The sequence below is a fragment of the Idiomarina sp. 28-8 genome (genome assembly GCF_000320945.2).
In the GTDB taxonomy this organism is placed as follows: Bacteria; Pseudomonadota; Gammaproteobacteria; order Enterobacterales; family Alteromonadaceae; genus Idiomarina; species Idiomarina loihiensis.
Map to the genome: position 1 here is coordinate 1 of NZ_DF266791.1, position 57,671 is coordinate 57,671.

General features: G+C 45.2%; 55 protein-coding genes, 1 tRNA gene and 1 pseudogene (1 of these 57 running past the window's edge). 20 read left to right on the forward strand and 37 right to left on the reverse strand.

All coding sequences use genetic code 11. From position 1 onward, the window contains the following. Positions 1-578: hypothetical protein (locus RJ32_RS07915; protein ID WP_034821005.1), on the reverse strand; the 578-nt coding region annotated here is incomplete at its 3' end. 38 nt (positions 579-616) lie between these two features. Between RJ32_RS07915 and RJ32_RS07925 the strand changes: the two genes are divergently transcribed. The 4 genes from RJ32_RS07925 (at position 617) to RJ32_RS07940 (ending at position 3,982) form a co-directional block, all read left to right on the forward strand. Further along, positions 617-1,764 (forward strand): IS3 family transposase gene (locus RJ32_RS07925; protein WP_145914819.1). Its coding sequence is split into 2 segments (ribosomal slippage): positions 617-854 and positions 854-1,764, totalling 1,149 coding nucleotides; the frame shifts between segments, so codons are not numbered across the junction. Positions 1,765-2,215: 451 nt separating this feature from the next. Further along, positions 2,216-3,349, forward strand: coding sequence for a class Ia ribonucleoside-diphosphate reductase subunit beta (nrdB, locus tag RJ32_RS07930; protein ID WP_011234610.1), 1,134 nt, complete (start codon positions 2,216-2,218; stop codon positions 3,347-3,349). A gap of 3 nt (positions 3,350-3,352) precedes the next feature. After that, positions 3,353-3,613: a class I ribonucleotide reductase maintenance protein YfaE gene (gene yfaE, locus RJ32_RS07935; RefSeq protein WP_011234611.1), complete on the forward strand. Its 261-nt coding sequence runs from the start codon at positions 3,353-3,355 to the stop codon at positions 3,611-3,613. Positions 3,614-3,715: 102 nt separating this feature from the next. Further along, positions 3,716-3,982, forward strand: coding sequence for a GrxA family glutaredoxin (locus tag RJ32_RS07940; protein WP_011234612.1), 267 nt, complete (start codon positions 3,716-3,718; stop codon positions 3,980-3,982). 35 nt (positions 3,983-4,017) lie between these two features. Here RJ32_RS07940 and hrpA read toward each other — a convergent pair whose 3' ends face one another. Both hrpA and RJ32_RS07950 read right to left on the reverse strand, forming a co-directional pair. Beyond that, on the reverse strand, positions 4,018-7,947 hold the full coding sequence (gene hrpA, locus RJ32_RS07945; RefSeq protein ID WP_034821009.1) for an ATP-dependent RNA helicase HrpA: 3,930 nt from the start codon (positions 7,945-7,947) through the stop codon (positions 4,018-4,020). An 11-nt stretch (positions 7,948-7,958) separates the two neighbouring features. Beyond that, positions 7,959-8,996: an isoaspartyl peptidase/L-asparaginase family protein gene (locus tag RJ32_RS07950; RefSeq protein ID WP_034821011.1), complete on the reverse strand. Its 1,038-nt coding sequence runs from the start codon at positions 8,994-8,996 to the stop codon at positions 7,959-7,961. Between the two features lie 89 nt (positions 8,997-9,085). On the opposite strand from RJ32_RS07950, the gene RJ32_RS07955 reads away from it, so the two are divergent. After that, positions 9,086-9,322 (forward strand): hypothetical protein, encoded by a 237-nt coding sequence (locus tag RJ32_RS07955; RefSeq protein ID WP_034821012.1) that lies wholly within the window; start codon positions 9,086-9,088, stop codon positions 9,320-9,322. Between the two features lie 236 nt (positions 9,323-9,558). Here the strand turns inward: RJ32_RS07955 and RJ32_RS07960 are convergent, their stop codons facing one another. Both RJ32_RS07960 and RJ32_RS07965 read right to left on the reverse strand, forming a co-directional pair. Beyond that, on the reverse strand, positions 9,559-10,410 hold the full coding sequence (locus RJ32_RS07960; protein WP_145914820.1) for a hypothetical protein: 852 nt from the start codon (positions 10,408-10,410) through the stop codon (positions 9,559-9,561). 47 nt (positions 10,411-10,457) lie between these two features. After that, positions 10,458-11,291 carry a hypothetical protein gene (locus RJ32_RS07965; RefSeq protein ID WP_034821018.1) on the reverse strand — a complete coding sequence of 278 codons (834 nt, stop codon included), beginning with the start codon at positions 11,289-11,291 and terminating at the stop codon, positions 10,458-10,460. Between the two features lie 160 nt (positions 11,292-11,451). Here RJ32_RS07965 and RJ32_RS07970 point away from each other — a divergent pair, with 160 nt between their 5' ends. Both RJ32_RS07970 and RJ32_RS07980 read left to right on the forward strand, forming a co-directional pair. Further along, on the forward strand, positions 11,452-12,357 hold the full coding sequence (locus RJ32_RS07970; RefSeq protein WP_034821021.1) for a hypothetical protein: 906 nt from the start codon (positions 11,452-11,454) through the stop codon (positions 12,355-12,357). A gap of 1,247 nt (positions 12,358-13,604) precedes the next feature. Next, on the forward strand, positions 13,605-13,787 hold the full coding sequence (locus RJ32_RS07980; protein ID WP_034821028.1) for a hypothetical protein: 183 nt from the start codon (positions 13,605-13,607) through the stop codon (positions 13,785-13,787). 385 nt (positions 13,788-14,172) lie between these two features. On the opposite strand, the gene RJ32_RS07985 is transcribed toward RJ32_RS07980, so the two are convergent. After that, complete coding sequence (locus RJ32_RS07985) at positions 14,173-15,339, reverse strand: hypothetical protein (RefSeq protein ID WP_145914822.1); 1,167 nt, start codon at positions 15,337-15,339, stop codon at positions 14,173-14,175. A 270-nt stretch (positions 15,340-15,609) separates the two neighbouring features. Here RJ32_RS07985 and sbcB point away from each other — a divergent pair, with 270 nt between their 5' ends. Next, positions 15,610-17,049, forward strand: a complete 1,440-nt coding sequence (sbcB, locus tag RJ32_RS07990) for an exodeoxyribonuclease I (RefSeq protein WP_034821034.1) — start codon at positions 15,610-15,612, stop codon at positions 17,047-17,049. Continuing rightward, positions 17,027-18,667, forward strand: coding sequence for a GMC family oxidoreductase (locus RJ32_RS07995; RefSeq protein WP_082815450.1), 1,641 nt, complete (start codon positions 17,027-17,029; stop codon positions 18,665-18,667). Before sbcB ends, RJ32_RS07995 begins: the two co-directional genes overlap by 23 nt. 20 nt (positions 18,668-18,687) lie before the next feature. On the opposite strand, the gene RJ32_RS08000 is transcribed toward RJ32_RS07995, so the two are convergent. Further along, complete coding sequence (locus RJ32_RS08000) at positions 18,688-21,018, reverse strand: RND family transporter (RefSeq protein ID WP_034821037.1); 2,331 nt, start codon at positions 21,016-21,018, stop codon at positions 18,688-18,690. Then, a complete protein-coding gene (locus RJ32_RS08005) occupies positions 21,018-22,196 on the reverse strand; it encodes a YCF48-related protein (protein ID WP_034821040.1) in 1,179 nt (392 codons plus the stop codon). The genes RJ32_RS08000 and RJ32_RS08005 overlap by 1 nt, the downstream gene beginning before the upstream one ends. A gap of 162 nt (positions 22,197-22,358) precedes the next feature. Between RJ32_RS08005 and RJ32_RS08010 the strand changes: the two genes are divergently transcribed. Further along, positions 22,359-23,708 carry a DUF1329 domain-containing protein gene (locus tag RJ32_RS08010; protein WP_034821043.1) on the forward strand — a complete coding sequence of 450 codons (1,350 nt, stop codon included), beginning with the start codon at positions 22,359-22,361 and terminating at the stop codon, positions 23,706-23,708. A 77-nt stretch (positions 23,709-23,785) separates the two neighbouring features. Here RJ32_RS08010 and RJ32_RS08015 read toward each other — a convergent pair whose 3' ends face one another. From RJ32_RS08015 to RJ32_RS08025, 3 genes are read right to left on the reverse strand one after another with little or no spacing between them, the layout of a single operon-like run. Continuing rightward, positions 23,786-24,655, reverse strand: coding sequence for an NAD(P)-dependent oxidoreductase (locus RJ32_RS08015; protein WP_034821046.1), 870 nt, complete (start codon positions 24,653-24,655; stop codon positions 23,786-23,788). A gap of 2 nt (positions 24,656-24,657) precedes the next feature. Next, positions 24,658-25,446, reverse strand: coding sequence for a methyltransferase domain-containing protein (locus tag RJ32_RS08020; protein WP_034821049.1), 789 nt, complete (start codon positions 25,444-25,446; stop codon positions 24,658-24,660). Positions 25,447-25,462: 16 nt separating this feature from the next. After that, the gene (locus RJ32_RS08025) at positions 25,463-26,224 is read right to left on the reverse strand and encodes a Nif3-like dinuclear metal center hexameric protein (RefSeq protein WP_304607993.1); all 762 of its coding nucleotides are present in this window, start codon (positions 26,222-26,224) and stop codon (positions 25,463-25,465) included. A gap of 139 nt (positions 26,225-26,363) precedes the next feature. Here RJ32_RS08025 and RJ32_RS08030 point away from each other — a divergent pair, with 139 nt between their 5' ends. Then, entirely contained in the window at positions 26,364-26,783 is a 420-nt protein-coding gene (locus RJ32_RS08030; protein ID WP_034821052.1) for a hypothetical protein, read from the forward strand. 47 nt (positions 26,784-26,830) lie between these two features. Here RJ32_RS08030 and RJ32_RS08035 read toward each other — a convergent pair whose 3' ends face one another. From RJ32_RS08035 to RJ32_RS08085, 11 genes and pseudogenes are all read right to left on the reverse strand, one after another. Next, positions 26,831-27,088, reverse strand: coding sequence for a DUF3912 family protein (locus RJ32_RS08035; RefSeq protein ID WP_011234625.1), 258 nt, complete (start codon positions 27,086-27,088; stop codon positions 26,831-26,833). 83 nt (positions 27,089-27,171) lie between these two features. Next, positions 27,172-27,699 carry a DUF3833 domain-containing protein gene (locus RJ32_RS08040; RefSeq protein WP_034821055.1) on the reverse strand — a complete coding sequence of 176 codons (528 nt, stop codon included), beginning with the start codon at positions 27,697-27,699 and terminating at the stop codon, positions 27,172-27,174. Between the two features lies 1 nt (position 27,700). Further along, positions 27,701-28,207 carry a chalcone isomerase family protein gene (locus tag RJ32_RS08045; RefSeq protein ID WP_011234627.1) on the reverse strand — a complete coding sequence of 169 codons (507 nt, stop codon included), beginning with the start codon at positions 28,205-28,207 and terminating at the stop codon, positions 27,701-27,703. A gap of 3 nt (positions 28,208-28,210) precedes the next feature. Beyond that, the gene (locus RJ32_RS08050) at positions 28,211-28,711 is read right to left on the reverse strand and encodes a DUF2878 domain-containing protein (protein WP_034821058.1); all 501 of its coding nucleotides are present in this window, start codon (positions 28,709-28,711) and stop codon (positions 28,211-28,213) included. Further along, positions 28,711-29,949 (reverse strand): cyclopropane-fatty-acyl-phospholipid synthase family protein, encoded by a 1,239-nt coding sequence (locus tag RJ32_RS08055; RefSeq protein ID WP_034821060.1) that lies wholly within the window; start codon positions 29,947-29,949, stop codon positions 28,711-28,713. The genes RJ32_RS08050 and RJ32_RS08055 overlap by 1 nt, the downstream gene beginning before the upstream one ends. A gap of 21 nt (positions 29,950-29,970) precedes the next feature. Beyond that, a complete protein-coding gene (locus tag RJ32_RS08060; RefSeq protein ID WP_011234630.1) occupies positions 29,971-30,693 on the reverse strand; it encodes a DUF1365 domain-containing protein in 723 nt (240 codons plus the stop codon). Then, positions 30,690-31,964, reverse strand: a complete 1,275-nt coding sequence (locus tag RJ32_RS08065) for an NAD(P)/FAD-dependent oxidoreductase (RefSeq protein WP_034821063.1) — start codon at positions 31,962-31,964, stop codon at positions 30,690-30,692. The genes RJ32_RS08060 and RJ32_RS08065 overlap by 4 nt, the downstream gene beginning before the upstream one ends. Next, a complete protein-coding gene (locus RJ32_RS08070) occupies positions 31,961-32,692 on the reverse strand; it encodes an SDR family NAD(P)-dependent oxidoreductase (protein WP_034821066.1) in 732 nt (243 codons plus the stop codon). Before RJ32_RS08070 ends, RJ32_RS08065 begins: the two co-directional genes overlap by 4 nt. Further along, positions 32,689-33,123: a nuclear transport factor 2 family protein gene (locus RJ32_RS08075; protein WP_034821069.1), complete on the reverse strand. Its 435-nt coding sequence runs from the start codon at positions 33,121-33,123 to the stop codon at positions 32,689-32,691. Before RJ32_RS08075 ends, RJ32_RS08070 begins: the two co-directional genes overlap by 4 nt. Continuing rightward, positions 33,116-34,522: a deoxyribodipyrimidine photo-lyase gene (gene phrB / locus RJ32_RS08080; protein WP_034821072.1), complete on the reverse strand. Its 1,407-nt coding sequence runs from the start codon at positions 34,520-34,522 to the stop codon at positions 33,116-33,118. The genes RJ32_RS08075 and phrB overlap by 8 nt, the downstream gene beginning before the upstream one ends. A gap of 2 nt (positions 34,523-34,524) precedes the next feature. Beyond that, positions 34,525-35,459 (reverse strand): annotated as a pseudogene (locus RJ32_RS08085) (YbgA family protein). 145 nt (positions 35,460-35,604) lie between these two features. Between RJ32_RS08085 and RJ32_RS08090 the strand changes: the two are divergent. The 3 genes from RJ32_RS08090 (at position 35,605) to RJ32_RS08100 (ending at position 37,559) form a co-directional block, all read left to right on the forward strand. Further along, entirely contained in the window at positions 35,605-36,183 is a 579-nt protein-coding gene (locus RJ32_RS08090; protein ID WP_034821075.1) for an LON peptidase substrate-binding domain-containing protein, read from the forward strand. A gap of 88 nt (positions 36,184-36,271) precedes the next feature. Beyond that, positions 36,272-36,892 carry a sigma-70 family RNA polymerase sigma factor gene (locus tag RJ32_RS08095; protein ID WP_034821078.1) on the forward strand — a complete coding sequence of 207 codons (621 nt, stop codon included), beginning with the start codon at positions 36,272-36,274 and terminating at the stop codon, positions 36,890-36,892. Further along, on the forward strand, positions 36,882-37,559 hold the full coding sequence (locus RJ32_RS08100; RefSeq protein ID WP_011234638.1) for a ChrR family anti-sigma-E factor: 678 nt from the start codon (positions 36,882-36,884) through the stop codon (positions 37,557-37,559). The genes RJ32_RS08095 and RJ32_RS08100 overlap by 11 nt, the downstream gene beginning before the upstream one ends. A 45-nt stretch (positions 37,560-37,604) precedes the next feature. Here RJ32_RS08100 and RJ32_RS08105 read toward each other — a convergent pair whose 3' ends face one another. The 7 genes from RJ32_RS08105 to thrS form a co-directional block, all read right to left on the reverse strand. Then, positions 37,605-37,901 carry an integration host factor subunit alpha gene (locus RJ32_RS08105; RefSeq protein ID WP_011234639.1) on the reverse strand — a complete coding sequence of 99 codons (297 nt, stop codon included), beginning with the start codon at positions 37,899-37,901 and terminating at the stop codon, positions 37,605-37,607. A gap of 3 nt (positions 37,902-37,904) precedes the next feature. Then, the gene (gene pheT / locus RJ32_RS08110) at positions 37,905-40,292 is read right to left on the reverse strand and encodes a phenylalanine--tRNA ligase subunit beta (RefSeq protein ID WP_034821081.1); all 2,388 of its coding nucleotides are present in this window, start codon (positions 40,290-40,292) and stop codon (positions 37,905-37,907) included. Between the two features lie 13 nt (positions 40,293-40,305). Next, positions 40,306-41,286, reverse strand: a complete 981-nt coding sequence (gene pheS / locus RJ32_RS08115; protein WP_034821084.1) for a phenylalanine--tRNA ligase subunit alpha — start codon at positions 41,284-41,286, stop codon at positions 40,306-40,308. 123 nt (positions 41,287-41,409) lie between these two features. After that, the gene (gene rplT, locus RJ32_RS08120) at positions 41,410-41,763 is read right to left on the reverse strand and encodes a 50S ribosomal protein L20 (RefSeq protein ID WP_011234642.1); all 354 of its coding nucleotides are present in this window, start codon (positions 41,761-41,763) and stop codon (positions 41,410-41,412) included. 13 nt (positions 41,764-41,776) lie between these two features. After that, positions 41,777-41,974: a 50S ribosomal protein L35 gene (gene rpmI, locus RJ32_RS08125; protein WP_011234643.1), complete on the reverse strand. Its 198-nt coding sequence runs from the start codon at positions 41,972-41,974 to the stop codon at positions 41,777-41,779. A gap of 73 nt (positions 41,975-42,047) precedes the next feature. Next, positions 42,048-42,593 (reverse strand): translation initiation factor IF-3, encoded by a 546-nt coding sequence (gene infC, locus RJ32_RS08130; RefSeq protein WP_011234644.1) that lies wholly within the window; start codon positions 42,591-42,593, stop codon positions 42,048-42,050. A 19-nt stretch (positions 42,594-42,612) separates the two neighbouring features. Then, positions 42,613-44,529: a threonine--tRNA ligase gene (gene thrS / locus RJ32_RS08135; RefSeq protein WP_034821090.1), complete on the reverse strand. Its 1,917-nt coding sequence runs from the start codon at positions 44,527-44,529 to the stop codon at positions 42,613-42,615. A 166-nt stretch (positions 44,530-44,695) separates the two neighbouring features. Between thrS and RJ32_RS08140 the strand changes: the two genes are divergently transcribed. Together RJ32_RS08140 and RJ32_RS08145 are read left to right on the forward strand one after the other, a co-directional pair. Beyond that, the gene (locus RJ32_RS08140; RefSeq protein WP_034821093.1) at positions 44,696-45,589 is read left to right on the forward strand and encodes a DMT family transporter; all 894 of its coding nucleotides are present in this window, start codon (positions 44,696-44,698) and stop codon (positions 45,587-45,589) included. Positions 45,590-45,788: 199 nt separating this feature from the next. Continuing rightward, positions 45,789-45,998 carry a CPXCG motif-containing cysteine-rich protein gene (locus tag RJ32_RS08145; protein ID WP_034821096.1) on the forward strand — a complete coding sequence of 70 codons (210 nt, stop codon included), beginning with the start codon at positions 45,789-45,791 and terminating at the stop codon, positions 45,996-45,998. On the opposite strand, the gene RJ32_RS08150 is transcribed toward RJ32_RS08145, so the two are convergent. After that, on the reverse strand, positions 45,992-46,600 hold the full coding sequence (locus RJ32_RS08150) for a riboflavin synthase (RefSeq protein WP_034821099.1): 609 nt from the start codon (positions 46,598-46,600) through the stop codon (positions 45,992-45,994). The two genes, RJ32_RS08145 and RJ32_RS08150, sit on opposite strands and share 7 nt — an antisense overlap. Before the next feature lie 31 nt (positions 46,601-46,631). Here RJ32_RS08150 and RJ32_RS08155 point away from each other — a divergent pair, with 31 nt between their 5' ends. Next, a complete protein-coding gene (locus RJ32_RS08155; RefSeq protein WP_034821102.1) occupies positions 46,632-47,666 on the forward strand; it encodes a DUF3080 domain-containing protein in 1,035 nt (344 codons plus the stop codon). Between the two features lie 8 nt (positions 47,667-47,674). Here RJ32_RS08155 and RJ32_RS08160 read toward each other — a convergent pair whose 3' ends face one another. Further along, positions 47,675-47,938: a hypothetical protein gene (locus tag RJ32_RS08160; RefSeq protein WP_034821104.1), complete on the reverse strand. Its 264-nt coding sequence runs from the start codon at positions 47,936-47,938 to the stop codon at positions 47,675-47,677. 195 nt (positions 47,939-48,133) lie between these two features. Here RJ32_RS08160 and RJ32_RS08165 point away from each other — a divergent pair. Then, positions 48,134-48,210 (forward strand) — tRNA-Val (locus RJ32_RS08165). A 262-nt stretch (positions 48,211-48,472) separates the two neighbouring features. Here the strand turns inward: RJ32_RS08165 and RJ32_RS08170 are convergent. From RJ32_RS08170 to RJ32_RS08195, 6 genes are all read right to left on the reverse strand, one after another. Continuing rightward, the gene (locus RJ32_RS08170) at positions 48,473-49,030 is read right to left on the reverse strand and encodes a hypothetical protein (protein ID WP_034821107.1); all 558 of its coding nucleotides are present in this window, start codon (positions 49,028-49,030) and stop codon (positions 48,473-48,475) included. A 221-nt stretch (positions 49,031-49,251) separates the two neighbouring features. Further along, positions 49,252-50,286 carry a cyclase family protein gene (locus RJ32_RS08175; RefSeq protein ID WP_034821111.1) on the reverse strand — a complete coding sequence of 345 codons (1,035 nt, stop codon included), beginning with the start codon at positions 50,284-50,286 and terminating at the stop codon, positions 49,252-49,254. Positions 50,287-50,319: 33 nt separating this feature from the next. Then, positions 50,320-51,771 (reverse strand): NAD-dependent succinate-semialdehyde dehydrogenase, encoded by a 1,452-nt coding sequence (locus RJ32_RS08180; protein ID WP_034821115.1) that lies wholly within the window; start codon positions 51,769-51,771, stop codon positions 50,320-50,322. Continuing rightward, positions 51,764-53,140, reverse strand: a complete 1,377-nt coding sequence (locus RJ32_RS08185; protein ID WP_034821118.1) for a sigma-54-dependent Fis family transcriptional regulator — start codon at positions 53,138-53,140, stop codon at positions 51,764-51,766. The genes RJ32_RS08180 and RJ32_RS08185 overlap by 8 nt, the downstream gene beginning before the upstream one ends. Then, entirely contained in the window at positions 53,130-54,491 is a 1,362-nt protein-coding gene (locus RJ32_RS08190) for a hypothetical protein (RefSeq protein ID WP_034821121.1), read from the reverse strand. Before RJ32_RS08190 ends, RJ32_RS08185 begins: the two co-directional genes overlap by 11 nt. Before the next feature lie 11 nt (positions 54,492-54,502). Further along, positions 54,503-55,666 carry an iron-containing alcohol dehydrogenase gene (locus tag RJ32_RS08195; RefSeq protein ID WP_034821124.1) on the reverse strand — a complete coding sequence of 388 codons (1,164 nt, stop codon included), beginning with the start codon at positions 55,664-55,666 and terminating at the stop codon, positions 54,503-54,505. Positions 55,667-55,978: 312 nt separating this feature from the next. Here RJ32_RS08195 and RJ32_RS08200 point away from each other — a divergent pair, with 312 nt between their 5' ends. Further along, positions 55,979-57,139 carry a porin gene (locus tag RJ32_RS08200; protein WP_011234657.1) on the forward strand — a complete coding sequence of 387 codons (1,161 nt, stop codon included), beginning with the start codon at positions 55,979-55,981 and terminating at the stop codon, positions 57,137-57,139. 163 nt (positions 57,140-57,302) lie between these two features. Next, positions 57,303-57,671, forward strand: the 5' end (the start) of a protein-coding gene (locus tag RJ32_RS08205; RefSeq protein ID WP_034821127.1) for a DMT family transporter. 504 nt of this gene lie beyond the right edge of the window; only the first 369 of its 873 coding nucleotides appear in the window; the start codon lies at positions 57,303-57,305; its stop codon lies off the right edge, out of view.

Here is a 57,671-nt window from a genome sequence, read left to right on the forward strand (position 1 = left end):
ATTACAATTTGCCAAGCACCAACTTCGACATCTGATTCCCAAACATTTTTATACCCCAAGCTATATTCCGTATGTAAAATACCCTTTACATTCGGAGTGCAAGAGTTTAAATTTATTTGATCTGATATCTTTCCGTTAGTATTTGATAACGCTTGATATGAGGTTGAAGTATTTGCTTGATCTTCAACATCTTTAATGAAATTAAAATAAGCAATAGCTCCTTCAATTGGCGCCCCTGTTGAATCACGTAATACCAGTGACCAATTCAATCTGTTGTATGCTTCTGTACCAGCTTTGTATACTTGAATGTAACCGTTTTTCCATACAGAACCTATAGAAATAAAAGGTAGTTGACCAACACCAATTTCAATCGACTGTTGTTGGCCATAGTCAGTAGCATTCACAGCTGCTAACGACTTTGGTTCTTTGGAAGTTAATTCAGTATCGAGAAATGGACTAATTACAATCTGAATAAATGGCTCGGAAGGAACATTATGATTTCGGATAATTGCGCCAAAAGCGTCTACTCGCCAATAACGATTATCGGCGGGATGGACTTCCCAGACTTTGCTAGACACTTTTAACAGTTACAATGTAACTAAAACTAGAGGTGTTTATGAGCAAAGGCAAACGGTATACCGAAGAATTCAAGATTGAAGCCGTCAAGCAGGTCACTGAGCGCGGCCATTCAGTTTATGACGTCGCTGATCGTCTGGGCATTTCCGTCAAGTCACTTTACGACTGGCGAGCTAAGTACGGTCAGGACAGTAAAACTAACCAATCCTCCGATGAACAACTGCGCATAGCGAAGCTTGAGGCTGAGCTAAAACGCGTTAAGGAGGAACGGGATATACTAAAAAAGGCCGCAAAGTACTTTGCAGGCGAGTCCGAGTAAAGTACGCCTTTATCCGTGATCACCAAAATCAGTTCTCTGTTTCGGCCATGTGCCGGGTGTTGAAATTGAACCGAAGTGGTTTCTATGCCTGGTTAAAGAAGCCTTTGAGCGATCGCGCCATAGAAGACGCACGACTGTTAAAGCGCATTAAAGCGTTCTTCATTGCCAGTGGCGGCACTTACGGCAGCCCCTGGATCCACAAAGACTTACGTGAAGCCGGTGAAAAATGCAGTGTTCATCGTGTTGCTAAGATCATGCGCCTCAATAAGCTCAGAGCTCAAATCGGTTATAAGCGTCGTCATATAAAAGGCGGTAAGCCGGGCCGGGTTGCAGATAATGTCTTAGAGCGGCAGTTTAATCCTAAAGCACCCAATACATCGTGGGTAAGTGACATCACCTACGTGCGAACTTACGAAGGCTTCCTTTACGTGGCGACTGTTATCGACTTGTTCTCCAGACGCGTTGTCGGCTGGTCAATGGACAAAAATATGGATAAACACCTGGTTATCAGAGCACTGCTCATGGCCGTTTATCAACGACGGCCGAAAGAGAAAGTGTTGGTGCATAGCGATCAGGGGAGCCAATACGGTAGCTCTGATTACCTGGCCTTCATGAAAGAGCACAACCTAATACCATCGATGAGCCGACGTGGGAACTGCCACGACAACGCCGTTGCTGAGAGCTTTTTTGCCACGTTTAAAAAGCGGGTTATCCGAAAGAAGATTTACCCGAACAGGAACGAAGCGAAGACTGAGATATTTAATTTTATCGAGATGTTTTACAATCCCCAAAAGCGTCATTCTCATACAGGCGGTGTCTCGCCTGCTAACTTTGAAAAGGCGTATTTTGATAATCTACAGACTGTCTAGTGAAAGCTGGGAAGTCCAGGAAACTCCCTTATTTTAGGAATATGACCCGCCATTATTTATCTAGCTCCCAGTACATGATAACGATGTAGTACAAAGTATCATTGTTTAGTTGCTAGAAGGATTGAAATTCACATCCGGCGGGAATGTAACATACCAGGGCAACTAGAGTGTCGCGAACAGGCAATGCACCATCCCATCCTGCTGAACCATCGAAATATGTAACATTTCATTCTAAAAAATCATTAATTTTTTAGCCTAATTTGACGTATCAAAACACTATATGTTGTGTTACATTTTAAGTATGTTACTAAGTATGGTTATGTCACTGGGGATAACAAATGTCGAGTGCTAATTTACACAAGGGTTTAAGAGTAGACTAGACCAACCCACCCACTCGCTTGTTACATTTTTCTCAAGACATAACAAAATTTAATAAGAAGGATTTTAGCGAATGTCGTACTCAACCTTTAATCAAGAGCAGAATAACCCGTTAACGGAGCCTATGTTTTTAGGCAACTCCGTTAACGTTGCTCGCTACGACCAGCAAAAACACAGCATTTTTGAAAAGCTGATTGAAAAACAAATCAGCTTTTTCTGGCGACCTGAAGAAATCGATGTCAGCCGCGACCGCATCGACTTTAACAAGCTAACAGCCAGTGAAAAGCATGTGTTTATTTCTAACCTGAAGTATCAAACACTGTTAGATTCGATTCAGGGGCGTTCGCCGAATATCGCGTTACTGCCTATTGTTTCTCTTCCGGAACTGGAAACCTGGATTGAAACCTGGTCATTCTTTGAGACCATACATTCGCGCTCGTACACACATATTCTGCGTAACCTGTTTAGTGACCCCAGCGAAGTCTTTGAAGATATCGTCATTAATGAGCAAATTAAAATTCGCGCGAATGACATCTCCAAATACTACGATGATCTTATTTTCTATACTCAGCTGTTGCAGACGCACGGTGAAGGCGATGTCGTTGTTGAAGGCAAAACCCACACCGTGACCCAGCGGGAAATTAAGAAGAAACTATTCTTATGCATTAACTCAGTTAACGCGCTGGAAGCTATTCGTTTCTATGTCAGTTTCGCCTGCACGTTCGCTTTTGCAGAACGTGAGTTAATGGAAGGCAACGCAAAAATTATTAAATTGATTGCCCGTGACGAAAACGTTCACCTGACATCGACACAGCACATTCTTAATTTGTGGCAATACGGCGAAGATGACCCGGAAATGAAAGAGATTGCCGAAGAACTGCGTGACGATGCCTATGAAATTTTCATGACTGCAGTGAAGCAGGAAAAACAGTGGGCGCACTACCTGTTTAAAGACGGCTCAATGATTGGCCTGAATGAGAGCATGCTCTGCCAGTACGTCGAATATATTGCGAACTTACGTATGCAGGCCATTGGCTTTGATGCACCGTTTGAGAACCAGCGCTCCAACCCATTACCGTGGATGAATAAGTACCTGGTTTCAGACAACGTTCAGGTAGCGCCGCAGGAATCAGAAATCACCTCTTACCTTGTTGGTCAGATAGACAGCGAAGTTAATGCTTCCGACCTTGGGGACTTTGATCTCTAAGCTATGGCTAACACCTTTAAAGTCACTGTCAACGGTGGGCCCGAACTTGCCGTTGACGCGACTGAAGGCACCTTACTCGAGGCCTTAGAAAAGCATCAGTTAGAAATGCACTACCACTGCCGCAGTGGTTTTTGTGGTGCCTGCCGTAGCACCCTAAAGTCCGGTAAAGTCCGTTATACAACAGAACCTCTGGCTTATGTCAGAAAAGGCGACATTCTGCCCTGCTGTTGTGTCCCGGAGTCAGATCTGGACATTGACCACTAAGTATTATTCATTAAATCGATTGTGCCCATCGTGCAGAACAATTGTTAACCAGCAATAAAATCTGGATAATGGCACCATAAATTTTTGTGAGAGAGGTATTTCATGTTTACAGTCATTTTTGGACGTCCGGGTTGTCCTTTTTGTGTTCGTGCCGTAGAAGTTGCGGATAAATTAAAAGCCGATATGGAAGATTTTGATTATCGCTATGTCGACATTCACGCTGAAGGCATCAGCAAAGCTGACCTGGAAAAAACGGTAGGCAAACCGGTACAAACGGTTCCTCAAATTTTTGTCGACGAACAACACGTTGGCGGCTTCACAGAATTTGAAGCCTACGCAAAAGAAAACTTAGGGCTTTACACTGCATAACTTTGTGTAAGTAATGTAACCCTATCGTAGAGGCGCTATTTAGCCGCCTCTATTGCTTGTTTAACCCGCTTTTCTGACACCGGATACTTGGTTCCCAGCGTTTGCGCGAAGAATGATACTCGCAGCTCCTCAATCATCCAGCGAATTTCAGCAACGTCATCCGGAACCACCGAGCCTTTATTTTCATACGCTTTCACCGCTGCTTTATACTGCTCTTCCAGATTTGTCAGAGTCAGTGTCATTAACCTGTCTTTATTCGGGTCAACCGGCAGTTTTTCTAGCCGACGTTGAATAGCTTTTAAATAACGCACAATGTCACTCAAACGCTCCCCACCAAAAGCAGAGACAAATCCGGCGAACACTAAGTTATCCAGTTGGTCCTGAATATCGCCCCGGGACTGGATTTGATCCAGTGGAATTTTACCTTTAAGAGACTTTCTAACCTGTTGTGACAATAGCAGGCACTGTTCAACTTCCAGTGCTATTTGTTCAACACGATCATTCAAATTAGCACGAACAATATCTTTTAATTGCTCAAAGCCCTTTTGTTCACGGAGCTCATTGCCCTGTTCAATCTGATCCTGAACCAGGCCATCTACCGCCGCTGCTATACAGTCCGCTATTAACGCATCCACTTTACCCCATGGGTTAAAGTACATGGCCAACTTAGCTTTATTCGAGAGTGACTTCTGTAAATGCTTAATAGGTGACGGTATTTGTTGCAGTAACAATTCGCGTACACCGGCTTTATGATGCTTCTTCGCCTGCTCTGGGTTATCGAACAATTGCAGCGCAACCTGTCCCTTGCCTTTGTTGATTAAGCCCGGATACGCCTTAAGCTCAAAACCTTGCTGACGTTCGGTGATGACTTCCGGCAAGTCATCGAAGTCCCAGCTATCGACACGCTCACGACTAATATCGTCACCCGCGGTTTTCTCCAGCCGTTGCTGCACTTTACCGGACAACTGCTGCTGAAGGCTTTGCAAGTCGCGCCCCTGACTTACCAGTTTCTTACCGTCAAAAATCTTAAAGTTCATGCGTAAATGAACCGGTAGCGACGATTCACCCCAGTTTTCTTCCGGAACCGTCACGCCGGTCATACGGCGCAACTTAGTCGCCATAGCGTCGGTTAAGCGCCCTTGCAGCGGCTCAACATCGGCTATAATCGCGCCAGCGAAGTTAGGCGCCGGTACAAAATTACGGCGTAAGGTTTTTGGCAGCGACTTAATTAAGTGAGCAATACGCTCCTCGCGTAATGCAGGAATATGCCAGTCGAAACCTTCGGGCTTCACCTGATTCAGAATACCCAGCTGAATATTCACACTGACACCGTCGTCTTCAGCGTTAGGCTCAAAATGGTAACTTAACGGCAATCGCAAGTTATCTTGTCGCCAAAACTCCGGGTACTCATTTTCGGTAATGTGTTCGGTCTCACCGGCGATAAGGTCGTCACGCTCAAAAAACAGCAGTTTAGGCTCTTTTTTGGCCGCCTTATGCCACCAGCCTGCCAGCAACTTTTCGTTATAGATGCCTTCGGGTATGGCGCGGTCATAAGCCTCGAACAGCACCTCTTCATCCACCAGAATATCGCGCCGCCGTGACTTCGCCTCCAGCACCTGAACATCTTCTATCAACTTTAAGTTGTGTTGAATAAAAGGCAGCTTGCGCGTTAGCTGTGAATTAACCAGCCCTTCGCGAATGAATATCTCCCGGGCTTTAACCGGTGAAACCGGACCAAACTGGACACGTCTTCTGGGTACCAGAATAAGTCCCAGTAACGTGACCTGCTCATCGGCAATAACACTGCCTTGCTTCTTCTCAAAATGAGGCTCAAGGTATTGTTTTTTCACTAAGTGTGGCGCGGCTTCTTCTATCCACAGCGGGTCAATATCGGCATTAATACGCGCATACAATTTTGAAGTTTCCGCCAGTTCAGCAGTAACAACCCACTTGGGCGGTTTACCAAACAAACCTGAGCCCGGGAAAATATGAAAACGCGTTTGCCGTGTTCCCTGATATTCGTGTCGGTCTTCTTTAAAGCCCACCTGAGACAATAAGCCAGTAATTAAAGCCCTGTGTACTTGCTCGAAAGTGGCAGGTTCTTCATTAATGGATAACCCCATTTCCCGAACCGTTTGTCGGCTCTGCGTGTAAATATCCTGCCACTCACGCAAGCGCATAAAATGAATAAACTCACGACCCATTTGCTTACGGAACTGATTCCCTGACAAGGCCTTCTGCTGCTCTTTGACGTAGTTCCATAAATTGAGAAACGCCATAAAGTCAGAGCTCTTGTCACGAAAACGCTGGTGCCATTCATCGGCTTTTTGCTGCGCATCGTGTGGCCGTTCACGCGGGTCCTGAATACTCAGAGCCGCGGTAATTATCAGCATTTCACGGACACAACCATATTGCTGTCCAGCTATGACCATTCTGGCCAGTCGCGGATCCAGAGGCAGCCGTGACAGCTGTCGTCCTGTATCTGTTAATTTCGGTTGTTCATTTTTACGCCCGGGTTTAATGGCATGCAGCTCTTCCAGTAAGTTCAGACCATCTTTGACAAAACGTTCGTCGGGCTTCTGCACAAAAGGAAACTGGCGAATGTCACCCAAACGCAACGACGACATTTGCAATATGACCGCCGCCAAATTGGTACGGAGAATTTCCGGATCGGTATATTCCGGACGCTGCAAAAAGTCCTCTTCACTGTATAAACGAATACAAATACCCGGACCAATACGGCCACAACGGCCTTTGCGCTGGTTGGCGCTGGCCTGTGAAATAGGCTCAATAGGTAAGCGCTGCACTTTAGTGCGGTAGCTGTAACGGCTCATGCGCACAGTGCCCGGGTCAATCACAAAGCGTATGCCCGGCACGGTTAATGACGTTTCTGCTACGTTGGTGGCAATAACCACACGCCGTTGACTGTGCGACTGAAACACACGATTCTGCTCGTGCGACGATAAACGCGCATACAAGGGCAAAACTTCCGTATTACGCAGTTGCAAGTCACCAATAGCGTCCGCGTAATCACGAATTTCTCGCTCACCGCTCGCAAAAATTAGAATGTCACCTTCACTTTCCCGCTGCAGCTCTTCTACCGCGTCGCAAACGCTCTGAAGTACGTCTGCATCGGCTGCTTTGCCGTCTTCTTTTGGCGGTCGATACCGAACTTCCACCGGATAGGTTCGGCCGGTTACCGTCAGTACGGGAGCATCATGAAAGTGTTTGGAGAAACGTTCGGTTTCAATGGTCGCTGAGGTAATAACAACTTTAAGATCATTGCGTTTGGGCAGCAGCGTATGCAGAACACCCAGCAAGAAGTCAATATTCAGACTGCGCTCATGCGCTTCATCAATAATAATGGCGTCGTATTGCAGTAGCAGAGGGTCTTGCTGCAGTTCGGATAACAGCATACCGTCGGTCATTAGCTTTATTGCTGTCGTTGGTGCGGTCTCATCCTGAAAGCGGATTTTATAACCCACCTGCTTTTTCGCATGATCCTGCAGCTCGTCACCAATACGGGCGGCAACACTACGAGCTGCCAGACGTCGTGGTTGAGTATGACCAATGGTACCCTTGCGACCGTAACCCAGTTCCAGCAACATTTTCGGTAGCTGAGTGGTTTTACCCGAACCGGTCTCACCGGCAATGACCACCACCTGATTCTGCTCAATGGCTTTTTTAATGTCATCACGCTGCTGGGCAACCGGCAATTCTTCGGGGTAACTAATATGAAACTTTTGCTGCTGACGTTCTAAGTATGCCAGCTCGGCAGTTTCAATGTCGGCAGCTATCCGCTCCAGCACTTGCTGCTGTCGTTGCTCGTTTTTAATTTTACTCAGACCACGCAAACGACCGCGCAAAAGCGCGGCCTGTTGTTTTGTACATTGCTCTAATTGTGTCTGAAATTTATCAACAAAAGGCTGACTTTGTGATTTATCGTGCGATTTTTGACGACTCATAGACTCCGAACTTATTCATCCTCGTTATAAATAGCAATATGGGCATCACCTTCGCCCTTAATATAGCCACGATACATACCTTCGGTATTAAACGGCATAGCAATATTGCCTTCTGCGTCAATAATAATAACGCCTCCGGTACCACCCGCTTGTTCCAGCACCCCGTGAATGACTTCATCGCCGGCCTCACTGACCGAAAGCCCTTTATACTTAACCCGCGAGCAGATATCAGCCGCCACATGGAAGCGAATAAAATATTCCCCGTGTCCAGTAGCAGACACTGCACAGCTGTCGTTATCCGCCCAGGTGCCGGCACCAATAATGGGGGAATCCCCTATTCTACCATAACGTTTGGCTGTCATGCCGCCGGTTGATGTGCCTGCACTTAATAGCCCGTTTTTATCAACAGCCACAGCACCTACTGTGCCGTATTTGTAATCTAAATCCAGATACTCCCAGGCTTGCTGCTCTGGCTGTTCACTTTTCTTAATGGTTTCCTTGGCGTTTTGTAGCTGCTGATAACGGTGCTCAGTATTAAAGTAGCTGTTCTCGACCTGCTCCAGCCCTTGTTGCCGGGAAAACAGCTCTGCGCCTTCACCACTTAGCATGATGTGTACCGACTCTTCCATTACTTCACGCGCCAGTTCTATTGGGCTTTTTACTGTCTTCACACCGGCAACGGCTCCGGCATTGCCATTCAGGCCTTCCATTAACGAAGCATCCAGCTCATGTTCTTCGTCCCAGGTATAAACCGCGCCTTTACCAGAGTTAAACAGCGGCGACGCCTCCATTACCTGAATAGCCGCGATAACAGCGGTGGTGCTGTCACCGCCTTCTTTCAATATCTTACGCCCAGCCTCTAAAGCTTCCGTCAGTTTATCTTTGTAGGCTTGTTCTTGTTCGGCAGTTAAATTCGCGCGGGTAATAGTACCGGCTCCGCCATGAATGGCCATAGCGTATTCAACATCATGGTCATCCGCCTGTACGGCTGGTAATAGCGATCCAAACGCAGCGGTGGCAAGTAATGCAGATAAGTAGAGCTTTTTCATTCTGACCTCGATTTTATTGTTATAGGCTAGATTGTTAGTCACAACATAGTCGCAGGAAAGCAACGAACTGACAACGAGGAGATATTCAGATGCCGACTTATCGCGTTGAGTACACACACTTAGGCGACAGACAACAAATTACGCTGGAAGTAGATAATGAAGCACTAGATAACGAACAAAAGTTCAGAGACTCCGTTGCACAACGTTTAGCTGAACGCATTCTGCCTCACGCTGAACTTGCTTTTCGCCACGAAGATGACCGCACATTAGAGCAAAAACTGGATAAAGCTTACGACGTGCAAGTGAACAAGATTGAAAGAGAGTGAGTGACCAGCTCCCTGACGATGTCGACCTATCCGATGCCGAATTCCGGATACGAAGCATATTTACGCGTTGGTTAAAAACAAAACCAGCCTAGTCATTTTTCGAGTAAAAGAGGACGCTCTAGGGAAGTTGCTATGGACCGATTCTTACAGCGAAAACAGTGCGACTACCACTACTGACAGAGAATGGGCTCAGTATGAGGTGGCTGGCCCGTTGTTATGCACGGGGGCTTTGTAGTTTAACTATGCGTCGTATATAAGCCCTCTGTATAATATTGCATGGTTTTATTGATATCACTGCGAAGGCAATTCATAGATTCTGCGTACTCTATATAGTCTTCGTGGGACGTTAAGCCATATGCGTCAATAACTTCTCGTACGTACTCAAATTCCGATTGTACTGCATCAGTGATATCCAGGTGGAAATAGACATCGCCACCTGCATTAATATAGCGAATCAACATGTCAGCTAAGTGACGACTTTTTAAAAAGTACGGGGAGAGCAAAGTCAGTACATCTAAAGAATTGTCCTCACGCGCTATTTCATCTAAATTTTTATCAAATTTTGTCGCAAACTCACCAATCACGTCGTCTTGGCGCCCCCGTTTCAAGTCAACAATTATAGTGAATTCATCGTAGCAATTGGACTGAAGCTGGCGAGCCTTAGGAATAGTTCGTTCCAAACGTTCTTGAAGAAACAGCTGCTGTCGTCTCGTTTCAGCTCCCAGCTGAATCTGAGTCGCTTGTCGCATCTCACGGCGGGTTTTATCGAATTCATCTCTCTGAATAACAATTGATCGGAAAAATATTAGAGCGGAGCAAAATGCGATCACTGGCGTAGCGATACCGGAGTAAAAGCTACCAAACGCAGCCCAGTCTGTGGGACCACCTGGCGGTAAATTATTAAACTCTTCATAGAAAAAAAGCGCTGGGGCAATAAGCCCAACCAACGCTATCGAGATAACCCAGAATACTTTTTCTTCCGGATGCCTTACTTTCTTATTTTCCAGTTCCCTTCCTTTGCCCATAACATCCCCTTCTAAACTAACTTCTTCCCAACTAATATCATTGCAGATTGCGCGCTCACCCAAAAATAATTTAATAAAAATTATCTTTCATGATAACTACTAAATCTAACTCATTCAGAATAGTCAAACCAATTCCTATACAGTCGGTTATCCAATTCGCCGAAAGCATCTACCTCTTTATTGTAACTATTCAAGTATGCTTCACCTTCAAATCCAAGTTCTTTTAAAAATCTATTAACGCTTCCCTTTTCTATCATAATTCCCATTACATAGTGGCGGTAAGTATGAACATCCCTACCGTTTCTTAGGTACTTTGACATTACTTGAAGAAGATCAATGCTAACTTTTATGTAATTGAATATATAACGTCCTAACTCTTGCTCACTAACACTATTAGGCAAAGCTTTTTTTAACTTTTCCGCCCCAAACTTTCTGAAGCTCGAAGATAACGACAGTCGCTCAATACGCGTCTTTGGAAAAAAATCAGCAAAACTGGTATCCCATGCACCTTTCTCACGTGCATAACGCTCAATAGATTTTTCTAACTGTCCTTGAATATGAGCTTTTTGCTTTAGTTCCTCAGAGGCATTAAGTAATTCATTCGCTCGCTGTTGCGCTAACACTGCTTCGTGATGAAGCTTTACGGTATCTTTCATTGCCTTACTTGCTCGCCTAAATTCAATTCGTTGTATTTTCAATGAACGATAAAACAAGAACGCAGAACCTAATGCTACAATCGGAGTAACAATTCCCGAAAAGTATCCTCCAAAGTCGGCCCAGCCTTCCGGCCCACCCCAATTAAAATCCCAGAAAACTGCGGAGTAAACGATTATAGTCAGGGCCATGACAATTACAGCCGAATACAGAACCACTTTCGCATCATTTTCCACAACCCAGCGCTTTAACCGGCGACACCTTACCTTTAATCGTTTCCCTTTGCCCATAACTTCCCCTTCCCAATCAAACTGTCAACTGGTTGGTTGCTAACTAACATCATAATGATTTGTGGATTTCCGATAATTACATGACCCGGCGTGCTTGTCACGGGTTCCGGAACACGGTAGGTTTGAACAATAAAAATAATAAAAAAGTCAGGGTGGCTGTATGCAAGTAAATTATTATGGTTTTCAATTCGAAGTTAGTGGTGATTTAAATATCCTTGATACAATTATGTTTCACGAAGCTAGCTCCCCAGTTTTATACGATGGACTGTCGTATCCAAGGTACGTCTATCTTGATAGCAAAAGTAGTTCTAATTACATTGTTGGAGTTATAGTTACAGAAAAAGACAAGTCATCTTCCTTAACTTTGGATAAGAAAACGATGACTCTGACTCGAGAAAGCCTTGATAATGACGAAACCGAAGTTAACTACTTTCTCATAAGCAAAATTAACGGGCTTGGGATATATCAGCATTACCATAACTCTACATCCGTTAGGCAGTTCAATGAAATTCTCGAATGTCTTGTTTTTAAGCGGAAAATGGCTGTTCTTGCTAAAAAAACAAAAGATTTAAACGACGACAAGGAAAAAAAATTAAGAAAAAAATTTAAGGTGGAAGTTAACTTTTCAGCCATATATGAAAAAGGAGGCTTAAAAAAGGTTCTCGAGGAATTTGACAGGATTAAGAGCTTCCAATACACATTTGCAGAGTTAGAAGACGATGTCCGCGCCAATGTTCCAGCGAGCACTTTTGCTTATAGAAAAACAGAATGTGTAGTATACGGTGACGGGCCAGTCGCAGATATCGGCCGCGCGATAGACACTTTTGTCAAAAACAGATCACTAAGAGGCGGTAAAATTAAAGTTTTAAACGCCTCAAACAGACTTAAGACAGTTGATATTTTTGACAATATGATAAACTTTGGTGAGCAAGAGTATGACGGTTTTTTGACAAAAATCCATAAAAGAAAAGCAGCCGCCCTTCAGGGCAATCCTATTATCACAGAGTTAATAAACGCTGCGAACAATGATAAGCAAAAGCGATTCACGGCAAAGATAAAGAACTAAAATGCTCCACATAACTAAAAGTCTAGGTTGGATAATTGTTATCGTCAGCTTTATATTTTGGTTGGCGTTTGGGGCCTTGGTGTTTTTTGCATGTGATGGTTCGATATTTGATTTTTATTCAAAAAATTTACGAGCAAGCTCTTTCACCGCCTTCCTAACGATATCTATATTTTTATTATCACTAAAGACCTTTATCGTCACAACGATGAAGAAAGAAGTGTTTGACGATAAAAAATACCTTGAAAACTACACTGATAGATTTCCCAGCCTCCATCAGGCATATCGGGATAGAGTCTGGGTCATTAAGGGTATTGAGGAGGATGATAGAAACACGGATGTCAAGTGTCGTCACTTATATTTCCCACTCAAGAATTTGTCCGATACTTTGTTTATTTCTATCATATTAGCGATTTTCGCAAGTATCTCGCAGTTCACACTGGGATTCATCAACTCCCCATGGACAGCTGGAGCAGCCCTTTATTTCGCTGTTTTATCTGTTACTTGTCTATAGCCTTTTCCAAATAAAAGGTAATATCGACAGCGTGCTTACATCAGAATCGAAAGCTAGTGATGTAATAAACCAGAATAAAAGCTAAGTATATTAGCTTTCCCCGCTGCTGTAACTATTTCTCAGCTAACTAAAGTTTTTCAAAAAAACTCGCAGACCGACGAAATTCCCTCTCTCTGCGGAACAAAAACCACTCGAATCCGCGCAACAATAGTTACTCAATTAACCCACTGGAAGACACTATGTCGGCTCATAAAACCGTTGCGCCAGCGATTACCCCCCAAATTAGCCACCTAATCGCGGCTCCATCAACTTTTTGGGTGTCATCATAGTGCTTCCACTAACTAAAAAGGAGGTATTTATGCGCAAACGAGAATCAAAACGTGAACGCAAACAAAAGCGTAAAATCAAGACTGCGGTTTTAGCATTTGTCGTTCTTACAATATGTAGTCTCGCTTCAATTAGTAAAGCGTTTTAATACCAACCGGCAGCGTGATCACGCATTTGTGCGTTTCATATTCCGTCGCTGACGAGCGACTGGATATATTAAATGCGTCTTAAATTCAGCCTTTAACGCGAAAAAGTTATTAAAGTTGAAGTCTTTGAGGCGACAAAGAAAAATGCACCAATTTTTGTGAAATGATTGGTTCGTGCACTGATTAAAACACGAGCATAGCTGGGGATGGCCACCTAGTTATTTTATCCGGATAAACGCTCTTCCAATATACAGGAAGAAACGATGAGAGATGTTCAAAGAGAAATTTACTACGTGGTTTTTGCTGACAAGGAAACAGACCTAATTGGCGCTAAGAACTACATTGATTACGAGACCGCGGTTGAAAGAGCGGAGCTGACAAGGCGACATGAACGTTATTACGATGTTTATGTAACTAGAGTTATAGACGTAGAGATGCCCCACTAGGCTTTTTATGCGCACTTATCAAGAACTATAGATCTATCAGTGTATTTCTATAGGTCCGCCTCCTGGTAAAGGTTGCCGCTGTTATGAAAAATAGGCGTACCTTCCTTCACATCAATAGTTTTTGTTAAATTACCATCACTAATTTTGACAAAAACGTAATAGGATCCCCTGTACGCAGGTGAAAAACTAATGTCAGTTGAGGATTTTGGAAAAGAAAAAACTGTCTATGTGACGTTTTTAGACACTAAACCAGAAGAGATTGTAACCGTCGCCTGTGCAGGGCTATAAATTGCTATAATCGTTCAACATCGGCTAGAGCAAATGGGGGAAGCTCGATGTAAAGGCGGCTAAACTAGCCGCCTTCCAATAAGTTCTAAGCAACTGATTAACACATTACCTTTATCGTAATAACTTTATTTCCTTCGCTGTCATAGTAGTGTTTATCGCAAACTTGGCTGTCCCAGCCATCACCTCCACCGCCACCAACTCCAGGTAGTGAGGTGCCACCACCATTAGATGGAGGGATATAATTACCACCACCGCCGCCGCCACTTGGACCGGATGTCGTCGGCGTACCAAATGCATCTTCAAGAGCCTCAGCGGCACAAGGTGAAACTTCCAGCGATGTAACTGAGCTATCAGTCATAACTGACCAATAATTTCCGCTGATATGGGTTTTCGTTGCATCTAAACTAATTGAGATGCCATTACTGATAGGCGACAACTTAAATGCAACTACTGACGGTTCTTGGTTGTCCTCCGTCGCTAACGGATCGGGAGTTAAGAAAGTGAAGAATGCTGTTTTATCAACCAATTCATTATCCCAGCTGATTGAGACAGAGAATCCTGACTTCTGTAGTCCTAAACCGAAACCATTGAATTGAAAATCATCAAAGTCATCCGTTCGTTGTAAGTTTTCATCCAAATAAGCCTCATTTATTTCTGCTCTTAACCTATTCTTAAATTCCCCGGAAGTAGCTGCTTTCACGGCTTGGTATTCAGAACTTTCCGTACAAGAAAATTCAGAAGATGAGTTGGTAGTCGATGCCACATTGACCATAGATGGGCTTTGACCATTAACCCATTGCTCATAAGCAGTTGCTGTAGCAAATGAATCACTAACCTTACTCGCAACGTTTTGAAGTGCTCCTGATAAATCTTCAGTGTACTGCACGCCGTCTCTAATCATATTCTTAATAGTAGAATTATGATTATGCTGCTCAACCTGCAGTTGCATAGTCATTGGTGTCCCCCCTTGATTAGTGTGGCTAGAGCGAAACCCCCAAAGCGTACCTGTAGACTTATTCAATACCGCACTAAACACGGGTTGGCTATGACATACCTGGTTCCCAATAGTTATGATTTCATCAGGATTACCTGACGTGCAATGGAAACTCGGAATAGTCCGATCTCTGATGATATTTTTGGCCTCAGTATAACTACAATCATCGCAGGTAAATGCTATAACGTCAGGATCTGCTGCTTCAGCAAGAGGCGAAAAACCAAGGACAGTGGCAATCGCTACTCCGCTAACTAATGAATAGATTTTCATAATTTTTCCTTTTTTATAATCTAAAAAACGAATTAAAACAAAAAAACAACATCTCGATACATACAAGCATCGATAAGTCTATAAGTCAAACTTCATATTTTTATAGCTGCATAGTTCAGAACTAATACCAGATACTTTCTACTGCCAGCAATCCGAGCTATCACATAGGAACTACGTTGGTTAATAGATTGAGATTGAAAGAGAGTGAGTGGCTGAATTTATCTGCGGGCTCGTGCTATAGTTTTCCTTTTCCGCTGAGCAGTTAGGCTTATGGCACAAAACGAACAAGAAACCTTCTACTGGCACGATTACGAGACATGGGGCGCAAACCCGTTAGTGGATCGCCCTGCACAGTTTGCCGGCTTGCGCACAGATACCGATTTTAATGTTATCGGCCGGCCTTTAACACTTTACGCTCAGCCCACACCGGACTTTCTGCCGAATCCGGAAGCCACGTTAATTACCGGTATAACCCCGCAGCTTGCTGCGAAGCAAGGTGTCGGTGAAGCGGAATTCAGCAAAGCCATAGCAAATGAGTTTCAAAAGCCCAATACCACCATTATTGGTTACAACAACATTCGCTTTGACGATGAAGTCACCCGTTTGCTGTTCTATCGCAACTTTTATGACCCTTACGAATACAGCTGGCAAAACGGCAATTCACGCTGGGATTTAATTGATGTGGTGCGAGCCTGTTTTGCGCTACGCCCTGACGGTATTAACTGGCCGGAAAACGCCGACGGACAACCCAGTCTAAAGCTGGAGCATTTGAGTGTTGCCAATAACATTGAGCACGGCCAGGCGCACGACGCTATGTCAGACGTTTACGCGACCATTGGTCTGGCAAAACTTATCAGCGAGAAGCAGCCTAAGCTGTGGCAGTGGGCATACAGTATTCGCCGTAAACAAAAGTTACTGAATTTGTTTAACTGGCAGGCACCGGAGCCTCTGGCCCATGTCAGTGGGTTTTACGGTACGGCTAACCGCTATTTGTCGGCTATATTGCCACTAGGCTTTCATCCTAAGCAAAATAGCAACGTTATTGCCTGGGACTTGCGCGTTCCGCCCATGGATTTTGCCGATAAATCGGTAGAGGAATTAACGGAGTTAACCTACACCAGTCGTAGGGAACTGGAAGAGCAAGGCTTACAAAAGAGCGGCATACAAAATATTCACTTGGGTCGCTGTCCTTTCTTAGCGCCTATTAAAACTATTTCTGCTGAAGCTGCTGATAGTGCCGCATTAGATACAGCCGCCCTGGAGACAAACGCCAAATGGTTACAGGAAAACAGCGACTTTCGCGACAAACTCATGCAGGTGTTTGAGCAGACCAAAGAATTTGCCCCCAGAACCGACGTTGATCACCAGATATACGACGGCTTTTTCTCTCCTCAGGATAAAAAGCATATGGAGATTATCCGTTCGTCAGAGCCACACCAACTGGCAGGGTTGGAACTGGATTTTCAGGACAAGCGTATGCCTACGCTGCTGTTTCGTTACCGGGCGCGAAACTACCCGTCGACTCTTAGCGACAAAGAACTAAATAAGTGGCGTCTGTTTTGTCAACAGCGCTTAATAGAGCCGCCAGAAGGCTTATTGTCCGCAGAAGACTTTGCCCTGAAACTAGAAGACTTGGCGAACCAGCATCAGGAAGATGCGCATAAGCTGCGGTTACTGAAATCACTGTATGACTACGCAGCATCTCTCTGACGCTAACGCGTCGTTCGATTACATTATAGTCGGAGCCGGCTCTGCCGGTTGCACCCTTGCGAACAGACTCACAGAATGCGGCAAGTTTCGGGTGTTGTTACTAGAAGCAGGAGCATCACATGGTGGACTATTTTCTGACATGCCCTCAGGCTTTGCCCGCTTTATGCATAGCCGCAAATTTAACTGGCTTTACCGAAGCCATAAAGAGCCGCAACTGACTAACCCCAAAGGTTGTTATACACCGCGAGGGAAAATGCTGGGTGGCAGCAGCGGCATTAACGCCATGATTTATACTCGGGGGCTCTCCAGTGACTACAATTCTTGGGCAGCTAAAGGTAACGACGGCTGGAGTTACAACGATTTATTGCCTTATTTTATAAAAAGTGAAAATAATAGTCGCGGTAACTCAAACTACCATGGAAATAGCGGCCCCGTAACCGTATCCGATGTATCCCCCTTTTACCCGGTATCAAAATGTTTCTTAGAAGCCTGCAGCGAATTTGGTTTGCCGCCTAACCCGGACTTTAACGGCGTACACCTGGAAGGACACAGTTCATACCAGTTCACAATGAAAGATGGGAAACGTTGCAGTGCTTACCATGCCTACCTGAAGCCAGCACTGAAACGAAACAACTTGACGGTAATATCCGGATGCCTGACCGAGCGAGTGGCTTTTTCAGGGAAAAAAGCGACCGGAGTCTGTTATCAGCAAAATGGTCGCCGATACATAGCCAGCGCAAGGAAAGAGGTTATCCTTTGTGCGGGCGCCTTTAACTCCCCCAAAATTCTCATGCGCTCCGGTGTAGGCTCTGCATCAGAGCTTGCAAAATTTGGAATAGAAAGCGTTTATGACAACCCGGCTGTCGGTAAGAACTTGCAGGAGCACGTGGACGTTAGCATACAATGTAAAAACAAAATGAGAGACGGCCTGACACTGAGTCCTCTGGGGTTAATCAAGCTCTCAGTACCTTTTATTCAATATATACTCTCTAGCAAAGGCCAGCTGGCACACTCACTTGCTGAAGTCGGAGCTTTTTACCGCTCATCGAATGAAGTTAAAGAACCGGACATTCAGGCTCATTTGTTGCCGGTCATGTTTAATGACAGCGGCTACGACTGGAATCCTACTTTAAAACACGGATTCACCTGTCATGTCTGCTTGTTACGCCCAGAATCACGTGGTGCAGTGCGCCTAAACCCGGAAAACTCAATGGCTAAACCGCAAATTACTTATGGCTTTTTAAGCGAAAAGAGTGACCAGAAGGCCTTACTCAACGGTATAAGAAAAGCATTAAAGATACTGAAGCAACCGGCTCTGGCAAAACATAATGGTGGGATCATGTTTCCCAATCCCTGCTTAAGCGACGCCGAACTTCTGGAGCAGATAAAATCCAAAACTGGGCTTATTTATCATCCTGCGGGGACTTGCAAGATGGGGCCTAAAAACGATACCGGGGCTGTTGTAGATCCTGAATTAAAAGTAATAGGTGTTGAGAAACTCAGAGTAATAGATGCATCCATTATGCCTACCGTTATCAGTGGTAACACCAACGCTCCTACTATCGCTATAGCTGAAAAAGGCGCCGACTTAATAAAAGCCGACGCCTTAATTCACTAACTCAAGTTATAAGGTAAGAGCTAAGCTTTTTTATTCCCTACTCTGAATAACCTTGCCAGTGCCGGAATTAAGATAAGTGCACCCAGCATATTCCACAGGAACATAAAGGTTAGCAATATACCCATATCAGCCTGGAATTTAATGGGTGAGAATATCCAGGTAGCGACGCCTATAGCCAGCGTTAAGCCAGTAAAGCCGACGGCCTTGCCGGTGTTATCCAGCGAGTACTTGTAGGTTTCCTGCAACGACATGCCCTGCTGCAAGCCTTCTTTCACTTTACTGTAAATATAAATGCCGTAATCGACACCAATACCAACCCCTAAGGCAATAACCGGCAAGGTAGCCACTTTAATGCCTATGCCTAACACCGCCATAAGTCCCTGACTCATAACAGTAGTAAAGGCCAGTGGTAGTACAATACAGGCTACCGTGCGAACGCTACGGAAGGTAATAAAGCACAGCACGATAACGACGCCATACACCCACAGCAGCATCTTGTTCTGGGCTGCTTCTATAACTGAGTTGGTTGCCGCTTCAATGCCGGAGTTGCCTGCCGCCATCAACAGCTCTAAACCTTCCTGCTGATAGTTCTGGTTAAACTCGTTAACCGAACCAACCACATTCTTTAATGTTTCCGCTTTATGGTCGTCCAGGTAAATAATGACTGGCGCCATTGAACAGTCGTTATTAATCAAACCATCCGGAATACGGCTTAAAGAGGCGTTAGTAACGTATTTATTACGGTTTAAGCTAAACCACTTAAGGTTACCCTCGTTTATGCCGAACATGCCCATTTTAGAAACGTAGACGACAGACTTAACGTCCTGAACACCGCTGGTATTTTCCATATGCCAGCTAAAACGTTCCATAATCTCAAGGTTATCGTAGGCAATACATTGCTCAGGCGCGGAAGCCGCCATCACCACAAAAATATCGGTACTGGAGCTGTAGTTTTCAACAATAAAGGCATTGTCCTGATTGTAGCGACTGTCCGGGCGAAGCTCCGGCGCGCCTTTATCAAGGTCACCTATTGCCATATTTTGACTGTTCACCAGACCCCAGGCCAGCATAATAAGAGCAACAACTAGTGCCGAATAGGCCCATTTAGGCTGAGTAAACTTAGCGAAGAAATCAAATAAAGGATGACGCTCGCCTTTTATTTTCTTCTGATAAGCAACGCCGTTGTCCGAGGTTCCCAGGTAGGACATCAAAATAGGCAGTAACCCCAGATTGGTCAGCACCACCACGGCGACACCAATACTGGCTGCTATAGCCAATTCTTTTATGACTTCAATATCGATAACCATCAAGGTCGTAAAGCCAATGGCGTCACTTGCCAGAGCCGTTAACCCTGCAATATACAGACCGCGGAACGCTGTGCGAGCTGCAGCGACTTTATCAAGTCCGGCAACCCGGTTAGTACCAATTGCATTTATAATCTGTACGCCATGCGAGACACCAATGGCAAAGACCAAAAATGGCACCAACATCGAGTACGGATTAATACCACTGCCTATCAATTCAATAATGCCAAGCTGCCAGATAACCGCAATAATTGAGCAGCTAAGGACCATAAAAGTGCTGCGCCAACAGCGGCTGTAAAAATAAAGCATGACCAGGGTAATAGCTATGGCCAACAGGAAGAACAGCCCCACCTGCTCAGCACCTTCTATCAGATCGCCTATCAGTTTCGCAAAACCAGTAATGTGAATTTCAATATCTTCACTTTGGTATTTATCGCGAACCAGAGTTTCCAGCTTTTCAGAGAACTCTTGATAATCCAGTTTCTCGCCAGTTTCAGGGTTAACTTCATCCAGTGGAATATAGACGATGGTTGACTCAAAGTTATTTGCAACGAGATTCCCTACTTCCCCCGAACGCAGAACATTGGTTCTTAATTGATCTAATGATTCTTCACTACCGTCATAACCATCGGGAATAACCGGGCCGCCAACAAAACCTTCTTCCGTTACCTCCATCCAGCGAACATTGGGTGTCCATAAACTGCGAAGCCCTGAGCGGTTGACGCCCGGAATGAAGAAAATTTCATCTGTAATTTTTTGCAGTTCTCGTTGAAAATCGGCTTCAAAAATATCGCCGTCTTTATTTTCAACTGCCACCCTAACAACGTTCCCCAGGCTGGCTAAGTCGTCCTGATAATCAAAATAGTTTTGAATAAATGGATGGTTAGTCGGGATCATTTTGCTCAGGCTGGCGTCAGGGCGAACCTGCGACGCGTGATAGCCCAGGAATAAGGTCAGTAACAAAAAGACGATTAGCCAGGGAGCACGCACCGTGAACAATAACTTCTCCAGCACTCCTGCCGGTTTATTCGCACTCGGATTATCCATTACTTCGCTCCTTGTTGCGTTGCTGTTGCCATGGCTTCTTCTTCAGTGATTTTGGCCGGCCAGTGCAACAAACCACTACGCCCAGTCATAATCCATTCACCGTCGGTTAGTTCAATAATATCAGTCATAACCGAACCGCTCGGGTGAGTTCTCTTTTTAACCTTGAAGTTCTCGTCAACTTCAAGAATGGTTCCTGAATGCCCGACAATTAGCTGAGTACCATTTTCAGTGTTTATTCCCGCAGAAAGATTCACTCTGGTTCCTGTATCAACGGTTGTAAAGCTTTGTCCTTTATCGTCTGAGACAAAAGCATTGCCACGCAAACCGTAAATCCATACACGCCCCCCGGCATCAATGTGTCCGCCAAAAAGCGAGCCGCGATAAGGCGAGTCAAGGGTCTCCCAACTCTCACCACCGTCGTGGCTAGCGAAGGCTAACCCGGCTTCGCCGACAATATATAAATCATCACCCTGACCAAAAATAGTATTTAAATGATAACCGCCCGGGTTTTCCAAACGACTCGAGATAACCTGCCAGTTTTCACCGCCATTTTCGGTTTTCAGGAAAGTACCATAAGCGCCAATCGCAAATACCGTTTGATTGTCTTTAGCATAAAGGTCTAAAAAGGGCTTGCTGGGTCCTTCCTCCTGAGCAACTTCTATATTACTGATCTGAAACTGAAGTTCTTCAAGCTGCCATTCAAGCTCACCTATCACGTATTCATCGTCAGTTGATTCAAGTTCTTCTTTCAGTTTTTCAATACGCTGTTCAAAATAACGTTTTTCTAACGTCATTAGTTCAAAACCATCTAACTGCCGTTTCCAGGTTTTACCACCGTCTTCGGTTTTAATAATGACACCATGATGCCCAGTCGCCCATCCGTTCTCTTCGTCGGCAAAAGCGACGCTCGTTAGAAGAACACTGGTATCTACCTTAGCCTGTTCCCAGTCATCGCTCTCTTTCCAGATAATACTTCCATGCGCGCCGACGGCTACAAGCCGCGCCCCAACAGTCGTGACTTCAATAAGCACTTCGCTTTTAATTCTGTCTGATGACAATGCTGGTGCACTGATCACGTCATAATCAGTAATTGTTGTTGTGTCGCTATCCTGTGCGAGCACTGTGGTGCTAAAAATAGCTCCCAACAACACCCCTATTGGGGTTAAAGACAAGCGCATGGAACCTCCCGGGTACTAAAAATGTCATAGGATTGTATAAGCTCAAGATAATTTGAAAACCTTTTTTCGTTAATTTCGTGCTTTTTTTCGTTAAAGTATTGCTTGAGAGGTCAGTCCTCTGGCAAAGTGATGTTGGAAAGTAGAACAACAAGGAAAATTATAATGAATAAACTGATGCTAAAAGCTGGCGTTTTTGCCATGTCGGTGATTTCCGCGAGCGTTGCGGCTAAGGTATCACCGGAAGAAGCCGCAAGGCTTGGTCAGGATCTAACCCCAATTGGTGCTGAAAAAGCAGCAAATGCTGATGGCTCTATCCCGGCCTGGAACGGTGGTTACTCTGATCATTCGGTGGAAGTTGTTCGCGGTAATAACCCATTTGCCGATGATAAGCCGTTATTTACTATTACTCATGACAATTTAGATGAGCACAAAGAACACCTGAGCGAAGGCCAAATCGCCATGTTCGATAAGTACTCAGACTATAAGATGATTGTCTATCCAACCCGCCGTTCGGCAACATACCCAGACGAGCTTTGGCCTAAAATTAAATCAAACGCTGAAAGTGCAGAAATGGTCGCCGGTGGTAATGGTGTCGAAAACTTTGATACAACCATTCCGTTCCCTATCCCTGAAAATGGCTTAGAGGCCGTATGGAATCACATTACCCGTTACCGTGGCGGTGCTGTAACTCGTAACGTTGCCCAGTTCCCGGTGCTATCTAACGGTGACTACGTAACTGTTGAACTAAAAGAAACTTTGGTATTCCCGGAGTATCTTGAAACAGGCCGTCAGGAAGCCGACGACAACGTTCTGTTCTATTTTATGCAGGAAGTTGAAGCCCCTTCTCGCTTAACTGGCACAGTTCTATTGGTTCATGAAACCATTAACCAGGTCAAAGAAGGTCGTCGCGCATGGATTTATAATGCGGGTCAACGCCGTGTTCGCCGTGCACCTAATGTAGCTTATGACGGACCGGGCACAGCAGCAGACGGCTTACGTACTTCTGATAACCTGGATATGTACAACGGAGCACCGGATAAGTACAACTGGGAATTAAAAGGTAAGAAAGAAGTTTATATTCCTTACAACAACTTCAAAATCATGGATCCTGAACTGAACTATGACGACATTATAAAAGCTGGTCATATGAATCAGGACTTGATCCGCTATGAAAAACACCGTGTTTGGGTTGTTGAAGGCACTTTAAAAGATGGTGAACGCCATATCTATTCTAAGCGTACAATGTACCTTGATGAAGATACCTGGACGGCGTCACTGGTTGATCACTACGACGGACGCGGCGAGCTATGGCGTGTTGGTGAGGCTCTGAATACTCAGTTCTATAACCAGGACGTTCCATGGATGGCAGCCGAAGCATTATATGACCTGAATTCCGGTCGTTACATATCTCTTGGGTTAGGTAATGAAGAAGACCCTTACATGGAATGGGATATTTCACCAAGCCGTGAAGACTTCAGTACTAACGCATTACGTCGTAAAGGCTTCCGTTAAGCGAAACTCGCTTAGTGGAACAAAAAAGGAGGCAACTGCCTCCTTTTTTTATACTTATAATTTATACAATAAGCTAGTTACTTTTCCAGACGAGCCAGAAGACTGGATGTATCCCAGCGGTTGCCACCCATCTTCTGAACATCAGCATAGAATTGGTCAACTAATGCTGTCGCCGGCAGCGACAAGCCCTGACGGTCGGCCTCAGCCAAGGCTATTTTTAAGTCTTTACGCATCCAGTCTACAGCAAAGCCATGCTCGTAGTGATTATCCCACATAGTCTTATAACGGTTTTCCATCTGCCATGAACCCGCAGCGCCCTGACTAATAGCTGCAATAAGCTTATCGGGATCTAAGCCGACTTTGCGCGCCAGTTGAAGCCCCTCCGACAACCCTTGCAAAACACCGGCAATACAAATCTGATTGACCATTTTCGCTAATTGTCCACTACCAACAGGACCCATCAACTGACGAGTTTTGGCATAGCATTGGAAAAGCTCATCCGCCGCTTCAAAAGTTTGCTGCTCACCACCCACCATAGCCGTTAGAACACCGTTTTCAGCTCCGGCCTGTCCACCTGAAACCGGTGCGTCTAAAAAGGCACCTTGTTTTTCTTTTACAGCTTGTTCGAGCTCTCGTGCCAATTCAGCAGACGCCGTAGTGTGGTCAATAACAACGGCACCGGGTTTTAAATTCGCCAGAATACCCTCGTCACCGTAAAATACACTGCGTACATCATCATCGTTACCAACACAAACCATAACAAAGTCAGCTTCTTTAACCGCTTCAGCCGGGGTTGGTTGGCTGTGTCCGGAGTATTCCTTTGCCCATTTTTCGGCTTTAGCCTGAGTGCGGTTATAAACTGTTACCTTATGATCCGCTTTTTGTAAGTGGCCGGCCATTGGGTAACCCATAACGCCTAATCCAATAAATGCACATTGCTTTGACATAGTCATTCCTCCCGAAAATTCGGTTTTTCAATAAGCCAGTGTTGGTAACGCCCCAGTTCACGATAAGGGGACATTTGGTTGTATTTCATCTCCAGTGCCAGTAACTCATCAAACCATTGCTGATGAGTCAGGTCGCGTAAGTAGTCATGAAAACAGCGAACACCGGTCTTTTGCTGAACTTTTAGTCCTTCTTGCTCTAGCCAGTCATCAACCTGTTCCGGTACCGCCGGATTTTGAGGACTCAAGCGAACGGTCTTTTTCACCTTCAGCCCGCGCTCAATATAATCAAAGTTGCCGTAAATGGCATTGGCAAAAAGCTTGGCGTGGTAGTTATAGAACATGAGCGACAGCTTGCCGCCGGGTTTTAAAAGTGAAGCCAATTGATGAATGGCGAGCTCGGTATCCGGCAACCATTCCAGCACAGCATGGCAGAGGATAATATCGTACTGCATTAGCGGTTGCTGATTAACAAGCTCCGTTAAACTTGCCGCAACGTACTTGCACTTATGCCCCAGTCCTGCCGCTTTGTGACGGCGCTCAGCTTCTTCAATCATTTCGGTTGAAAGGTCAGAATGCACCACCGTAAAGTCTTTTTCCTGAAACCACTGGTTTACCTGACCAAGCCCGGCTCCTACATCAAGCACTAAACATGGCTCAGTGGCTAACAGCGGCGCTAAATCACGCTTGAGCACCTCAACCCTGAGTTGCCCCTTAGTGGTGTCATAAATGGATTTAGAGAACTTTTGGCTGATACCGCTAAAGTCGCCGCGTTCTTGTTTCTTTTTATTCATTAAAGGCTTCTTTTCATCAGGCGGGACTATCAATGTCAATAAATTTAACATCCAGTTCAAACTGGCGGGCTAAGTGCTCGCCCAGTGCTTTTGCGCCGTAACGCTCGGTGGCGTGATGCCCTGCCGCGAAAAATGCGATACCCTGCTCCCTGGCACTATGTATGGTCGGCTCTGAGACTTCACCGGTAATAAAGGCGTCGACACCAAGCTGAGCCGCCCGGTCAATAAAACCCTGACCACCACCAGTGCACCAGGCAACTTTTTTAATTTTATTTAAACTGTCGACACGACAAACCAGCGAGCGTTCTAAGCGCTGCTCCAGTTCATTAGCAAACTCATCGCAGGAAACGGCTTTAGCTAAATGACCGGTGACCAGTGGGCAAGCCGGATCATAAGCATCCACCGGGCCGTCAAACTCCCAGCCCATTAACGGAGCTAACTGCGCGTTATTGCCAAGCTCAGGGTGAACATCCAGCGGTAAGTGATAGGCAAATAAATTGATATCATGCTTCAACAGCTGCTGTAAGCGCCGCTTTTTCATACCAACAACTTCCGCCGGCTCGCCCTTCCAGAAATAGCCATGATGAACCAGAATCGCATCGGCGTTCTCGTCAACAGCTCTGTCAACCAGAGCCTGGCATGCTGTTACCCCGCTGACCACTTTCTGAATTTCAGATTTGCCCTCTACTTGCAGTCCATTAGGACAATAGTCTTTAATCTGCTCACTGTTTAATAGTTTATTAAGATAATTCTGTAATTCATTTCTATTTATCGGCATATCTAAAAACCAAATTGCTTCGTTGAGTGGCTTCAGTTTACCCGAAATTAGACAATAATCCGAAAAAACGGTATAAACGAATAGCGAAGCATTTTTATACAATACTTTTAAACCAAACCTTGAATAAAGGAACACTTGAATGAGCAACCTGGACAAAGATAAGGTAATCGCTGAATACACGGAAGCTTATCAAAAAGCTCACGGTAAAAAGCCTAAAATTGAAAGCAGTAACGGCTGGTATAGCGTTGATGGAGGCAAAAATGTACGCCTGAGTCAATTAGCTGACGACGCAAAAGCGCTTGGTAAAGAGAAAAAGTCTGCGCCTAAAAAGTCGGAGTCGAAAAAGACTGAACCCAAAAAAGCAGAAGCGAAAAAGCCTGCGGCTAAAAAAGCTGAGACTAAGAAACCAGCAGCTAAAAAACCTGCTGCGAAGAAATCTTCAGCTAAGCAATCCCCAGCGAAAAAATCCAGCTCTGGCGGCTTAACCGCAAAAGAACTGTGGAAGCAAAAGCTAGAAGGTAAAGACAGTGATTGTCGTTTACCTCGAGGCAGTGCGTAAGCCACCGCTATAAGTAAAAAAAGCGACCTTAATGGTCGCTTTTTTCGTTATAGAACGTCCGGATTTTTGCCGGCAACGCGATCTATTGGAACTCTAATTTTACGGTAACGGTGCACCAGGAAGTCACTACGTTTGAAAATGACTTTTTCAGAACCAAAGTCAGCCTGAGACACCAGGAAGCGGTCGTTATCCAGTGTTTTTGCTATAATTCCTAACTTCCCCTGATGCGGTCCACGCTTAATAAAAATCGTCTGCCCTTGTATGCGGGGGTTGTTATAAGAAAATGTCGGATAATTAATTGCCACTGCCGTTTCCCTAAACCTTATAAGGCTATATCAATACCAGGATTATACTCCTATTATCGGTCACCGACAGAGATTCTTGATATTTATTTCTTACCAATATAAAGCGTTATCTCACCAACAGGGAAGCCCCATTTAGACATGTCGGTACGGTTGATCATATTGTTCTCATCAATAAGATACAGCCAGTCATCCAGCGTCAATACCAGAGGCTCGCCGTCTACCACAACTTCCAGTTGGTACTCCCAGTTAAGAACATTGCCTGCTGTTGTACCTTTAGCAACGCCTTCAACATCGTCTGCACGCCCTTCATAGCTATTCGGACCGGTTTTCGTTATGTGCCAGACTCGTTGCTGCTCACGACCATCAGCATAAGTAAAATGTTCATCGAGAACGCCTTCGTTACCTTCCCAGGTACCTGTCATGGTAACCTCGAAACGCTGAATCACTTCACCGCTGTAGTCCTGAACAATACCATACGCAACCAATTCACCGTTAAAGAACTCTTCAAGCTTTAACTTTGGCTCTGCTGATTTATAGGCATCAATGCCGGTTGAGCACGCCGCAAGCAAACTGAGTAAAACAGTAAAACCTAAAACCTTTAAAGCCTTCATTTTATTTCTCCCCAATGAGTTCATTGCGCTCAGATTCAAAACGGCTATTTTCCGACAACCAAATAGCTAAAAACTGCTCAGTAAAGTCTTTATCTTCAATTTCGCCCAGCAACTTATCGCCCTGGTAAAATTCAGCTGTCCCGTCTTTCTTCTCAACTAAGAGCAGGCAGTCGCCCTCTTTAATGTCAGGCCAGATGGAGTCCAGTTTTTCTAACCATTGCTCATGTTTATCGCTATTCAGTTCCAGCTTCTGCCATTCTTCTTCCGTTGTCTCGATAAGATCTTTCGCCTTAATATCACGCAGGTACGCCAGTAACAAAGCTTGTCGTTCGTCCTGCTTATACTTACCTGACGGACTATATAAAGTGGCATCATAAACGTCCCAGAAATACACGCTGAGCCGAGTTTGCCCAACTTTAGAAAAGTCATCGGGTACGGAAGCGGTGCATTCAGCGGCATAGGAATTAAGGCTGAAAAGCGCAATAATTCCGCATAAAATGAATCTCATACTTTACACTCCCTGTTCTTTCTTAGGTGACATGGAAAAAACAAAATACGCCATCATTAGTCCCCATACAGCGGCATAACAGGCAATAACAATGGGCATTGAGTCAACGGTTGCTGCATTAAGCTTTATTCCTGCAACATAGCTTAAGGGGCCTGAAACGCCACCGAGCAGAACAGCTAATACTGGTTTAGGTGCAAGCCAGTCCAGTGCAACCGGCGCCATAGATGAAAAACCCAGCCACAGCATGACCAACCACAAAGGAAAGTATCCTCCGGCAAAATCGATAACGCCCAGGCTAATCACAATTGCTTCCAGCAATAATCCAACCGCAAACAGCCGCAAAATTAAGGTCCAGCTGACCCTGGCTACGGCAATGCTATAGAAAAATTGCAAGGCTAATAAAACGCCACTAAGCACAATATAGTTCTCACGGCCGGAAACGGCACTTAACCAAAGCGCATTGAACAGAACAAAACTGACAATTTTATGCTGAATAGAAGTCATTAGTAGGCCTGCGATTTGCTAGCGGTAACCTGAACAACCGATACCCGTTGTTCCAGAAAGCCGCCTTCACAATAGCTGAAATAGTAATTCCAAAGTCTGGAAAAGCGTTCATCGTAACCAAGCTTTTCGAGCTCGCTTTCATGGGCGTTAAAACGCTCTTCCCACTGTCTCAGGGTTTTTGCGTAACTCAAACCGAAGTCATGTACGTCACGTACCACCAAGTCGGTGTAACGCGTAAACAGTTGCGTCATTTGGCTTAAAGACGGAAGGAAACCACCGGGGAAGATATGCTTTTGAATAAAATCTACAGAGCGAGCATAGGATTTCGCTCGCTGGTCGGCAATAGTGATAGCCTGTAACGACATTCTTCCGTCTTCTTTCAATAGTTTGTTGCAGGTTTTGAAAAAAGTCGGTAAGTATTCCTTTCCTACCGCTTCTATCATTTCAACCGAGACCAACTTGTCGTACTGCCCTTCTAAGTCACGGTAGTCACGCTTCAACAGTTCAATTCTGTCGGACAAGCCCGCCGCTTCAACTTGCTGCTTAGCGTACTGAAACTGCTCATCAGAAATGGTCGTCGTGGTTACCCTGCAACCGTAGTTTTTGGCTGCATAAATGGCCAGGCCGCCCCAGCCCGTGCCTATTTCCAACAGGTGGTCCTGCGCCTTTAAATCAAGCGAATCGCATAAGCGTTGCATTTTATTGCACTGTGCTTGCTCCAGTGAGTCGGCAGGCTCTTTAAATAAGCCACTGGAATATTGCATTGCGCTATCAAGAAAACGGGTATAGAGCTCGTTGCCCAGATCGTAGTGAGCGGAGATATTCTTTTTAGCCTGCCCTTTGTGGTTACGATTACTCCAGTGCTGGTATTTGTTAAAGGGAAAAGTTAACCAGGCCAGTCGCGTTTCTAATTTATCTAAGGCCGGTAAGTTACGGGCAAAAATACGAATAACCGAGGTTAAATCGGGGGTATCCCAATGCTTATCAATATACAACTCGGCTGCACCAATACTGCCACCAGTAACCAGGCGACGGTAAAAAGATGAATCCTTCACGTCAATTTCAGCGTTCAGGTCTTTATCGGGATGCCCGAAAGTTTCAATGAACGTGCCTTTCTCTTTTATCGTCAACTGCCCATACTGCAAATGAGCTAGTAGTTTAAAAGCGATAGTTCGGAAAAGCTTATCCAACACACCATACTGAATAGGCGCTACCATAGTTGTTTCACCACTGGACATACAAACTGCCTTCTAATTATTTTAGTTACCAGGGTTTCCGTAAAATGGAACCCGCTTGATAAAAAGCTTTAACGCCTGCCAATAAATGCCCCCAATAATTTTTAGAGCCATAACAGGTGTTGTTCTTAATACGCGGTAAACTTCAGTACGGTTTAGCGGTTGTCTATTTAATTTCATACCGGCAACAAAATCTTTCTCTTGCTGGTGGGCGCTTAGAGTGACTTTTAAACTCTCGGTGGGTGGCTCTATCTGCCAGTGGTAGGTCATATCCATAGGATTAAATGGAGAAACGTGGAATTGCTTTACGGTTTCAGGACACTCTTCTGACAAATCGACCAAGTAATAATGACGTTGCAGCCAGGGCGTATTACTGACTTCAGCTAACATGTGCGTATATTCGTCATTGTCCTGCCGAAGAAAATACAAATTAATGGGGCTAAAAAAAATTCCAAAGGTACGTAAGTTACCGACAAATAGAACCTGACCGGTTAAATCTTTCCCGGCAAGGGAGGACATTTTCTTTAGTGCCGCCTGGTGTAAATTGCCCTCTTCATCTTTTAGGTAGTCCTTTCGACGAAACCAAAGGGGAGCAAAACTGTTACAGGATAACCAACGGCTTATAGAACTGACTTGATCGAGTTCAGATAAATCAATACACCATTGTTGAAAACGGTAATTAAAGGCATGATGTTTGGGGCGATGTCTTACATGAAAAACATCGCCCCAATATATGGCGCTCTTCATGAGTTATCAATCGCTTCAGTATTCAAACGGTTAGCAACATCAATAGCACTTCTTACGCCGTCTTCATGAAAACCGTTATACCAATAAGCACCAACAAAATGGGTGCTGTTCTTTCCGCAAATCGCATTTCGTTCTGCTCTGGCTTTTAAAGACTGAACAGAATATTGCGGGTGTTCATAGGTAAAGGTTTTAATAATCTCATCAGAGTCAATGGCAGCTGTATTATTCAATGTAACGCATACGGTTTTATCACACTGCAACCCTTGCAGGATATTCATATTATAGGTTACTGAACTGGGTTGTTCTTCTGCTGCATCATCTTCTCTTAATAGGTAATTCCAACTTGCCCAGGCACGTCGGTTTCTGGGTAACAAATTCTCGTCTGTATGCAGAACAACCTCATTCGGGCAATATTTTATCTCACCAAGAATACGTTTTTCGTCGGGGCTGGCATCGTCAAGTAAAGCAAGCGCCTCGTCACTGTGACAGGCGAAAACCACTTCATCAAAATACCGTTCCTCGCCATTACTAAAAACAAGAACAACCTGTTCCTGTTGGCGCTTAACCGCAACAATTTCACTGTTTAGCTCAAGCCTTTCTTTAAACGGTTCGGTCAGCATAGGAATGTACGCGTGAGAACCACCAACCAGCGTGTGCCACTGAGGACGGTCGCTAACATTCAATAACCCATGGTTATCAAAGAAACGTAAGAAAAAGCCCAGAGGAAAGTCCTTCGCATCGGCCAGGCTTGCAGACCATATAGCCGAAACCATTGGTAATAAGTAGTACTGCGAGACCGATTCCGGAATATCGTGCCGAGTAAGAAATTCTGCCAACGTGACATTGTCCGCTTCGCTGACATCCTCTTCTAACGCGCTTTTAGCGGCAGCGTTAAATTTCAGAATCCCCCGTAACAAACGGTAAAAAGACAAGCTAAACAAATTTTTCCGCTGTGCAAACAGTGTATTTAAGTTATGTCCGTTAAACTCCAGTCCCGACTTAGGGTCACGTACACTGAAACTCATTTCAGTGTCGCGCCAGGCCACTTTCAGCTCTGTCAACAAGCGTTTAAAGCGTGGATACGTCTTGTCATTAAAAACGATAAAGCCTGTATCCACAGCATACATACTGCCATTAATTTTTACATCGCTGGTGCATGTATGCCCGCCAATATAGTCATTTTTCTCAAATACACTGACTTGATGTTCACGACTTAAATAATAAGCACTGGTAAGACCCGCAATACCACTTCCAATAACGGCTATCTTCATGACGACTGCTTCCTTGCCATTTGTTCTGATAGTTTCACTTGTAAGCCTTCCGGCAAAATAGACATTAACTTCAGAAGGCTACTAAATAGCCACGGAAATGCGATGTCCCGTTTGTTCTTATTAATGCCTTTTATTATTGCCTTCGACGCAAACTCAACGTCAACGCGCATTGGCATTTCAAAATCATTGGCATCAGTCATTGGTGTTTTCACAAACCCGGGTGAGACGGTTTGAACTTTGATTCCCTGAGGTTTCAAATCAACTTCCAGCCCCCGGGCAATATAGTGCATTGCCGCTTTCGAACCGCCATAAGCCTGAGCCCTGGTGAACGGAAGAAGTCTCGCCAGGCTGTCAACAATGACCAGGCGCGCCGAGTCACTGAACTGAGGAAGTAAAGCTTCCACGCAATTCATTGTGCCGAATACATTCACTTTAAACACCCGCTCGAACATGTCGGCATCGAACGCTTTAACGTCGAGGTATTCACACACACCCGCACACAGTATGGCAACATCAATATCGTTAATTTGTGCTAACGCATTTTTTGCTGACTCTTTGTCGGTAATATCAAAGGCGCTGCAGGTTATTTTTTCAGGATATTGTTTTTGTACCTCTAACAACGCGTCGTTATTTCTTCCGCACACAACAACGTCATTGCCATCAGCTGCATAATCCAGAGCCAGCTGGCGCCCAATACCTGATGAAGCTCCAGTAATTAAGACTTTCATTCGTCTGTTAGCCTATTTTTAATTTTATCAATGACATAGCCGACTAGCGGTACGTGTTCATAAAGCATTGCGCCAAGATCGTAATAATCTCTTTGTTCTCTGATTTTGCCGTCTTCAAAGGTTAAATACGAAACTCCCGGCAGAATAATTTCCATACCATTGGCGAGCTTGGGGTGTGCGTAACGCATCTGCCATGTAAGGAACGCCTGCTCTTCCCCAACGCATTCATCGTCAAAGGCAAAGTGACAATACTCAACGTTTTCCATTGTGTGTTTTAGATACTTGCTAAAGTCGTCCAGCCCGACGACATGTTGTATTGGATCAGTAAACGAAATTTCGTCATGGTATAACTCATCCAGCTCATCAAGGTTTTCGGTTTTCAGCTCATCGTAGAGCTCTTTGAGTTTTTCGACTAATTCACTGTTATCCATTTTTCACCTGCTTAAACGTTGTTAGGAATCGTTCACGAGCAAACTTGTGCTCGACCATGGGTTCGCAATAGTTATTACTGCTTTGTTGCTGAAGCCAACTATGAGGCCAGTGAATATACTTTGTTGGTACTTCCTTAAGTTCCTCTACCCATTTACGAATGTACTGCCCGTCAGGATCAAATTTCTCACTTTGCTTAACCGGATTAAAAACACGAAAATATGGAACGGCGTCAGTTCCGACCGAAGCACTCCATTGCCAGCCGCCATTGTTTGCCGGAAAGCTCCCGTCAATTAAATGCTGCATGAAAAAGGCTTCACCTTTTCGCCAATCCACTAATAGATCTTTTACCAGAAAATTAGCTGTGATCATTCTTAAGCGGTTGTGCATCCATCCGGTTGATGTCAATTGACGCATTCCGGCGTCAACAATTGGATACCCGGTTCGGCCATCACACCAGCGTTGGAAAGCGTCATCGTCCTCTAACCACTGAATGCTGTCAGTTTCAGACTGAAAGCTCTCACCTTTTGATAAACGCGGCACAAAGTACATTAAATGCTGATAGAACTCTCTCCACGCCAGTTCCGTAAGCCAGGTATCAGCCCCGGAAGCAAGCCCAAACGGAAACTCCGGCGAAAACTTGTGTAATGCCCGGACAGCCGTCTGCGGTCCGATAACGCCCTGCGCCAAATAAGCGGAAAGTTGTGAGGTTCCGTTTTGTGCAGGCAAGTCTCGGGCTTGTTGATAATCATCAACACTGTGGCCAACGAATTGACCCAGTTTCCCCAAAACTTGTTGCTCGCCGGCACTCCAGTCAGACGAATCTTTTCTCTCCAACGGGCATTCAGGCAGGCCTTTTGCGGTTATCGGAGAAAAAGATTTAATTTGCAGCGGTTCGCTGTAAGTTTTTTCGCTTAATACTTGTCGCCACCGCCGGTTAAAAGGCGTGAACTTTTTGTAGTAGTCACCTTGTTGTGTTCTGACCTCTCCGGGCGACACCAACAAGTTACCATGATGCGAAACCAGTTCGATATCATCATTGCTTAGTACCGCATTGGTAGCTGCGTCTCTACGTTTTTCATCCAGCGCATATTCCGCATTAATATGTACCCGGGCAATTTTATTTTCCCGACAGAAGGATCGTAAAGCCCCTGGAACCTGACTGAATTTGGAGACTAACTGCACTTGCAACTCAATGCCCTTTTCGGCTAAATCCTGCTGCAGGCATTCTAAGTTTCGCCAAATAAAGTCAACTTTTATCGGTGCCCAGTCATGGCTTTTCCAGGTTTCGTGGCACACAAAAAATATAGCCAAGGGTGGCTCATCGCCGTGGCATGCAGAAAACACGGCCGGGTTGTCTAAAATTCTTAAATCACTACGAAACCAAATTGCTTCTCGCATCACTACAGCCCATAACGTAATTTTAAATCATCGGGATATGGCGTCAGATACCATTGCCCTTCTAAATATTCTTTCGGAAACTCGCGCAAATAATGCCGTATTAACGTTAGAGGGGACATCAGAGGGAGAATGCCATCGTGATACTGGAGAATGATATCACTCAGCTCTTCTCGTCTTTCATGAGCAAGATCCGCTTTAAAATAACCCTGGATATGTTGAAGTACATTGGTGTGGTTCTTACGCGACGCCGGTTTTGATAAAGCATCCATCACATCAATGATATATTGCTCCGCAAAGGCACTGTCGATGACTTCTTGTTCACCCAGACGTTTACCCAACTCGCGGTAACGCTGCTGATTATGAGCTAACAAAGTAGCTTGCAGCGCTGGTGAAACTGCAAAAGCTGATGTTTGGAAAGCTTCTGCGTCATTTCTTTCCATTGACTAAACACATAAACCCGTATCACAAAGTTTTCACGTAAATGCGGGTCATTGAGCCGGCCATCTTCTTCTAAAGGCAAAGCGGGATTCTTTTCTTTAAGCCGCGCGGCAAAAATTCCCATTCCAGCTTTTTGTGCATGCCCGGTTTCCGGATCATATAACTTGACCCGCTCCATACCGCAGCTGGGAGATTTTGCGCATAGAATGTAACCGCTTAACTGCTCTACTTTAACCTGAACCTTATCGGCAAAGGCAGCTAGCTGTGACGTAATATTTTCACCGGTTTTGGGCACTACCGCCTGTACATCGTCATGTTGCTCAAGGCGAATAGTCGGTCTTGGCACCGGCATTCCAATACCAACTTCCGGGCAAAACCGTACCAGTTCAATGTGTCGACTTAATTCATCAACACAGAATGCGGACTTCTTGTGTCCCCCGTCAAACCGGACCTCGTCGCCCATTAAACAGGAACTAATACCCACTTTTAACTTTGTCATTTTAACCCCTGTTGAATTTCACTGATGATAATGTACGGTATATCGATAAAAATAGTTTGGCATTTATTCGATAAAAAAGATCCAACCAGACCCACCTCAACGTAATGTTTCTTAATTGTTCAAACTACTAGCCAAATGAGGTTATATGCAGCAGTATCAGCAGTTACCGCTATTCCCGCTTACCTCGCATATAATGCCGGGCGGACGCATGAAATTGAAGGTGTTCGAGCCGCGCTACACCAGGCTGGTAAAAGAGTGTCTGCAAAATGACAGTGAGTTTGTGGTGGCCATGTTTAACAACGAACATGCAACGACATCAAGCGATTACCTTCTTCCTTACGCCACCACAGTAAAGATTATTGATTTTGAACCAAGAGATGATGGCTTACTCGGTATAACCGTTGAAGGGAAAAGTCGGGTTCGTATTGACGAGCATTGGTCTGAAAGCGATAAATTAAGGTTTGGGAAAATAGAGTACCTCGAAAACTGGCCTGAACTTTCTCTGGATAACGCAGCCGATAAACTCAAGACTCGATTACAGGAAGCTTTCGAGACCTACCCGGAACTTTCCGAGTTGTTACCTGATCTCGGCTACGAGAAACTTGACTGGGTTTGTTCAAGGTGGCTTGAAATACTGCCTCTGGACGTCTATACAAAACAAGAGCTGATAAGATGCGAAAGTTGTCTAAAAGCAAAAGAATATCTGTTAGACTTAATTCGTTAATTGAGTAAACATTCTGCCATCTGGGTGATCCATTTTCTCAACACCCCGTAATAGTTAGAACATTGTGTGAAAAGAAGCAGGTCTAATTATGCAAATGGTGTCAGAAAGAACATCGAAACGGGGGTCTATGGCTACCACCCAGACAGACGCTGCCGAGAAAGCAGCGGAACTGCTGGCAAAGATTGCAGAAAATAGAAATCGCGCTGCCTTTAGTGAACTCTTTAGGTTATTTGCACCAAAACTACAATCTTACGCTACAAGACAATTTGGTAATGAACAAACGGCTATGGATCTCGTCCAGGAAACCATGACTAACGTCTGGCATAAAGCTCACTTGTTCAAGCCTGACCGTGGCTCTCCTTCTACCTGGATATTTACCATAGCTCGTAACATCCGCTTCGATTTGCTTCGTAAGAACAAAAAACGCAAAGATGATATCAGTGCTGATGAACTCTGGCCGATTCTCTCCGAGCAGAACGATAGCCTCGATGACGGTTACGCATTGGATCACGATGTTCTGATGCAGGAAATTTCTTTTTATTACGCTCAATTGCCTGATGCACAACGGGTTGTTATTGAGAAGATTTATATTGAAGGTAAATCTCAGCAGGAAGTCTCTGACGCTCTGGGAGTACCTTTAGGGACAATTAAGTCCCGAACTCGTCTAGCATTAAAAAAATTGAAAGAGTTGATAGTCGATGATGATTAAATCACACCCAGGCGAAGGCCTTTTATACCAGTACGCCTCTGGCGATCTTAGCGCGGCAATGACGTTAGTTGTCGGCACACACATCGATATGTGTAAAGCGTGTCGTCAAACCGTGTGTGAGATTGAGCAGAAGCTGTGTGAAGAAAATTTAGATACATTGGTTAGTGTTGCCAGTACAACAATGAGCAAGTCTCAGTGTGACCAAATGCTGGAAGCCATTTTCGCGTCTTCTGCATGTAACAAACAAGCACACCAACCGAATGAGATGCTCTCTCTGGAAGGTCGTCGTTTTACACTGCCTCGTACCCTGGCGCACAATAGTCACCGCATTGGTGAGTGGTCGAAACTGGTCGGTAAACTCTGGCGCGCACCATTAACTCTGGACAATGGAAATCAGACGAACTTGATTTACATGGCACCAGGCGCAAAACTCCCTGAGCATACGCATAAAGGAAAAGAGGCGACGCTGGTTATTGATGGTGTTTTTAATGACGAGCAGAGCGAGTACCGGGACGGTGATTTTATTTTGTTAGACCCCAGTCGTACCCATACTCCGGAAACTCAGGATGAAGACTGCTTAACTCTGGCTACGCTGGACGCGCCCTTGCATTTTACTTCAGGCATCAGCCGGTTACTGAATCCCTTTAGCCAGCTCTTCTTTCGTTAATTTCCGGCGACATAAGTACAGACTCAAATAAAAAAGAACCCGAGGTTAATCCTCGGGTTCTGCGTTTTCGACTCGACTTTTAAATTTCTGACCAGGTTTGAAGGTGACAACCCGACGCGCTGAAATAGGAATTTCCTCGCCCGTTTTCGGGTTACGCCCAGGGCGCTGATTTTTAGTTCGCAGTTCAAAATTGCCAAAACCTGACAACTTCACCTGCTCGCCTCTTTCCAAAGCAACTCTGATTTCTTCAAAAAAATCTTCAACTAACACTTTGGCATCTTGTTTACTAACACCGTATTTGTCGAACAGCACTTCTGCCAGTTCTGCTTTGGTCAGCGCCATAGTTTAATCCCTCAATGTTGCATTAAACTCACTCTTTAATGTCTCAATAAATTTAGTCATAAGCTCAGTGACTTCCGCTTCTTCCAAAGTTTTGTCGCTGTCTTGCAAAGTAACGGATAGAGCCAAGCTTTGTTTACCTTCTGCCACACCATCACCGATGTAAACGTCAAACAAGTTTAGGTCAACTAACTGTTTTACGCCAACATTTTCCATCGCAGCTATCAGCTCACCTGCCGCAAGGTCCTTATCAACCACAACAGCAAGGTCGCGACGAATAGAAGGATAACGAGATACCGGCTTGGCTTGCGGTAACGGTCGCTCAGTCACGGCTGATAACGCCAGTTCAAACACAAAGGTGCGCTGATTAAGGCCTAAAGCCTTATCAAACTTAGGATGCAAAGCGCCGATATCACCGATTTTTTCAGAGCCTCGGTAAATTGCCGCTGATTGCCCCGGGTGCAGTGCTGGGTTTTGTGATGCAACAAAACGAAACGCCGCAGCATTGCCTGTTTGAGCTAACAAAGCTTCAACATCACCTTTTACGTCATAAAAATCAACCGCACGGTCACCTTCTGACCAGTGTTCTGAATGCGCTTTACCAGAACGTATACCGCTGATAACCGCTTCCTGACGAACACCGTTTTCAGCTGACTCGTCTGGAATAAATCGTAAACCCGTTTCTACGAAAGCCAGCACAGACTGCTGACGCTTCTGGTTATGAGCAACCGCGCCGACTAATCCCGGCCATAGGCTCACGCGCATAGAAGACATATCAACCGAAATTGGGTGTGGCAAAGTCAGCGCTGCGGTTTCATCAAACATCAGTGCCTGATGTTTTGGATCAACAAAGCTGTAGGTTATCGCTTCCTGATAACCACGGCTGACCATAGCATCCACCAGTTGATGGGTACTAAGCTGGCTTTCTCTACGCTCAGTCATACGCAGTTGCGCCGCCGGCGGTGCTGCCTGAATTGAGTTGTAACCGTAAACCCGGGCAACTTCTTCAATTAAGTCTTCTTCAATGCTCAAGTCAAAACGGTATGACGGAATGCCCACCTGCCACTGTTCACCGTCAAATGAAACATCGAAGCCTAAACGCTCAAGAATTTCAGTGACATTGTCATCAGCAATGCTGACACCCAGTACTTTAGCCAATCGGCTGGCTCTTAGGGTAATGCCGTCACGCTTAGGTAAAAATGCTTCTGCAACCGCTTCGGTTACCGGCCCTGCTTCACCGCCGCAAATTGCCAAAAGTAATTCTGTAGCTCTTTCCATTGCCGTACGCTGCAGCTGAGGGTCTACGCCGCGCTCATAACGATGAGACGCATCGGTATGTAACCCGTAACGGCGCGCTTTGCCTAAGATGGCATCTGGTGCAAAGAAAGCGCTTTCCAGAAAAATATTTTTACTGTTTTCGGTTACACCACTGTTTTTACCACCGTAGACACCCGCCATGGCTAATGCTTTTTTCTCGTCAGCAATAACCAATGTATCTTCGTCCAGCTCAACCAGTTGCTCATCTAATAAGGTCAGCTGCTCTTTCGGCTTCGCTAAGCGAACATCAATGTTCCCTTCCAGCGAGTCGAGGTCAAAAGCATGCATAGGGTGACCCAATTCAAGCAACACGTAGTTAGTGACATCAACTACCGGGTCAATGCTACGAATACCGCTGCGTCTTAACTTTTCTGTCATCCATACCGGCGTTGGGCGAGTTAAATCGACACCTTTAATAACACGGCCTAAATAACGCGGACATTGCTCAGCCGCAGACAAACTAATGCTTAGCGTATCTTCAATACTCGCAGTCACTTCAAGGATTTCTGGCGAGGTGACATCCAGACGGTTCAATACCCCTACTTCGCGTGCAATACCACGGATACTCAGACAGTCACCACGATTCGGAGTTAAGTCGATATCGATGCTGTTGTCGTCAAGTTGCAGGTATTTACGGTAATCTTCTCCAACCGGAGCATCAGTCGGAAACTCAATAATACCATCATGCTCATCAATAAGGCCCAGCTCTTTAAACGAGCACAGCATACCGTTTGACGGCTGACCGCGAAGCTTCGCTTTCTTAATTTTGAAATCGCCGGGCAATACCGCCCCAACTTTAGCAACAGCAACCTTAATGCCTAAGCGGCAATTGGACGCTCCGCAAACAATATCCACCGGCTCGTTTTCACCAACGTTAACTTTAGTCACTTGCAGTTTATCTGCGTCCGGGTGAGGACCACATTCAATCACTTCACCAACGACGACAGTATGGAATTCATCGGCAACCGGCTCAACAGCATCTACTTCAAGACCAGCCATACTGAGCTGTTCACTCAATTCATGACTGCTGATGTCGGGGTTAACCCATTCCCTTAACCATTGTTCACTGAATTTCATTGCTTACTGCCCGTTAGTTAAATTGTTTGAGGAAACGCAAATCGTTCTCGAAGAACGCACGTAAGTCATTCACGCCATAGCGCAACATGGCCAGCCGCTCCACACCCATGCCAAAAGCAAAACCGGTATATTTTTCCGAATCAATACCCACTGCCTTCAACACATTTGGGTGCACCATTCCGCAGCCTAGAATTTCTACCCATTTCCCGTTTTTACCCATGACATCAACTTCTGCCGAAGGTTCGGTAAACGGGAAGTAAGACGGTCTGAAACGCACTGTCAGTGACTCTTCAAAAAAGTGATTGAGGAAGTCTTCTAAAACTCCCTTCAACTGAGTAAAGCTGACATCGGTATCTACCATCAACCCTTCGACCTGATGAAACATCGGTGTGTGGGTCTGGTCGTAATCATTCCGGTAAACCCTTCCTGGAGAAATGATCCGTAGTGGCGGTTTTTCATTTTCCATAGTACGAATTTGTACACCAGAAGTTTGCGTACGCAGCATTGTTGAGGGGGTAAAATAAAACGTATCGTGGTCGGCTCGTGCCGGATGATTCGCTGGAATATTCAGCGCATCGAAGTTATGAAAACCGTCTTCGACTTCCGGGCCTTCTTTCACGCTAAAGCCTAAATCACCGAAAAACTGTTCAATACGGCGAATGGTCTGAGTTACCGGATGCACTCCGCCTACCGCTGAGTGCCGTCCGGGTAAAGTAACGTCTATCCGCTCCGCTTCCAGCTTTTGTGCTAACTCAGCAGCTTTCAATAGTTCTTTACGAGCATTGATACTCGTCTGAACTTGCTGTTTAGCTTCGTTAATTTTCTGTCCGGCTTCCCGACGTTCAGACGGGTCTAACTTACCTAAGCCTTTTAAAAGCTCAGTGAGCTGCCCTTTCTTGCCCATATACTCGACGCGGACTTCGTCTAACGCAGTCGGTGAATCTGCGGCCGCAATGGCCGATTCAGCCTGCTCAACAATTTGCTCTAGCTGCATCGTATCCCTCAACAACACAAGATAAATAATAAAGGCGCTATGATAGCGAATTTTCAATGAAAAAGGGAGCCAATTGGCTCCCTTCTAAATCTGTTTATTCGAACCCATAAAGGTTTTGAATAATTACAGTGCGCCTTTTGCTTTCTCAACCAAAGCGGCAAAACCGTTTTGATCATGAACAGCGATATCGGCTAAGATTTTACGATCGATTTCAATAGATGCTTTTTTCAGACCATTGATAAAGCGGCTGTAAGACAGACCGTTTTGACGAGCCGCAGCATTGATACGAACAATCCACAATTGACGGAATTGACGTTTTTTGTTGCGACGGTCACGGTATGCATATTGACCTGCTTTAGTTACTGCCTGGACCGCTACGCGATAAACGCGACTACGGGCACCATAATAACCTTTCGCCTGCTTCAGGACTTTTTTGTGACGCGCTCTCGCGATTACACCACGTTTTACTCGTGCCATTTGCTATCTCTCCTTATGCGTACGGTAACATGCGAACGACTAATTTAACGTCGGCCTCATGGACCATGCTCTTAGCGCGAAGCTGACGCTTACGCTTAGGGCTCTTCTTAGTCAGAATGTGACGCAAGTGAGATTGCTTGCACTTAAAACCACCAGAAGCAGTCTTTTTAAAGCGCTTGGAAGCGCCCTTGTTCGATTTCATTTTTGGCATGAAATTAAACTCCGCATTGTTGATAAAAGTGTGAAAGGGTGAGCCTGACAATCAGACTACTTGTAAACCACGATCACTTCTTGTTGGGTGCCAAGACCATAATCATCTGGCGCCCTTCGGCACGTCTTGGGAACGACTCAACAATTGAGATTTCTTCTAAATCGTTTTTAACGCGATTCAGCAATTCAATGCCCAACTCTTGGTGTGCCATTTCCCGGCCACGGAAACGGATAGTGACTTTAGTTTTGTCACCTCCCTCGAGGAAACGACGCAGGTTGCGCAGTTTTACCTGGTAGTCGCCCTCATCAGTACCAGGTCGGAACTTAACTTCCTTGACCTGAATCTGTTTCTGTTTTTTCTTCTGCTCTTTCTGTTCTTTACTCTTTTCAAAGAGGAACTTGCCGTAATCCATCAAGCGGCAGACTGGTGGTTCTGCGTTAGGGCTCATCTCCACCAAATCAACACCAGCTTCCGCTGCTGCATCAAGAGCCTCGTTAATACTGACGACACCAGCTTGTTCACCATCGGTTCCGATTAAGCGAACTTCATCAACGCCTGTAATTTGTTCGTTGATACGGTTTTTATCTGCAGCTTTCTGAGTTCTTTTTCCGCCTTTAATGGTTTATTCCTCCAAACAATTAATCAATTTTGCGAGTACGGACTTCGTCCTCTACACGAGCAATGAAGTCTTCTAACGGGAATTTGCCCAAGTCTTCACCACCACGTGTACGTACCGCAACCTCACCAGCTTCGACTTCTTTATCGCCGACAACCAGTAAATATGGAACACGCTTTAATGTGTGTTCACGGATTTTAAAGCCTATCTTCTCATTTCTCAAGTCGGCTGATGCACGAATTCCCTTTTCGTTCAGGGTTTTGACAATTTTTCGCACATAATCGCTTTGATTATCCGTGATATTCATTAATACAACTTGCGTTGGCGACAACCACAACGGGAAGTGCCCAGCGTACTCTTCAATGAGAATACCCATGAAACGTTCAAGTGATCCCAAAATAGCGCGGTGGATCATAACTGGCGTGTGTCGCTCGTTATCTTCGCCCACGTAAGTAGCACCTAAACGTCCTGGCAACGCAAAATCGAGCTGTATTGTACCACATTGCCAAGCCCTGCCCAGACAATCGAACAAAGTAAATTCTATTTTCGGACCATAAAAGGCCCCTTCACCCGGTAAATAAGAGAAATCGATGTCATTATTCTTCAGGGCCTGAGCCAATGCTGTTTCAGAACGATCCCAGGTAGCATCGTCGCCTAAGCGTTTTTCAGGGCGGGTTGAAAGCTTCACATCAATGTTCTCAAAACCAAAGGTTTTGTAGGTTTCATAAACCATTTTGATGCAACCCGCGACTTCTTCCTGCACCTGCTCTTCAGTACAGAAAATGTGCGCATCATCTTGTGTGAAACCACGAACACGCATCAGACCGTGCAATGCACCTGAAGGTTCATTACGGTGACAGCTACCAAACTCAGCCATACGTAACGGCAAATCACGATAAGATTTCAAGCCCTGATTAAAGATTTGAACGTGTCCCGGGCAGTTCATCGGCTTAACGGCATACTCGCGGTTTTCCGATGACGTAGTGAACATCAGTTCTGAGAATTTCTCCCAATGACCTGATTTCTCCCACAGCACCCGATCCATCATCATAGGACCTTTGACTTCCTGATATTCGTACTCACGCATTTTTTCGCGAATGTACGTTTCTAACTCACGGAAAATGGTCCAGCCATTGTGGTGCCAGAAAACCATGCCCGGCGCTTCTTCCTGCCAGTGGAATAAATCCTGGGCTTTAGCAATTTTACGGTGGTCGCGCTTTTCAGCTTCTTCTAAACGCTGTAAATAGGCTTTTAACTGTTTCTTATCTGCCCAGGCCGTACCATATATACGCTGCAACATTTTGTTGTCAGAATCACCACGCCAGTAAGCACCGGCCATTTTCATAATTTTGAAATGCTGACAAAACTTCATGTTGGGTACATGCGGACCACGACACATGTCGATGTATTCTTCGTGGTGATAGAGCCCTGGCGTTGCATCGGTCGGGATGTCTTCATCCAGAATTTCTATTTTATAAGGTTCATGGCGCTCTACGAAAGTTTCACGGGCTTCTTTCCAACTGGCTTTTTTCTTTATAACGGCATATTCCGTTTTAGCCAGTTCTTTCATCCGCTTTTCAATCTTCTCCAGGTCTTCCTGAGTAAAGGTGTGATCAACGTCAATATCGTAGTAAAAACCGTTATCAATCACTGGACCTATTGCCATTTTTGCGTCTGGCCACATCTGTTTAACCGCATGACCCATTAAATGAGCACAAGAGTGACGAATAATGTGTACGCCGTCGTCATCTTTTGGTGTCACAATTTCAATGCGGGCATCATGTTCAATGAGTTCACAGGCATCAACCAGCTCACCGTCAATACGCCCGGCAACCGTTGCTTTCGCAAGGCCAGCACCGATATCGGCGGCAACTTCCATAATGCTTACAGGTTTATCGAATTCGCGTTGACTTCCGTCAGGGAGAGTAATTACAGGCATGAAACTTCCTTTCCAACCAGTGGTGACACCTACCAAGTGCCACGTGCTCTATTTTGGTTTTATCTGCTTTATAGAAAAAACCTACGAAATTTTTGCGTTCGGTACCATCGAACGCGAGACGCTACTATAATCGACCGCTTACATTTGAGCAACCGCCGAGCCTGTTTTGACATCAGACATTACCGGAGAGTTAACCGGACAACTTGCCGCTTTATTAGCCGCTGCCTTCTGGGCTGTCGCCACCGTGTTGTACCACCGCGCCGGTAGCCACTTCTCGCCCTTACAAATGAACTTAGTTAAAGGCGTTGTTGCGACTCCCCTGCTTTTGACTATGAGTTTGTTGCTGGGTAACTCGTTAGAGCTAAGCTCAGGCCTGTGGTTACTCGCGTTAAGCGGCATTATAGGTATTACCATTGGCGACAGTTGTCATTTTGCCGCGCTGCGTCGTTTAGGCCCCTGGCACGCTATGTTGTTGGAGTATCTCGCACCACCACTGGCTGCATTCATGGCCTGGGTGTTTTTAAGTGACGGTTTATCCACCATTGAAATTACCGGTGCGGTCATAACCTTAAGCGGTGTTCTGTGGGTCGTTACTGAAAAAGCTCCGGACAAACAGCCTGCGCTTTCATTATCAGGTATATTCTTCGGCTGCGGCGCCGCGCTCTGTCAGGCTACCGGTTTAGTCATGGCTTTTGCGGTGCTCATGCAATCCCGCGTAAACGCTATTGATGCGGCATTTGTGCGTCTTGCCGCCGGCTCCTTTTTACTCGCCATAATTGTCGGACTTTCGAAACGAGGCGCGTACAACGCAATCATAAAACAAGTTCGTTCTATTAACCCTTTGCCGCTGCTCGGCGCCATAGTATTCGGTACGTTCCTCGCTATTTGGTTACAGCAAATTTCTATCGCCAATATCAACCCTGGCTTAACCCAGACTTTACTCTCCACCGCACCACTCTTTTTAATACCGATATCTTTACTGAAAAAACAACGAATTACCCCTCGCTCTATGGCCGGAGCTTTAATCTCATTGGGCGGAATCAGTATTTTATTTCTATAGTAAGACGTAGAACCTTATTTCGTTGAGGGTGCGTTGATAAGCTCTGGCACCTAAAGAAATAACTGGGTATGACACAGACTATCGAAGGCCATGGATGGCCTGAGTTAAGCGTCCATGGACGGACTCGCAGCGTGTCTGTTTCATACCCGGTAATTTCTCAGCCAGAGTCTAGCGAGGTATCCCGACAAAGGAGTTAGCAATGAACGAAGAAAACTTACAAAGTGTGCCGGTGAAATGCCCGCACTGTGGGCACAATACCTTTTTAGATATTGATGCCTCGGAGGGAAATCAGGATTATCAGGAAGAATGTGCTGCCTGCGGTGACCTCATTCATGTTCAGTTACAAGTTGACGAGGCCAATCAGCAGGCGCGAGTGAAGGTCGACGGTAACGATGAGCAGTTTTACTGACGTTTAGCCAGCACGCGCTCAACCGTTTCAACAATAGTGATGGTTTGCTGATCAAGCTCAATATTCAAACTATCGCCCACCTGCGTTGATTCTAAATTGGTCAGGCGTAACGTTTCCGGAATTAAATGCAGACTAAAACAATTAGCTTCAACCTGACCTACCGTCAAACTGGCGCCGTTAACCGCAATAAACCCTTTGGCAAACAAGTACGGGGTATATTGCTCTGGTAGTTCTATCCACATAGCAACGTTATTCTCAGAGGTGTCAATTTTAGTCACTTTGCCCTGGCAGTGAATATGACCTGAAACTGCATGCCCGCCAATTTCATCGCCCACTTTTAGTGACCGCTCCAAATTAACTTTGTCCCTCTCACCTAACAGTCCTAAATTTGTTAGCCGCAGGGTTTCATCAATAACGTCAAAGTGCACCTCAGTATCGCTGAATTCGACCACAGTTAAACAGCAACCATTTATGGCAATACTTGCACCAATAGCCAGGTTTTGCAGAAATTGGGGTTCAGTTTTAACAGCCAGGTGTCGAAAAGATCCTTGGTCGGAGACTGAAAATATCGTAGCTTGGGTTTGAACAATACCGGTAAACATCGATAAAAACCTTGTTGCAAGGAATAATACAATGAAGCGAAGTGTACTGATTTTCCGCTCTTTTGGCTATGCGTTCGTCGTCTTTGGGTTATCGGCCTGTTCAGATGACCAGGGTCTGACGGAATACGCAGATGAATTGCATAACAGTGTCCAGAGTACACTTGAGCTCCCCAATAACTCAATAGAAGCCCCTAAACCTCAACTGCAGTATCCGGCCAAGCGCGCATTAACCCGAAATATTGAACGGACAAGTATGGGCTTACTGGAAAGCCTTCGGCTTAATCATTGTCAATTAGGCCAGCTAATAGCTGAAAACAACAGTTCACTGGGAAAGCTAAAAGATGGGTTTAGCCGCTATCATGCTGACCTCAGCATGATTCAGGCACTGAAGAAATGCATTGAGCATCCTGACTCAGCCAATGTTAAAGACAAATTGAAAGAAGCATTAGTGCATAAGAAATCACAACTGCAGAACAGCCTGGCAAATGCCTTTGCCCGTGACGACGGGTTGAGAAAAGCTCTTTCTATAGGTAATAACTCTTTACCTAAAATACATGTGACGGAGTACAACTACGCTGTGAATGCGCTGGAGCGATTTACCCGCATTTTAGAGCGTTGGAACTACACAAAAGAAGCAGATGCCCCCGATGAGCTAATAGAGATGCTCGGTCGTTTAGAACGCAGCGACTACCTTCCTGACTTGTTCCGTACTATGCTAGATTACTCTTATAAACTGGAGAAAATGACCGAGCTGCTGCCTGAAGTTCCTAAGTCAGTTTATTGTCAAAATGGAAAAGTGCCAGATGACGCATTAGCGCTAAAAGAAGCTTTTAACGCCATTTACCTCAAAGAAATGCAAGGTGACATAGCAGAATTGATTGAACAACATCAGCGCTTACTCATGACTCTGGACAACCTCGCAGGTATAGCACCTCAACCGGAGCTAAAATCCTACATTGCAGAACTCGGTACACTCAGTAAAAAACTAACCGATGCGTCAGTGTATTTTGTGCGCCCATGGCAAAAGTTCTACAGCGCCTGTGACTTTACACCAGGGCTCGATTAGAGCTTCGCTTAAAGATGCCAGTGCTTAGTTAGGCCCGGATGTGGCACACCTTGCTCTTTTTGGTGAATTTCATTGATAACATACCGTAAGCCAATAAAGACCCAAAGCCAGAACGCAGCGTGCAACGCCCCTGCCATAACGACAATTACGGAAGAGCGCATCAAAATATCGACATGTAATATATTAAAAGCAAGCTGTGCAATAATGCCGACGATAGTCGCCAAAAAAAGAAGCCCTGCAACGGCGCGTATTACTCGTAAAAAAGTAAACATTTAACCACCTCTTTTTCGTCAGTAAAAACTGAGTGTAGTGAACATTCTAGCAAAAGCCTTCTTAAGAAAGTAAGCATAGCCATTCAAAGCTGAATAGAATTTCGACAAACAAATGGATTTAGTAAAAAATCGCTTGCACCTGTGAGCGCAAATCACTAATATACCGCCCGTCGTTAACGACATTCCCCATAAAGTGCGTCCGTAGCTCAGTTGGTTAGAGCGCTGCCTTGACATGGCAGAGGTCGGTAGTTCGAGTCTACTCGGACGCACCATTCTAAGTGCCCGGTTTACCCCATAGAAAAATACCTTTACTCGGTTAATTGAAGTATCCCTCAAGTTTTATTCATTTACTTTGACTTTAATGGAAACACAACGGTTAAAGCCTGAACGGGTTCTGTCTGTGGTTTTCTTAATGGAAATGAAGAATTGTTTGTATCGAAGTTTAACTAGCGCGGGCTTTAAGAAAGTAAAGGAAGTTTTTAGGGTAAATTGCCGCCCGTCTAAAATGACAGGCGGCAGGCTTAACTGGATTGCTTAGAAGTGCCAAGCAGCGCCAATAGAGTAGCCATCAAACCAGTCACTATCAAAACCATCAACATAAGTTGCACTTAAGCTGAATTGGTTGTTGATGTACCAACGAGCAGACAATTCATATTCTTGCTCAGAGTCTACGAAAATATCGTTATCAACGTGACGTACCAGACCTGAGAACTCAACGGCAGGGTTTAAACGATAAACACCACCAACCTGCACTGCATAACCAGTATCATCGTCGATACCGTCAATATCTGCATAATAAAGATTAACATCAGCGAAGCCAGCGAATTTTTCGCTGAAGTCATGCTTGTAACCGATACCAGCGAAGATTTGGTCAAAATCCGCATCGCCTTCGCTAAGCTGAGAGTAATCTGCAGTGAAATAAATAGATTCACTCAGCATTACACGACCATCAAGGCCAAAACCATCAACATCATCACCGAAGTCGATAAAACGAGCTTCTACGCGATCAAAGTCAGAACCCTGGTCTGCTGCTAAAGTTGCACCACTGAATAACGCGGCGCCGATAAGTGTAGCTAATACTGCTTTTTTCATTCTTTAATACTCCGTTATGTCGTGCGTGTCCCGCACTTACTACTTCCAAGCTGCCAGGCAGCACTGCTTCATTCAGCGAAGCAATGTGCGTAATAATAACGAAATAAACTTATACTTTTTGTTGTTTTTTGGTTGATTATCATATGATTATCGACATTTTTTACGACAAAAAGCAAAGAGAGTATGAAGGTAGATATACCTGCATACTCTCGAGTGAAAAGCTACTTAATAACGATAGGATTAATAGGAGAACCCGAGCCTCGCTCCATCTTTAGAGGCGCAGCAGTAAACATAAAGGTGTATTGACCATCTTCACGGCTATCTGCCGCCAAATCGTCCAGCCAGTAAAGCTCACTCAACACCACACCTAAGTCCCGAATGAGCGCACCATGTAGCGGGATCACATAATCTTTACCTTCAATCTTTTGCGGTACAAGTTCAACTGCCAGATTATCAGCCGCAATCACGGGTATCTCCATGTTATCAATCCATTTAATCAGGTCTTTGCTATAACACAAGCCGGGCTCTGTTGTTGCGCTCCACTCAGCATCTGGTTCCTCTTGATAAAAACGTCCTACAGATCCTGTTCTTATTAACAAAATATCGCGTTTTTCAACGGTTACATCCTGCGCTTCCGCCGTGTCCTTGAGGTCTTGTAACGTAATACATGAACCCGGTGCCAACCGTCCTATGTCACCACCTTTCAAATGCCCGACATCCAGCAGTACGCCGCGGCCAACAATACCGTGTTCAGCTAAGACACCAACATCAACATGATCATGCCCATGCACTGTGCTATCAGCCGATACCCCGCCATATACTTTATCGCCATACCATGCGTGGCCTAGAGCATCCATGTGTGTCGTGCCCTGCAAGTACATGAAAACGGCATCGTCTGAGTACTTAACACCACCGGCCAGTTCATCCAGCTTATTTACGCTGTACATACTCTCGTCCTGCGTCATGAAGTGCATTGCCGGAACGCGTCCCGGGAATACTGGCCCTACTCCATGGGTAATCGGCAGTTGAAGCGTAAAAGTTTCACCTGAACGAACGGCTTTTATACCACGTAAGGCCTGTTTTTCATCAAGGTAGTTAAGGGCGCCAAGTTGATCGTCATCGCCCCATTTCCCCCAGTTTTTGGGCATATCTTTTTGAAGGTTTTCAATATCGCTGGTCTGAGCCAACGAAACTCCGGAGGCACTCATAAGTGCGGTAGCTAAAGCCATTGATAGTACTGATTTTATTGTTTTCATTGTTCTTCCTTTTTTGTTGTTCTAACGCTTATATTAATAACTAAGTTTGATGTACTTAGTTTCTAAATATTCTTCAATTCCATGGCGCCCGCCCTCACGGCCAATCCCCGACGACTTAACGCCACCAAAAGGCACTGCCGCGTCAGATATAACGCCGCTATTAACACCAATCATTCCAACTTCAAGAGCTCTCGAAAGACGGTTAACCTGTCCTAAGTTCTGGCTGTAAAAATAAGCAGCTAATCCGGTTTGTTGCTGTCTGAGTTCTTCTAATAAAGCTGTCTCATCGTCGTATCGAACAATAGGTGCAACAGGCCCGAAAATTTCTTCATTCACACAACGCATAGAGCTATCAGCATTGAGTAACACAGTCGGGTAATACCAACGCTCTGAGTTTACCCACCGCTCTCCGCCGCAGGCGATTACGGCACCTTTTTTTACTGCATCTGCGACTATCTGCTCCACTTTTTCGAGTGCATTTTCATTAATCAATGGACCAATATCGACGGACTCATTTTTGCCGTTACCCAACATGAGTTGATTCACGCGGGCGATGAACTTCTCAGTAAACTCATCATAAACTTTGGTATGAATGTAAAAGGCATTGGCACATACGCAGGTCTGCCCCGCATTGCGAAATTTTGATTGGATAGCTCCTTGCACTGCACGCTCGACATCTGCGGTTTCACAAACAATAAAAGGCGCATTTCCGCCGAGTTCAAGTGAGAGTCGCTTAATCGTTGAAGCTGATGAAGCCATGAGTAAACGCCCGACTCGAGTTGAGCCGGTAAAACTTAACTTTCTGACCACGGCACTTTCACTGAATATTTTGCCAATAGCCTCCCCGTCGCCGGTTACAATGCTTAAAACACCTTCGGGAATCCCCGCCTGTATCGCTAACTCAGCAATTGCAATTGCTGTCAGTGGGGTTTCAAGAGCTGGTTTCACCAACATTGTGCAACCAGCCGCCAGTGCCGGCGCAACTTTTCGCGTGATCATCGCCGCAGGAAAATTCCAGGGGGTTATCGCAACACAAACACCTACCGGCTCGGTAATAACCATCATCGATTCATCGATTGACGAGTACGGCAGAACGCTCCCCTGGTCTTGCAGGCCTGGCTGCGCATACCATTGAATGTAACTTGCTGCGTAACGTATCTCGCCTCGCGACTCAGATAATGGTTTACCCTGCTCACTGGTCAAAATGCCAGCAAGCTCCTCTTCCTTTTCAAGCATGAGTTGATACCAGCGGAACAGCTTCTCGCATCGCTCTCTGAGAGGAACGTCTCTCCACTTGTAAAAAGCGGTTTCCGCAGACTCTATAGCACGTAAAATTTGCCTCGGTGTTAAATCGGGTACGTGACCTATCACATTTCCAGTTGCAGGATCATCAACAGCTATTGAGCTGTTTGTTGACCTTCCAACAGCCCGGCTGTCTTTTATTAACTCCACATTATCGGGTTGTAAAACTTGTTCATTATTCATCGTTCGGTAAGTCCCTTTTTTGCTCTATGCGCCAGCGTTTTTGTTTTTTAACTAAGGTCGACTGATCAACTCCCAGAGCACTGGCTGCCGCCCGCGTGGTACCGTGTATCAATAACGCCTCTTCAATTACTCTCTTCTCAAGCATCTCTACCTGTTCTTTTAGCGAGCAACCTTCACGCCCTAACGGCCTGTCAGTTGCTATTTCTATAGGTAACTGAGCCGTTGTGATCAGCGACTGTTCAGAAGTCACCATTAATCGTTCTGTCAGGTTAATCAGCTCGCGAATATTGCCCGGCCATTCATATTGTTTAAGACGAGCAATCACATCCGCATGCCAACGACAGTCCAGCTCATAGTTTTCATTGAAATGGTTGAGATAATGTTCAAGCAGTACGGGGATTTCTTCGATCCTTTCTCGCAGGGGAGGCAGTTCAATCGGTACCACACTTAATCGGTATAACAAGTCTTCCCGAAAATGACTTTCGGCAACAAGTTTCTTTAAGTCATGATGTGTTGCAGAAATTAACCGAAAGTTCGTTTGCTTAAACGATGTCGCGCCGACCGGTAAAAACCGCTTCTCATCAATAACTTTAAGTAACTTGGCTTGAAGAGTTAGTGGCAAATCACCAATTTCATCAAGAAACAAAGTGCCATTATTAGCCGCCTCAAGTAACCCTGTCTTGCCTTTCTCCGAGGCTCCGGTGAACGCCCCGGAAGCATAACCAAATAACTCAGACTCAAGCAGAGACTCTGGCATCGCGGCACAATTTAATTCAATAAAAGGCCCGTTAGCGACATTGCTGTAACTATGAATAGTCCGTGCAAGCAGTGTTTTCCCGGTACCTGTTTCTCCCTGTAGCAAAACTTTTGCAGAGGAGCTTGCGACTCGTTTTGCGAGATCATAGCAAGCTCTCATTTGCCGACTAATGACAAAAGGCTCTTTATGGCCATCGGTTGAAACAGAAGCCCCATATTGCTCTCGTAAGCTCAGTAACTGTTCCAGCTTTTCCTGCGCTCTTTTAGCTTTTAGCAGCTCAGTGACATCCCGAACCGTGGTAACGATGTACTCAATACGACCGTCGGAGTCGAACATTGGTGTACCAGAAACTAAAATTTGGTGCTCTTTACTTACGTCCTGCGTCAAGGTAACAGGTCTTCTTTCTTTCAAAACCTCCAATGATACCGAGCGCGAAATATAGCCACGTTTTACAACTTCGGACATATGTAGCCCCCGAAGCTTTTCCTTCGGAATACCGGTAATACGCTCATAAGCCGTATTAACCGTTATCGTAATGCCGTTACCATCGGTGATATAAACACCGTCGCTCATCGCATCTAATACACGCTGTAACCTATCGCTACCGAACATCGCTCTGCTCCTTTTTAGGTGCGCGCAAACGCCAGCCATATAGCAAAAAACACAACAGCAGCCCTGCAGCGAAAGCCCAGGTTGCTCCTTTAACTACAAGAATTGCCCCGATAATTCCAGCTATGCCCAGGTCGCGTTCCGTTTTTGCTTCCTGAATGCCAATACGAACGCTGACGTAGCCTTGTATAAGCAAAGTCAGAGCTAAAGCAATTCCCAGAATCGGTTGAACTAAGCTAACCACCGGCAGAAGTAAAAGGCCGGTATTGGTTCCCCAGCGAAAAGAACCCGCGCCTCCAAAAATGGAGTCCATAGCTTTCCGCCCTTTTTTAAAGCGCTCAACAATTACCACATGCATTGCCGCCCATAACGGTCCGCACATCGCAACATCAGGGCCAATAATACTCATACCAAAGTTGCGGGCACCAAAAATGAGATGCGCGCGGTCGGCGTTGTAATCAATTTTTTCGTCCTGACGCATCTCATCTGCTTCCGCCAGAATAGCTTTGCTCTGTAATACATCGCCGAACAGCACGATATAAGCTGCCAGCACCGTTGGTATGGCAGTTAAAAACATACTGAGAGGCGGTAGCCCGACACCAAAAACGGTGTAATGCGCGAATAAGGTTGCGAAGTCAGGTGATGTTATGCCCCATTCGATATCTGGCCATGGAGCTTCTGAAGCCAGTGGTGCAATCACAATAGCCAACGCGATAATGGGAAAAATGCCGAGCTTACCCAGTACACGAAGAACCCAGTGTTTATTCTGAACCGTCGCGAAATGACGTGAAAAAATAAGATAAAAAGCAATGCCAACCGCAATTGAGATAGTAAACGGATAGGATTCGAAACGGCCTCCCTCCTCAAATACTACCGCTACCGCAGCTAATCCGGAGCCCATGATGATTCCAGCTTTTATAGCACTGGGAATAAGTTGTACTACTCGTTTTGCAACACCAGATGCTCCCAACCCAATAGCAAAAAGTCCCAGCATCATCTGAAACGCTATCAAAGCATGCACTCTCGCTTCCCCCTCCGGAAAGGTCGATACGTACATCATCAATAAAGGAATAGCGGGCGTTATCCATCCTGGAACAACAGGGTCGCCCAATAAATGGTGCAACAAATAAAACGCGCCATTAATCAAAACAACCGCTAATGCCGCTTCAAATGGCATTCCCAGTAATTCGGTCATTAACGATATTGCCGCCAAATCGACGGCGCACATTAATAATCCCTGCAGATAGTCTGGCCACTCAAAACGATAGTGCAGAAATGGCAATCTGACCTTGAATGGTCCCATAGGCCAGAAAGGTGCTTCAGCCCCGTCTTTTCGTTGTTTCCATAACGACATAATGAGTCCTTTTAGTAAGCGGCCTGATAAATTGCTTCGATATCATCGACGCTAAGTTCACGAGGGTTATTTCTCAATAAACGAGTCACACCACTCGCCGCTTCAGCTAGTGAACGCAGATCACTGCGTTCAATACCAAACTCTCTTAATCCGCCCGGAATTTCGACAGCCCGGCAGAGGGATTCAAGTTTCTCAATAACGAAGTCTCCTGCGTCGGCTTCGTTAATCGTTGCCTCGGCCCCCATCGCCAGCGCGATATTGAGAAAATCATTTGGGCAGGATGATAGATTCCAGCGCATGACGTGAGTGAACATCAGTGCATTACTAACCCCATGCGACAAGTGATAACGCCCGCCCAGGGGATAAGCCAAGGCATGTACTGCACCAACTCCTGCATTTCCGAATGCCAACCCAGCCATTAAGCTACCGGTAGCCATACGCTCTCTTGCGTCGAGATCATCAGGACGTCGATAAGCATCGGGCAAGGCGTTGACAATCATTTTTATGGCGCCTACTGATAACGCCCGGGTGATATCTGAAGCAAAATTAGAAATATAACTTTCTACGGCGTGCACCAATGCATCAATGCCACTTGCTGCCGTTACAGATGGCGGGCAACTCTGCGTCAATTCCGGTGCAACAATCGCCACATCCGGCAGCAGTTCATCGCTGACAATCCCCTTTTTCAGTTGTGCCTCTACGTCTGACAGGATGGATATATTAGTGACTTCGGAGCCTGTTCCTGCGGTGGTCGGTAAACAAACTAAAGGTACGGTTCGCCGCGCACAGTTGTTCTCACTAAACAGTTCGTTCAAAGCTCTCTTCTCACTTTGATATACCGCAACGGCTTTTGCGGTATCCATTGCACTGCCGCCACCAATTCCAATAATCCCATCACAGCTTTCATTAATGAAAACGTCACGGCACGATTCAACGACATGGGTTTCTGGCTCCGCTGATATCTCAGAGTAAATAACAATACCCGTAATGCCCTGACTTTTAAGTTCGGCAACAATAGGTTGGATTAGCCCGGCATCAAGTACGCCTTTATCCGTCACAATTAAGGGATGCCTCAAGTTAAGCCTGCACATCTCGGAAAATAGCTGGTTACTTGCTCCTGAGCCGGTAAGCAATCGTCCCGCCGTTTTAAAAACCTGTACGCTATTAGCTGTCATAGATTTCCTTCATCTATACCTTCAAGTTATGTCAATAAACTGTAGCAAAACCCGTACCACTCACAACAAAATTATATAACCCTTTGTTTTTAAATTACTTTACGTGACTTCACCTGCTGAAATTAAAATATTTTGATGAATTAAATCATCAATACACCAATATTTGATGAGATATTTCATCAAATAGTTAAATGTAAATACATTAAAAAATCATAAAAAACATAGAGTTACTCGAAGCCCACCGTTTGGCACAAGCATTGCTACTCAAACCGCTGACATTAGTCAAATAATAAAAAACCAGGGATTATAAAAATGAATAACAAATACACTATTTACCGGTCGCTAAGTATTGCAGGAATGTTAATCAGTGGAAGCTCAGCAGCGCAGACAACTCCGGACTGGGATTTCAACTTTAACGGCTACATCAATGCACATGCGGTATACGCAAGCTGTGACGACTCTGATAATACCGTCGCAGGAAACGCGCTGCTATGTATTGGTGAAGATGCTACGTCAGTATCAAATGGATACAGCCCCTCCAGCTTTCAATTCTCAGCAACAACTCAGACACATGATTTCGATATAAAAGCATTTTTAGCAATTGAGCCAGGATCTACTGATAACAGTGCCTTTAACGGCAACGGAGACAATCGGGCTTACCGAGCGTATTTTACAGTAGGAAATGACGATGTCGGAACGTTAAAAGTCGGACGCGGCTATGGAGTATTTGGCATTGATGTCGTTTTAGAGGATATGGCATTGAGCGGTGTCGGTGCGCCGGCCTCAATTCGCAGCCCATTAAATACCTCGTTGGGTGCCGCGGGCTATGGCTATATTTTTGCCGACCGACTTTCTCAAATTACATACAGTCGTGAACTAGGAGAAAACTTCCACGCTGATATCGGCATTTTTCAACCTTTAGATTCTGTCAGTTTCGGCGGTAATGGTTATGTTGGCGATTCAGGTTCTGAACGCCCTGGACTTCATGGACGGCTTCGCTATAACTACGATTACGGGTTTATTTCAACAACTTTCTATAATCAAAAGGTCAGTACCTCACTTGATGATTACAATGCAAAAGGAATCGATATCACTGCCGCCATTCAGCTTGATGACACTCGGTTATCACTCTCAGCTTTTGATGCGTCAGGCCTGGGCTATTATGGCTTATTAATTGATGCTGCTGACATCAACGGCAGTCCACGCGACAGTTCAGGCTGGTTTACACAGCTAACCCATCAATTTGGTGCAACCAAAGTTGGCCTGAATTATGGCACGTCAAAAGTGGACTTAGCTGGCGTAGACAGCTTAGAGCAAGTCAAACAACAAACAAAAGTCAGCGCTGCCGTTTATCACACCTTATGGGAAATTTTTACGGTTTCGGCTGAAGTGTCGGCGCTAGAAGCAGAAAACCACATGAACCAAAGCATTAAAAACGAAGCTTTCAGTATCGGCTTTGCGCTGTCATTTTAATCATTAGCATTATTTTCAATAGACAGTCACTGCTCGCGCTTTCAGAGCAATGACTGTCAAACTGGCAGTTTAGTAGCTAAGCACCATTTGAAAATCTCCTTCCTGTCTTCTAAATTCAATACTTTAGGTTCATTCAGCACTCCAACAGAAGTTGACCGAAGCAATGACGAATTCAGGCATCATACTGGTGGCGTCAGCGGCGCTGTTCTGGGGACTGTCCGGCGGAATAGCCGGCATTCTAATCAACGACGATTGGAATGCCGTTTTAGTATCTTTTTGCCGGGGTGCTGTCGGGCTTATATTTGTGCTGATGTGGTTGGTTTTAAGACCTCGCAATAGTGGGTTCACTAACGGTAAGTTATGGTTGTGGTCTATCATCGCCGGGTTTGGGGTCTCCGGAAATTTCGCTTTTTATTTCTTCAGTATTTCTGAGAGCAGCGTTGCCGTTGCAGCGACACTCATGTATTGCGCCCCCATATTTGTTTACCTAATTTCTTTCGCTATTAAAATTGAACGCCCCACGTTAAGCAAA

Bases quoted from the DNA above. Each gene is read 5' to 3' on its own strand.
- RJ32_RS07950 (WP_034821011.1), bottom strand. From the start codon at position 8,996: ATGAAAAAGCTCTACTTATCTGCATTACTTGCCACCGCTGCGTTTGGA.
- sbcB (WP_034821034.1), top strand. From the start codon at position 15,610: ATGGCACAAAACGAACAAGAAACCTTCTACTGGCACGATTACGAGACA.
- RJ32_RS08070 (WP_034821066.1), bottom strand. From the start codon at position 32,692: ATGAAAGTCTTAATTACTGGAGCTTCATCAGGTATTGGGCGCCAGCTG.
- hrpA (WP_034821009.1), bottom strand. From the start codon at position 7,947: ATGAGTCGTCAAAAATCGCACGATAAATCACAAAGTCAGCCTTTTGTT.
- RJ32_RS08015 (WP_034821046.1), bottom strand. From the start codon at position 24,655: ATGTCAAAGCAATGTGCATTTATTGGATTAGGCGTTATGGGTTACCCA.
- RJ32_RS08010 (WP_034821043.1), top strand. From the start codon at position 22,359: ATGAATAAACTGATGCTAAAAGCTGGCGTTTTTGCCATGTCGGTGATT.
- RJ32_RS08090 (WP_034821075.1), top strand. From the start codon at position 35,605: ATGCAGCAGTATCAGCAGTTACCGCTATTCCCGCTTACCTCGCATATA.
- RJ32_RS07940 (WP_011234612.1), top strand. From the start codon at position 3,716: ATGTTTACAGTCATTTTTGGACGTCCGGGTTGTCCTTTTTGTGTTCGT.
- pheT (WP_034821081.1), bottom strand. From the start codon at position 40,292: ATGAAATTCAGTGAACAATGGTTAAGGGAATGGGTTAACCCCGACATC.
- RJ32_RS08200 (WP_011234657.1), top strand. From the start codon at position 55,979: ATGAATAACAAATACACTATTTACCGGTCGCTAAGTATTGCAGGAATG.
- RJ32_RS08030 (WP_034821052.1), top strand. From the start codon at position 26,364: ATGAGCAACCTGGACAAAGATAAGGTAATCGCTGAATACACGGAAGCT.
- phrB (WP_034821072.1), bottom strand. From the start codon at position 34,522: ATGCGAGAAGCAATTTGGTTTCGTAGTGATTTAAGAATTTTAGACAAC.
- RJ32_RS08075 (WP_034821069.1), bottom strand. From the start codon at position 33,123: ATGGATAACAGTGAATTAGTCGAAAAACTCAAAGAGCTCTACGATGAG.
- RJ32_RS08185 (WP_034821118.1), bottom strand. From the start codon at position 53,140: ATGTTCGGTAGCGATAGGTTACAGCGTGTATTAGATGCGATGAGCGAC.
- RJ32_RS08150 (WP_034821099.1), bottom strand. From the start codon at position 46,600: ATGTTTACCGGTATTGTTCAAACCCAAGCTACGATATTTTCAGTCTCC.
- thrS (WP_034821090.1), bottom strand. From the start codon at position 44,529: ATGCCTGTAATTACTCTCCCTGACGGAAGTCAACGCGAATTCGATAAA.
- RJ32_RS08155 (WP_034821102.1), top strand. From the start codon at position 46,632: ATGAAGCGAAGTGTACTGATTTTCCGCTCTTTTGGCTATGCGTTCGTC.
- RJ32_RS08040 (WP_034821055.1), bottom strand. From the start codon at position 27,699: ATGAAGGCTTTAAAGGTTTTAGGTTTTACTGTTTTACTCAGTTTGCTT.
- RJ32_RS08025 (WP_304607993.1), bottom strand. From the start codon at position 26,224: ATGCCGATAAATAGAAATGAATTACAGAATTATCTTAATAAACTATTA.
- RJ32_RS08005 (WP_034821040.1), bottom strand. From the start codon at position 22,196: ATGCGCTTGTCTTTAACCCCAATAGGGGTGTTGTTGGGAGCTATTTTT.
- RJ32_RS08020 (WP_034821049.1), bottom strand. From the start codon at position 25,446: ATGAATAAAAAGAAACAAGAACGCGGCGACTTTAGCGGTATCAGCCAA.
- RJ32_RS08065 (WP_034821063.1), bottom strand. From the start codon at position 31,964: ATGAAGATAGCCGTTATTGGAAGTGGTATTGCGGGTCTTACCAGTGCT.
- RJ32_RS08160 (WP_034821104.1), bottom strand. From the start codon at position 47,938: ATGTTTACTTTTTTACGAGTAATACGCGCCGTTGCAGGGCTTCTTTTT.
- RJ32_RS08145 (WP_034821096.1), top strand. From the start codon at position 45,789: ATGAACGAAGAAAACTTACAAAGTGTGCCGGTGAAATGCCCGCACTGT.
- RJ32_RS08100 (WP_011234638.1), top strand. From the start codon at position 36,882: ATGATGATTAAATCACACCCAGGCGAAGGCCTTTTATACCAGTACGCC.
- pheS (WP_034821084.1), bottom strand. From the start codon at position 41,286: ATGCAGCTAGAGCAAATTGTTGAGCAGGCTGAATCGGCCATTGCGGCC.
- RJ32_RS07980 (WP_034821028.1), top strand. From the start codon at position 13,605: ATGAGAGATGTTCAAAGAGAAATTTACTACGTGGTTTTTGCTGACAAG.
- nrdB (WP_011234610.1), top strand. From the start codon at position 2,216: ATGTCGTACTCAACCTTTAATCAAGAGCAGAATAACCCGTTAACGGAG.
- RJ32_RS08000 (WP_034821037.1), bottom strand. From the start codon at position 21,018: ATGGATAATCCGAGTGCGAATAAACCGGCAGGAGTGCTGGAGAAGTTA.
- RJ32_RS07995 (WP_082815450.1), top strand. From the start codon at position 17,027: ATGACTACGCAGCATCTCTCTGACGCTAACGCGTCGTTCGATTACATT.
- RJ32_RS08195 (WP_034821124.1), bottom strand. From the start codon at position 55,666: ATGACAGCTAATAGCGTACAGGTTTTTAAAACGGCGGGACGATTGCTT.
- RJ32_RS08105 (WP_011234639.1), bottom strand. From the start codon at position 37,901: ATGGCGCTGACCAAAGCAGAACTGGCAGAAGTGCTGTTCGACAAATAC.
- RJ32_RS07965 (WP_034821018.1), bottom strand. From the start codon at position 11,291: ATGGGCAAAGGGAAACGATTAAAGGTAAGGTGTCGCCGGTTAAAGCGC.
- RJ32_RS08180 (WP_034821115.1), bottom strand. From the start codon at position 51,771: ATGAATAATGAACAAGTTTTACAACCCGATAATGTGGAGTTAATAAAA.
- RJ32_RS08050 (WP_034821058.1), bottom strand. From the start codon at position 28,711: ATGACTTCTATTCAGCATAAAATTGTCAGTTTTGTTCTGTTCAATGCG.
- rpmI (WP_011234643.1), bottom strand. From the start codon at position 41,974: ATGCCAAAAATGAAATCGAACAAGGGCGCTTCCAAGCGCTTTAAAAAG.
- yfaE (WP_011234611.1), top strand. From the start codon at position 3,353: ATGGCTAACACCTTTAAAGTCACTGTCAACGGTGGGCCCGAACTTGCC.
- RJ32_RS08095 (WP_034821078.1), top strand. From the start codon at position 36,272: ATGCAAATGGTGTCAGAAAGAACATCGAAACGGGGGTCTATGGCTACC.
- RJ32_RS08190 (WP_034821121.1), bottom strand. From the start codon at position 54,491: ATGTCGTTATGGAAACAACGAAAAGACGGGGCTGAAGCACCTTTCTGG.
- RJ32_RS08060 (WP_011234630.1), bottom strand. From the start codon at position 30,693: ATGAAGAGCGCCATATATTGGGGCGATGTTTTTCATGTAAGACATCGC.
- RJ32_RS08055 (WP_034821060.1), bottom strand. From the start codon at position 29,949: ATGTCCAGTGGTGAAACAACTATGGTAGCGCCTATTCAGTATGGTGTG.
- RJ32_RS07985 (WP_145914822.1), bottom strand. From the start codon at position 15,339: ATGAAAATCTATTCATTAGTTAGCGGAGTAGCGATTGCCACTGTCCTT.
- RJ32_RS08170 (WP_034821107.1), bottom strand. From the start codon at position 49,030: ATGAAAAAAGCAGTATTAGCTACACTTATCGGCGCCGCGTTATTCAGT.
- rplT (WP_011234642.1), bottom strand. From the start codon at position 41,763: ATGGCACGAGTAAAACGTGGTGTAATCGCGAGAGCGCGTCACAAAAAA.
- RJ32_RS08175 (WP_034821111.1), bottom strand. From the start codon at position 50,286: ATGAAAACAATAAAATCAGTACTATCAATGGCTTTAGCTACCGCACTT.
- RJ32_RS07970 (WP_034821021.1), top strand. From the start codon at position 11,452: ATGCAAGTAAATTATTATGGTTTTCAATTCGAAGTTAGTGGTGATTTA.
- RJ32_RS08045 (WP_011234627.1), bottom strand. From the start codon at position 28,207: ATGAGATTCATTTTATGCGGAATTATTGCGCTTTTCAGCCTTAATTCC.
- RJ32_RS07955 (WP_034821012.1), top strand. From the start codon at position 9,086: ATGCCGACTTATCGCGTTGAGTACACACACTTAGGCGACAGACAACAA.